The organism is Alistipes sp. HGB5 (assembly GCF_000183485.2).
In the GTDB taxonomy this organism is placed as follows: Bacteria; Bacteroidota; Bacteroidia; order Bacteroidales; family Rikenellaceae; genus Alistipes; species Alistipes finegoldii.
Window position 1 is genome coordinate 1 of record NZ_AENZ01000045.1, and the last position, 57671, is coordinate 57671.

Sequence of the window (57671 nt, forward strand, 5' to 3'; positions counted from 1 at the left end):
TTATAAATGAATCATATACGGGCATCGGAAAAAATAATGTTCTTTTTTTGTGTTTTTCACTGTTAATTTTTTCACAAGTGTAAAAGTTTTTCTACCTTTGTGCGGTTAAAGTCCGCATGCGCGGATTTCGACGGTTAGGTTAAATCTTGGATTTGATGTTTTATTAAAAATAACGATTGCTATGAACAAAATGGATTTGAAAAAGTACGGGATCACGGGTGTGACCGAGATCGTGTACAATCCGTCGTACGACGAACTCTTCCGCGAGGAGACCAAGAAGGGCCTCCGCGGCTTCGAAAAGGGTCAGGAGACCGAAATGGGCGCCGTGAACGTGATGACCGGCGTTTACACCGGCCGTTCGCCCAAAGACAAGTTCTTCGTAATGGACGAGACCACGAAAGATACGATCTGGTGGACTTCCGACGAGTATAAGAACGACAACAAGCCCGTGACCAAGGCGGCTTGGAAAGAGCTGAAGAAGATCGCTGCGCAGGAGCTGTCGGGCAAGAAGCTCTACGTCGTCGACACTTTCTGCGGCGCCAACGAGAACTCGCGTCTGAAGATCCGCTTCATCATGGAGGTGGCTTGGCAGGCGCACTTCGTTAAGAACATGTTCATCCGTCCGACCGACGCCGAACTGGAGAATTACGGAGAGCCCGATTTCGTCGTGCTCAACGCATCGAAGGCCAAGGTCAAGAACTACAAGAAACTCGGTCTGAACTCGGAGACGGCCGTCGTCTTCAACCTCACCGAGAAGATGCAGGTCATCATCAACACGTGGTACGGCGGCGAGATGAAGAAGGGCATGTTCTCCTACATGAACTACCTGCTTCCGCTCAAGGGCATGGCTTCGATGCACTGCTCGGCCAACACCAACGCCAAAGGCGAGACGGCTATCTTCTTCGGTCTGTCGGGAACGGGCAAGACCACGCTTTCGACCGACCCGAAGCGCGAGCTGATCGGCGACGACGAGCACGGCTGGGACGACGACGGCGTATTCAACTTCGAGGGCGGCTGCTACGCCAAGGTTATCAACCTCTCGCAGGAGAACGAGCCTGACATCTGGAACGCCATCCGCCGCAACGCGCTGCTGGAGAACGTGACGGTAGACAAGAAGGGCAAGATCGACTTCTCCGACAAGTCGGTTACGGAGAATACCCGCGTATCGTACCCGATCTTCCACATCGAAAATATCGTGAAGCCCGTATCGAAGGCTCCGGCCGCCAAGAAGGTGATCTTCCTCTCGGCCGACGCATTCGGCGTGCTGCCCCCGGTTTCGATCCTGAACGCCGAGCAGACCAAGTACTACTTCCTCTCCGGATTCACCGCCAAGCTGGCAGGTACCGAGCGCGGCATCACCGAGCCGACTCCGACCTTCTCGGCCTGCTTCGGCGCAGCGTTCCTTTCGCTGCACCCCACCAAGTACGGTGAGGAGCTGGTGAAGAAGATGCAGAAGTCGGGCGCCAAGGCTTACCTCGTGAACACGGGTTGGAACGGCACCGGCAAACGTATCTCGATCAAGGATACGCGCGGTATCATCGACGCCATCCTCGACGGTTCGATCGACAAGGCCGAGACCAAGACGCTGCCCATCTTCGACTTCAAGATCCCGACAGCTCTGCCCGGCGTGGATCCCAAGATCCTCGATCCGCGCGACACCTACAAGAACGCCAAGGATTGGGACGTGAAGGCTGAGGACCTCGCAAACCGTTTCGTGAAGAACTTCGTGAAGTTCACGGGCAACGAGGAAGGCAAGAAGCTCGTAGCTGCCGGCCCGAAGGTTAAGTAATTCCCGATGACTGCGGCGCAGGCCGCGCATCGTCAGAACGCGGAAGCGGGGTATTTCCACCCCGCTTCCGTTTTTTTGCGCATGTAGTGCGCCGTCCGGATCATGCCGTCCGGAGGAACGGACAGAGTCGGCAAAACCGGCAGCCCCGCAGATTCCGCAGCCCCTCCCCGCAGAATCCGTGGAACTTGCGGTGTCGGCGGAATTAGCGGAAGAACGGGCAGAACCCGCGGAGTCGGACGTTTCGAAACCGGCGTTTGCTTTCGGAGTGTAGCCGTGTTTTGCCGGCCCGTAACCTGTCCGGACACAGCCGGCAAGACGAAACGCCCTGCTCCTCAAAGAGCAGGGCGTTTGTGTTTGTCCGCCGTTTGCGGCCGTTTTTCGCAATCCGTGTTATCTGCTGCAGGAACCGTCGGTGCGCAGTCGCTTGGGCATGAAAATCCGGTAGCCGATCGAGACGCCGAGCTTGTTGGGATACCACTCCGACGAGCCGTTGAACGGATCGGGGTTCTCCGGCTGCACCGGACGGTGGGGATACATGTCTACCTTGCCGTCGAAACTGTATCCGTTGTAGTGGCTGTCCATCCATGCCCATCCGAAGAAGGCGTCGAGCAGCCACCGCTCCCCGAACTGGTGTTCGTAACCCACGCACAGGCCGATCATCATGCCGTAGCCTTTGCAGTAGCGGTCTTCGAATTTCAGCTTCCAGCCTTCGATATAGGGTTTCGACATGTCGAAAGCCATCATGCCGATATTGGCGCCCAGATACCAGCCCCGGTTGTGCTCCTTGAAGTAGCGGCGGTATTCGCCCATGAAGATGGCGAAGGTCATATGCTTCCGGTTGATCGACTTCCACGGCGAGACCACGATGTCGGTCTGCAGGGTCGATTTGGGGGATATGGCGAATTCCACAGAGGGGTTTACGACGCCGACCAGCGCATAGAGCGCGTTGAGTTTGACGTAGCCCTGCGATGCTGCGTTCTGTATGCCGAACAGCGAAAACAATACGATCAGGACCGAAATCTTGCGGAATGGCTTTTTCATCGGGACGGAATGTTTAGGAGGGGCAAATATATGAAAAAATCCGGCCAATATACGAATCGGGCCGGATTTTCATGCGGATGAAACCGTTTCAGACGGTCATGATCTCCTTCTCCTTTCTCTGGAGCGCTTCGTCGAGCAGCTTGGAGAATTTTTCCAACAGCTTCTGCGACTGGGTTTCGCCGTCTTTCGATTCGTCTTCGGGCATGCCCTCCTTCTGGGCCTTCTTGAATGCCTCGACGGCGTCGCGGCGGGCGTTGCGCAGGCTGATGCGGGCCGTTTCGGCTTCGCCGCGGATCTGCTTCACCAGCTCCTTGCGGCGCTCTTCGGTCAGGGGCGGAATCGTCAGGCGTATCTGCTCGCCGTTGTTCGAGGGGGTCAGGCCGATGTTCGAGTCGATGATGGCTTTTTCCAGCGGGCGGAGCATGTTCTTGTCCCACGGCTGGATCAGGATCGTCTTGGCGTCGGGAACCGTGACGCTGGCCGCGCCCGATACGGGCACCTGCGAGCCGAAGTAATCTACCATGATGCCGTTCAGGGCGTTGGGCGAGGCTTTGCCCGCGCGCACGTTCAGAAGTTCCTCTTCGAGGTGGTCGATAGCCTTCTGCATACGGCCGGAGGCTTCGTTGAGAATCGTTTTGGTATCCATAGTTATTCGAGTGTTTTTTCGATGGTTTTGATCATTTCGTCGAACTCTTCGGGGTCGTACCCTACCGACGCCAGCACGACCTTGCCGTTGCGGTCGATGACGAAATTACGCGGAATGTAGTTCGACGCATAACGGTCGTAGACGGTCTGCGAGGGGTCGAGACCCATCGGGAAGGAGTAGCCGGTCTTTTCGCGGAACGCCGCCACGGTCTGGTGCGTTTCGCCGCGCGAGATGGGCAGGAATACGAAATCGCGGCCTGCGAAACGGTCGATCACGTCGCTCTGCACGCGCGCCAGCTCCTGCCGGCAGGGCGGACACCACGTGGCCCAGAAGTTCAGCAGGACGACCTTGCCTTTCAGTTCGGCGAGGTCGGTTTTGCCGCCGCCGAACATCTCGACCGTGAAGTCGGGGGCTTTGTCGCCGGCCTTCACGAGCGTCGTCGATTCGACGTCGCCTGCCTTTTTGCTGCTGTTGCCGCCGCATGAAGGCAGCAGCAGGATGACGGCGACGATCGCGACGATCAGCGCCAGCATGATCCATAATTGTCTGTTACTCTTTTTTGTCGCCATGTTTTTTCGTTGTTTTGGTTTGTCGGGCACTTTGTCGCACGGAGTCCGGAGTGCCGGCCGGAAGCTCCTATGAAAGCCCGGTTACGAGCGTTCCGATCTGTTCGCCTGCAAGTACTTTGCCCAGATTGCCCGGCGTGTCCATGTCGAAGACGATGATGCCGAGTCCGTTCTCGCGGCAAAGGGTGAACGCCGTGAGGTCCATGACTTTCAGCCTGCGGTCGAGCACCTCCTCGAACGTGATCCGGTCGAACTTCACGGCCGTCGGGTCCTTTTCGGGGTCGGCCGTGTAAACGCCGTCCACGCGGGTGCCTTTGAGCATCACGTCGGCTTCGATCTCGATGCCGCGCAGCGCCGACGCCGAGTCGGTCGTGAAATAGGGATTCGACGTGCCGCCGCCGATAATCACCACATAGCCCGCTTCGAGGTACTCGATGGCACGGGCCTTGGAGTAGTATTCGCCGATGGGTTCCATGCGGATCGAAGTCAGTACCTTGGCCTTCACGCCGTTGTCCTCCAGTGCCGACTGCAGCGCCAGCGAGTTGATGATCGTGGCCAGCATGCCCATCTGGTCGCCCTTCACGCGGTCGAAGCCCTTCTTGGCGCCGGTGAGTCCGCGGAAGATGTTGCCGCCGCCGATGACGATGCCGATCTGGACGCCCGTCCCGGCGGCCGCCTTGATCTGTTCGGCGTAGGACTGGAGCACTTCGGGCGAGAGTCCGTATTTCTGCGAACCTTGCAGCGATTCGCCGCTCAGTTTGAGGAGTATTCTCTTGTATTTCATGTTGCAATGGATTTACCGTAACGCGAAGATAGAAATTTTTTCGAAAAAAACCGGCATCAATGACTATCTTTACAGAAAATAGACGCCCTCCGGACCGTGTCCGAACAAATTCGGCGCGGTGTCCGGTGCGCACGCTTTTCGACGCCGTTCCGGAAAGGCTGCGTCCGGCCAAAAGGCGGACGGGCTTGCTTTTGTGCCCTGCTTGCATTATCTTTGTCTCGCCATGACGCCGGAAGAATACAGACTGCTTCTACATATCGATTCGCCGGAGGACCTCAAAAGGCTCTCCGCGGAGGAGTTGCGCGCTTACTGCGACGAGTTGCGACGCTATATCGTCGACGAATGTTCGGTAAATCCCGGACACCTCGCGTCGAGTCTGGGGGCTGTGGAGCTGGCCGCCGCCCTGCATTATGTCTTCGACACGCCCGCCGATAAGATCGTGTGGGACGTGGGGCACCAGACCTATGCCCACAAGATCATCACGGGCCGCCGCGAAGCGTTCAAAACCAAGCGCCGGCTGGGGGGCATCAGCGGCTTCCCGCGCATGTCCGAGAGCGAATACGACGCTTTCGGCGGGGGACACGCCTCGGTGTCGATCTCGGCGGCCTTCGGCATGGCCAAGGCGGCCGAACTGCGGGGCGAGAAGTATCGGGTCGTGGCGGTCATCGGCGACGGTTCGATGACCGGCGGGCTGGCCTTCGAAGGGCTGAACAACGCCGGGGCCAGCAAGCGCACCAACCTGCTGGTGATTCTGAACGACAACAACATGGCGATCGATCAGGCCACGGGCGCGCTGAAAAACTACCTGCTCAAGATTTCGACTTCGGTCCACTACAACCGCTTCAAGCAACGGTTGTGGGGCATCCTTTCGCATACGCCGCGCCTGCTGCGTCTCTGCCAGAAGGCGGGCAACGCCGTCAAGCAGGGGCTGCTCAACAAGAGCAATCTGTTCGAAAGTCTCAATTTCCGCTATTTCGGACCCGTGGACGGCCACAACCTCAAGGAATTGGTGCGGACGCTTCGCGCGCTGCGCGATATCGAAGGACCCAAACTGCTGCACGTCATGACCGTAAAGGGCAAGGGCTACCTGCCCGCCGAGCACAACCAGCCCGTCTGGCATGCGCCGGGGCGGTTCAATCCCGATACGGGCGAGCGGATTTCGTCGCCGGGTTCGGCGTCGCGCTATCAGGACGTGTTCGGCGAGACGCTCGTCGAACTTGCCGAACGCGACAGCCGCGTCGTGGGCGTCACGCCCGCCATGCCGTCGGGCTGCTCGATGAATCTGCTGATGCAGGCCATGCCGTCGCGCTGTTTCGACGTGGGCATCGCCGAGGGGCATGCCGTGACTTTCTCGGCGGGACTCGCCGCCGCGGGCATGGTGCCCTTCTGCAATATCTATTCGACCTTCATGCAGCGGGCTTACGACAATGTGATCCACGACGTCGCCATTCAGGACCTTCCGGTGGTGATGTGTCTCGACCGGGGCGGTCTGGTCGGCGAGGACGGCGTGACGCATCACGGAGTCTTCGACATGGCGGCCTTCGGCTGCGTGCCGACACTGGCGATCGCCGCGCCGATGGACGAGCTGGAACTGCGCGGCATGATGTATACGGGACTGCAGTACGGCCATCCCTTCATGATCCGCTATCCCCGCGGCTGCGGCGAAGGCCGGATGTGGCGCGGTGCGCGGTTCGAAACCCTGCCCGTGGGCCGGGGACGCAAGCTCCGCGACGGAGCGGATGTGGCGCTGGTGACCGTCGGGACGGTCGGCAACGCCGCCGCACGCGCCGCCGCACGCGCCGCCGAAGAAGGGGTGAGCGCAGCCCATTACGACCTGCGCTTCGCCAAACCTCTCGACGAGGAACTGCTCCTCGAAGTGGGTGCGAAGTTCCGCCGCGTGGTGACGGTCGAGGACGGCGCCCTGCGCGGAGGCGTCGGCGAAGCCGTCGCGGCATTTTTCAATGCACGCGGGCTGGACGTTTCGGTGCGTTCGCTGGGCATCGGCGACGAGTGGGTCGAACACGGAACTCCGGCTCAGCTCTATGCCCTCTGCGGCTATGACGAGGAGGGTATTCTGAAAGCCCTGCTCGAAACGAAACAGGCGCCGGTCTGCGCCGAATAATATCCGGACTCCTTACATCGTAAACACCCAGTCGTCGGCTTTGCTGAGCGTCGGATTCAGCCGGAAACCCTCCCACTCGAACGCTTTCAGCTGCTGCGGATCGCCGATGCGGTTTTTGAGGATATGACGGGTCATTTCGCCGCGGCACATTTTCGTATAGACCACGACGGTTTTCAGCCGGTCGTCTTCGCGGATGCGGAATTCGGGGGTGACGACCCGTACTTCGCGGCAGATGCGCTTCCAGTCGAACAGCCGCTTCATCTCACTGCTGGCCAGATTGACCAGTATGCCGTCGTCGGCCTTGATCTTCTCCAGAAAGGCGTCCGTCAGTTTGTCCTGCCAATATTCGAAAACCGTCTGCTCGCCGTGGCCGGGCAGTACGGCGTCGCCTTCGAGCCGGTAGGTGCGGATCGTGTCCAGCGGACGGAGCAGTCCGTAAAGGAACGAGGTGATGTTGAGGTGCGCCTGCGCATATTCGAAATCCCCGGCCGTGAAATCCGCCGGAGCGATCCGTTTGAACACGATGCCCGTGTAGGCCGCCAGCGCCGGCAGCGCCCTCTCCGCATTGTCGTGGAAACGGCTGTAGCGGAGCCGGTTCGTCGCGGCGATCCGATGGTTTACGCGCAGGATTTTCGCCAGCTCTTCGGTGGAGAGCGTCGCCAGCTGTCCGGCCAGCTCCCCGGCCTGCGCGCCGTAAAGGGGCGAAGTGGTGCGGGGTATCGGCAGGGAGGTGCTTTCGGCCATCGTTTTGGCACAGGAGAGGAGTATTTGCATGATTTGTCAGTTGTTGTCGCCCGTCTGCTCCGGAAAGCGGGTGAACGGGACGAAGGGCGTCACCGTAAAATCGGCGGTGAGCAGGTAGTCGCGGCGCGGATTTTCCATGTAAACGTTTTTGCAGATGCGGTAACGGGCGTATACGGACGGATAGATGCGCGGCGCGAGCCGGGCCGTGAAGCCGTAGGCGTACTCTTTCGTCTGCCGGGCGTCGCCGGGGACGGGAAATTGCGGGCGGCCGATGCCGATCAGCAGGGAGTCCCATGCGTCGGCGCCCGGCAGTGTTTCCCACCGGCCGTTTTGGAACCTGCAAACGGTGTAGTCCGTCCCGAAATAGACGGTCGAATCGCCGCGGTAGCGGATCGTAAGCCGTATGCAGTCGGTCTCCGCAGGGTAGAAGGCATATTCGGCGTCCATGCTCAGTCCGTCGGGCGGCGGCGTGCCTTCGGGGGCGGGCGGATAGGGCGTCGTGTCGGGATCGAACCCTTCGAGTCGGATCAGGGGGCTGTCGTGCACGTAACGGCGGAAGCGGGCTTTCATCGCCGAGTCGGCCCGGAGCAGGTGGACACGGACGATCCCTGCGGTTTCGTCGGTCCCGGACGACCGGACGGCGTCGGCGATGCTTGCTATTTCCTTGGTTGCGGATGCGCGGGCGGCGTTCGCGCTTCCGTCGAATGTTTCGCGCTCCGGTGTGCAGGCGGCGAATCCCCGGTCGGTCGTGAGCAGGATGTCGAGACGGCGCCACACGCTGTCCTGCAGTTCGCCCAATTCGCGCGCCGTGGGACGGCGCTGGGCGGTCGCCGTACAACCGGCAACGAGCAACAGCGATAACAGGAGCAGTCTCATCGTCAGGCGGGTTATGCTACCGAACAGGGGATGCCGAGCGCTTCGACGCGGGCGGCGATGGCCTGCAGCTCCTCGCGCGGAACCTTTTCGAGCGTCCGGCACGGGGTGTCGCGGTCGAGCGAGTAGACCATGACCTGCCGCGGCCGGATCTCTTCGATCAGCCGCAGCCATGCCGAGACCTCCTCTTCGGTCGTGTTGTCTGTTTTCTGTCCGTCGCATTCGCCGCGCAGGAACATGGTCTGCACGGTCAGGCGTCCGTCGAAGCCCTTCATCTGCTCCACGACGCCGCGGACGGTGTAGGCGGGGCTTTGGGGGTTGTTCATCAGACGCGCCGTGGCGTCGAACGCCGAGTCGAGTTTGAGAATGTTGTTGTCCACCCGCAGCAGGGCGCGGCGCACCTCTTCGCGGTGGAGCTGGGTGGCGTTCGAGAGCACCGAGACCTTGGCCGACGGGCACAATGCGTCGCGCAGGGCGATCGTATCGCCGATCACCGCTTCGAATTCGGGATGCAGGGTCGGCTCGCCGTTGCCGGCGAAGGTGATGACGTCGGGCGGCGTGCCGTCCGCCACCATGCGGCGCAGCGTCGCTTCGAGCTGCGTGCGGACATCTTCGCGGGCGTTGAATCGCCGTCCGCCGGGGTGTTCGGCGTTCCAGCCGCATTCGCAGTAGATGCAGTCGAACGAGCAGAGTTTCGAATCGGTCGACAGGAGGTTCACCCCCAGCGAAAGGCCCAGCCGCCGTGAGTGCACCGGGCCGAAAATGATGTCGTGAAATAGTGATGTCATGATGCAAAAATACAAAATCGTTCGGAATTATAAATTTATGGCATTTTTAAAAATTATCATTGATTTTGTTTTTTCTTTTTGAAAAAATTGTAACATATCATTATTCCAAATACAATAATCGTAATTATACCTATTATTGGGAGGTCTTCTTCTGGTATGTCATATTCCGAAAGGATTATGCTAAAAAGGAATATAATAACTAATATTAGGCATCCCATATTCATTGATTGTAAAAAGCAACCTTCTGTTTTGGGAAAGAAGCTGTGATTACTAATTTGATATCCGCATTTGGGGCAGTGAGGAGCCTGATCTGAAATGCTATTCCCACATTCTGGACAATTGATTAGTGCCATAATTAAAAAATCTATTTTGTTATAGTTAGTCGATAATATGTATAATGTTTTTCGTAATACTTGCTTTTGATTTTTTCTTGAGATAAATTGACTGTATATGTTGAAAATGTCCAGTGAAATGAATTTAGGGGTGGTTGCGAACCTAATATTTTAGATAAATGATTTTTGAGTAGAATAATATTTGATGTTTGAACTAATATTGTATCATCATATAATGGTTCGATTAACATCGATAAAGTATGTAATTTATTATTGACAAATTTGGGTTGAATATCAAAGATTATGGAAAACGATTGTGTGCTAGTAAAATTGCCAACTGAATTATCATGAACGGTTATGTTCTGGGTTTCAAACCAATGCATGCAATATGTGTTGTTATCCCATATCGACATTTTGCCACTGTTCTTATATTGTTTGATAAGTGAATTATATTCTAATTTAGACATTCCAAGATGAAATCCGAGAAGAATATTTGGTGAAATTGTAGATATTCTATCTTCTTGTTGAGTGTTTTGTTTTGACTCTGCGTTTTGTTGTGTTGGTATTTTTTTGTGTTTGTTTTGTGCAGAAAAAATAGTGATGGCACTCCCAATTATACAGCCACCCAAAAGGAATAAGAGGATTTTATTCATAAGATTGTTTTTTTTTGCGAGACCGCTGACTCCTTTACGATCATTTGTTAAAAAAAGAAGTGTGGAGTCTATTGCCTATCTGTTAGGAGGTTCTGGTAAACCTTGAGTCAAATAAACAATACTCCACACCTGCGAGTATGGAATATTGTTTCGCATACGATTGCAAGTGAATGAGTGTTATTGTTTTTCTTGACTCTATGAAATTTACCAGATTTCCTAACAAGAATAAAAGCAAAACACTTTCATCAAAATATGTCTGTCTATGAAGACAACACAAAGATACGAATTATTTGTTAATGATGCATATGAATTGAAAAAGCTAAGTAATTTTCCTATCTTTACAAAAATCATTCTCCTATGAAATTCAGGTTCGGACTGCTGCCGCGCGTCGTACTGGCCATCGGGCTGGGCGTAGGATGCGGCTTTTTCTTTCCCGAATGGGCGACGCGCATCGCGCTGACGTTCAACGATATTTTCGGGCAGTTCCTCTCGTTCGTCATTCCGCTGCTGATCCTTGGTCTGGTGGCGCCGGGCATCGCCGATCTGGGGAAGAACGCCGGGTGGCTGCTGGCCGTCACGGCGGCGCTGGCCTATGCCTTCACGCTTTTTTCGGGCTTCGGAACCTATTTGGTGGGGCGGGCGGTCTTTCCCGCGCTGCTCGAAGGCTCGCAGGCCGTGCTGCCCGACGATGCGGGCGCGGCGCTTACGCCCTATTTCACGGTTCAGATGCCGCCGCTGTTCGGCGTCATGTCGGCGCTGGTGCTGGCCTTCGTGCTCGGACTGGGCATGGCCTATACCCATAGCGTGAAGCTCAAGGGGGTGATGGACGAATTCAAGGGGATTATCGAACGCGTGATCGGCAGCGTCATCATTCCGTTGCTGCCGTTCTATATCTTTGGCATTTTCCTCTCGATGACCCGGTCGGGGCAGGTCGCGGGCGTGCTGGGCGTCTTCGTGAAGCTGATCGCGGTGATCTTCTGCATGACCGTCGTGCTGCTGCTCGTGCAGTTCTCCGTCGCCGGACTCGCGGCGCGCAAAAATCCGCTACGGATGCTCCGCACGATGCTTGCGGCTTACGTCACGGCGCTCGGAACGCAGTCTTCGGCCGCCACGATCCCCGTGACGCTGGCGCAGACCCTGAAACTCGGCGTGCGGCCCGAAATCGCATCGTTCGTCGTGCCGCTCTGCGCGACGATCCACCTCTCCGGTTCGATGATGAAGATCGTCGCCTGCGCGCTGGCCGTGTCGATGATCGCCGGACTGGAGCTGCCGGCCGGAACGTTCGTGGGATTCATCCTGCTGCTGGCCGTGACGATGATCGCGGCTCCGGGGGTGCCGGGCGGGGCGATCATGGCCGCGCTGGGACTGCTGGAGTCGATGCTGGGATTCGACGAAACGCTCGCCGGACTGATGATCGCCACCTATATCGCCATGGACAGTTTCGGCACGGCGACCAACGTCACGGGCGACGGCGCCGTGGCGGTGATCGTCGATGCGATCGACCGGCGGCGCTGAAAACCGTTCCGGGGCCGCCGAAAGCGGCCTTTTTTCTTTTTATACCTGTGTAAATAAGTATAAATGCGTACCCGTGCCGAATAAAAAACGGCTAATTTTGATGGCTAAAAAGGTTTTTTTGTACTTTTGCGCGTCCGGAACGGAAACTAACATTAAATTATATACATTATGGTTGATATTTTTGCACGCCTTGAAAAAAATGCAGGCGGACCTATCGGTCAGTACATGTCGTACGCCCACGGATATTTCGCGTTCCCCAAACTGGAGGGCGAGATCGGTCCCCACATGGTTTTCCGGGGCAAAAAGATGCTCAACTGGAGTCTGAACAACTACCTCGGTCTGGCAAACCATCCTGAGGTGCGCAAGGCCGACGCCGAAGGCGCAGCCAAATTCGGTATGGCGGCCCCGATGGGCGCCCGTATGATGAGCGGTCAGACCGTTTATCACGAACAGCTCGAACGCGAGCTGGCCGAGTTCGTCGGCAAGGAGGACGCTTTCCTGCTCAACTTCGGTTATCAGGGCATGATCTCGATTATCGACTGCCTGCTGACGCCGCGCGACGTGGTCGTCTACGACGCCGAGGCGCATGCCTGCATTATCGACGGTCTGCGTCTGCACAAGGGCAAGCGTTTCGTGTACGGACACAACGACATGGATTCGCTGCGTCTCCAACTGCAGCATGCCACGGACCTCGCCGAGGAGCAGAAGGGCGGCGTGCTCGTGATTACCGAAGGTGTCTTCGGCATGAAGGGCGATCTGGGCAAACTCGACGAGATCGTGGCGCTGAAGAAGGATTTCCAGTTCCGTCTGCTGGTGGACGACGCGCACGGCTTCGGTACGATGGGCGAGGGCGGCCGCGGTACGGCTTCGCATTTCGGCGTGACCGACGGCGTGGACGTGCTGTTCAACACTTTCGCCAAGTCGATGGCCGGTATCGGCGCATTCGTCTGCGGTCCCCGCTGGCTGGTGAACCTGCTGCGTTACAACATGCGTTCGCAGCTCTACGCCAAGTCGCTCCCGATGCCGATGGTCATGGGCGCGCTGAAGCGTCTGGAGCTGATCCGCAACCATCCCGAATATCAGCAGAAGCTGTGGGAGATCGTCCGCGCGCTCCAGAACGGCCTGAAGGAAAACGGATTCGAGATCGGCGTGACCAACTCGCCCGTAACCCCCGTCTTTATGAAGGGCGGTATCCCCGAAGCGACGAACCTGATCGTCGATCTGCGCGAGAACCACGGTATTTTCTGCTCGATCGTGATCTATCCGGTGATCCCGAAGGGCGAGATCATCCTGCGTGTGATCCCCACCGCAGCCCATACGCTCGACGACGTGAACTATACGATCGCGGCGTTCAAGTCGGTGCGCGACAAGCTCGAAGGCGGCATTTATGCCCAGATGCCGATTCCGGTTCGCGCCGACGAAGGCTTCAAGGTCCGCTAATCGGGATTCGCTCTGAGGGCGATCCGTATATAGATAAGGCTGCCATTTCCGGCAGCCTTATTTTTGTTGCCGTTCGCTGCGGGGCGTTGGCGCCGGGCATGCCTGCGCGATCGCATCTGCACCGGCGTTTCTTTTTTTGCGTTTCGGGCGGCGCAAGAGTAATTTTGCGACAAAATTCGCCGGAAAATTTTGCAGAATAAATTTTTCGGTTTATATTTGCAGTCCCGAAACGCAGGTTTCGAAGCCCGGAGCCGAGGTGCGGATGCAGTTGTCCCGCCCGTCCGAAAACGATAATTGCGGAAATAGCTCAGTTGGTAGAGCGCAACCTTGCCAAGGTTGAGGTCGCGGGTCCGAGTCCCGTTTTCCGCTCTCGGTAAGTGGTTGATAATATACTGATTATCAGCCACTTTTCGTTTTTCGGAAAATACGGAAGACGGGCGAGGTGTTCGCCGCGGCAAACTGAACGACGGATAAAACAAACCGGGCATTGGAGTTATAAACTGCTCCGATGCCCGGTTATTTATTTGATTAGTTTATTTCTTTGGTTCTTTTGGATAAGTCATTTCTCCGAAAAATTCTTTGAGGGATAAATTATAATATTTGCAGAATTTTATAATCGTCCCTAACGTCGGCAATTTTCGGCCATGTTCATAGTGGGAAAGATGCAGATGTGCATTTTCTGTCAGAAACTCCTGTGTATGATTGTGTTGCTCTCGAATCTCACGCATCCGACAAGCAACTAAATCTAATAATATTTGATCTGGAAGTTTCAGTATTCTATAATTTTTACAAAAAAATGGATTTATTTGTGAAAATAGTCGGTCTGTGTAGACCGACTTACGTCTTTTTTATTACATTTGTAAATGGAATATTAGAAACTGAATACAGAAATTATGCTAACTTTGCATTTATATAGCTCGGCATAGCCGACGGACATAATAAAGAGCAGCAACTCTTTATACCGTGCCAGTAAAAATTGGGAATTTTTAAGCGAAGGTATAAATGTTGCCAGCCCTTGTTTTGTTCCGTCCTTTGTGGACGGAACCTGCAAGGGCGCGGTGCATTTCTTCGCTACGGTATCCCAATGCCTTCTGGCCGGAATGTTATCGCGTCCCTTGCTTTTTTTATGCCCTTGCGGGACGCGGATTCACACCAACGAAAACCGAAGAAAATGTCCCGTCGCATCCGATTCCGGAATTACCCGAAAGCCCAAAATCCCCATTATATTTTACTGCTCTGGCACAATACGGGCCGGACGTTCCTGCCGTTCGATTTCGCGCGGCAGGACGTCCGTTTTTGGGCCGGGGAGCGGGGGAACGCCCTCACGCCGCACGATCCGGCGCGGCGGGCGTCATAAGGCTCTCTGAGCGACACGTACAATCCCGCATTCCGGATGCAGCCGGCAGGCATTGCGCCGGAAGCGGTCCCTGAAATCTGGCAGCCGGGGCGGTCTCCGCATTGAATTCTTCATTAAGTGAAGTTGCGTCACTTGTTCGGTCGGAGCCGCCCCTTTTTTCAAACTGGTGTTCCGGCCGTAAAACGGCACGTGCATTGATGAACAACGCAAAAATTCCACGATGAACCAGCACGATCCCGATTCCGAACAAGCCCTGCGGGCCATCGACCGCTTTTACGCGATGCAGGTTAGTATCTGCATCGCGGCATTGGGCAGGATGCGGTCCGCGGAGCTGGCCGACAAAAACATCATCCTGCGGGCCATTATGTGCGACATGCCCGACTGCGGCATCTGCGCCGATCCCACGGCCGAAGATTACGGCGTCGATTTTTGGGTCGACCGGGCGGAATATGTCAACGACACGACGTTCAATCTCTATGTCACGCAGGCCGAAGAGAACGTGCTGTGGAACATCGAGAAAAAAGGCCAGAAACCGGGGCGTCTGGTGGCTCCGCAGCAGCGGATCACGATGCGGACCGACGGGATAAGCAGGCCCCCGTATATCCCGCTTATCTACCTGACGGTATTAAGTTCCAAACTGATGGCGATGGCTATGTCGGACGTGCTGCCGAACGTGGATTTGTCCACCTATTACGACGAGCGGGTGATGGCGTCCTTGGGGGAGCGCATAGCAGGGGTATTGGACAGGATGACTGAAATGCAGGACGGGGAGGAGGAGGGCGGAAATCCGGTAAGCTGAAACGCTGCGGACCGAAAAAACGGGACGGACCCGAAAGCCCGTCCCGCCGCTGAAAAAGTTGGCGTCACCCCTGTTCTACAGGTTCTTTTTTCCACTCCTCCGGTTTTTCCCGCCGGACGGGGTGTTTCATCCGCTCAAGTTCGCGCTCCAGCAGTTTGTCCACCAGCTTGAGTTGGGCTTGCCGGGCCTCGAACGGCGTGGGCGGAATGTCCGAAACGTCCATCTTCAGATAATCCAGATAACTCTGATAAGAAATGCCGAAGATGTAACGTCCGAGCCGTTTCCAAACCCGTTTGTGGCATTTCGCCTTGTATTCGGGTTCATAATACATTTGGTCAAATTCCTGAACCGCCTTGACTCTCAGGTGCATATATGAATTATTGCAACTCATAAAATAAAAAAAATAGTTTTTGAGCGATATTGCTCACTAAAATTTACGCAATTAATTGCGGTTCAGGTTAAAAGAGAAGTCCCTCAATTCCTCTCGCGTGGAGAGCCTGCAAAATTGGTATTCGGCTGGCAGGAAGGTCCAATAATTATACTTTCTCAGATCCGCCGAGGAGGTTTCCAGACAGATGCGGTTCTCGGCGTCCCGATTGCCGACGATTCCCCATAGCGACGTTCGGCTGTCGCAGCCGGGATCTGTCGTATGGAACAAATAGACGTCGCCGATGCGGAATTTGCAGGTTTTTATGGTCATATCAGGTTCGTTAGGGTTTTATGGCGGCAAAGGTGAAAATCCTGAAGCAAACCTCCAACTTGCGTGGTAACCGTTACGACATTAATCTGTTGGGGAGGGGCAAATGAAAACTCCGGATGTGCATTCGCATCCGGAGTTTCCTCTGTTTTTCGGTTCTTCGTTTCCGCTTCCCGTCATTCGGCTTTCAGCTCGACGACGACGCTGCGGGCGCGGTCCGTCGAGAAGAGTTTCAAACCTGCCTTCATCAGGTAATCGCCGCTTACGACGCGGTCGTTGTGCTCGATACGCGGATTCTGCCCCGGCATGAGGTTTATTTCGCGGATGCGGTAGCGCAGATCGGGGGCCAGTCCGGTCAGCCGTACGGAGGGCAGCTGCTCCCCGTAGCGCGGATTGAGGTCGTAGGCGAAGACTACGGAGCCGGTCCGGCGGTCGGTGCCCGAAAACAACAGCGGCATCACCGGGGCCGAGACGGCGACGATAAGCGCGAAGACGCCCACCGTCCACCCCGCCTGCGGAACCGTCACCCCGAAAGTTTCGGCGATCTGCGGGATAATCCCGACGACGCCCATTTCGGTGTTGATGATGCCGAAGACGCCGAAGGTCAGGATTGCAACCAGTCTTCCCGGACTGTATGCGAGCCGTTTTTTCATGGTCGTTCCGTCTTATTTCAGGCTGTTTCCGAAGAACTCTTCCAGCTTGTCGAACGGGATCAGCCCCGTGCGGTCGTAGAGATCGACGTGCCCCGCGCCCGGTACGACATACAGCTCTTTCGGCTCGGCGGCCCGTCTGAAGGCGTCCTCGCTGAATTCGCGCGAATGGGCGTTTTCCCCGACGATGAAGAGCAGCGGACGCGGCGAGATGGTCTCGATGTCGTTGAAGGGGTAGAAGTTCATGAACTTCACGTTGCTTGCGAGCGTGGGGTGCGTGGTCGTCCGGTGCGTCGCCCCTTCGGGCGTGAACTCTCCGCGCGGCGTGCGGTAGAAGGCGTAGAATTCCCGCTCGACCGGGGTGGAGTTTTCCGTCAGCTCGTCTGCCGTGCCGCCGGTGTATGCGGTTTCCCCGCCCGTAAACTCCGCGTAGCGCTGTTCCGCCGCTTCGGCCAGTATCCGCTTCCGCTGCTCAAGTGTCAGGGCGTTTTTCAGTCCGCTGCGGCTGGCTGCGCCCATGTCGTACATGCTCACCGTGGCGACGGCTTTCAGCCGGGGATCGATCTTCGCCGCGCTTACGGCGAAACTTCCGCTGCCGCAGATTCCGATTGCGCCGATGCCGCTGCGCTCGACGAACTCCCGCGTTCCGAGGAAATCCGCCGCCGCGCTGAAATCCTCGGCGTATATCTCCGGGGAGACCGTGTTGCGCGGCTCTCCCTCGCTGTCGCCCCAGAATGACAGGTCGATGGCGAGCGTGACGAATCCGCGTTCGGCCATTTTGATCGCATAGAGGTTCGCAGCCTGCTCCTTGACGGCTCCCATCGGGTGGCCGACGATGATTGCGGGACGTTTTTCGCCCGGTTTCATCTCCTTGGGCCGGAAGAGGTTGGCGCCGACCTTCATTTTGTACTGGTTCGGGAAGGATACCTTTTCTGCGGTTACCGCATCGCTTCGGTAGAAATTGTCCGCATCCGTTTGTGCGGAGGAGATGTTGTGCATCATAATAAGTGTTGTCGTTAAAATTAGAATCCGTTTCATATTTTTTTATCGGTGATTTCCACGTTGCAAAATTACTTGCCGAAACGCTTCGGGCCGGTATCCGGATTACGGATGAAATTACCCGGATTACGGTTTTTGAAGCTGAAGCGAATCTGCTGTCTGACAGACGGCTACCTCGATTACGGATAAAGTTACCCCGATTACTGTTTCGCGCCGACGCCCGCACCGCGTACGGGAAAAAGCGCTATCTTTGCGTATGGAAAAACCGAGCTGTATGGACGAAATTCTGAAGATCGATACGATCGACCGCTACAACAAACTCTTCGGATTCGAGACCCGCCACCCGCTGGTGGGCGTGGTCCGGTTCGACACGGCCGAAAGTCAGGGAAACTACCGGATGACGATGGGATTCTACTCGGTTTTCCTCAAGGAGACGCGGGGCTGCCGAATCAACTACGGGAAGACGGGGTATGATTTCGACGACCAGACCGTGGTCAGCATCGCTCCGGGACAGACCGTCGGCTATACCGATATCGAAGGGATTCCCACGAAGTCCGTCGGACTGCTGTTTCATCCCGACTTCATCCGCGGCACGTCGCTCGGACGGAAAATCAGGAAATACACCTTTTTCTCTTACGAAGCCAACGAAGCCCTGCACCTGTCGGAAGAGGAGCGGACGATCGTGCTCGACTGCCTGAAAAAGATCGAAATGGAGCTGCGGCACGCCATCGACAAGCATTCGAAGGGGCTTATCGCCACCAATATCGAGCTGCTGCTGGACTATTGCATGCGTTTTTACGAACGCCAGTTCGTGACGCGCGAAGACCTGAACCTCGATGCGCTGGCCCGTTTCGAACGACTGCTGGACGATTACCTCTCGGAGGGCGTCGCCGCGAGGGAGGGACTGCCGTCGGTGCGCTATTTCGCCGACAAGATATGCCTTTCGCCCAACTATTTCGGCGATCTGGTCAAAAAGGAGACCGGAAAATCGGCGCAGGAGTATATCCAGCTGAAGATGATCGACGCGGCGAAAGAGAGCCTGCTCGACCCGGACAAGACGATCGGGCAGGTGGCCGGCGAACTGGGATTCCAGTATCCGCAGCATTTCGTCCGCTTCTTCAGACGGTATGCCGGCTGCACGCCGAATCAGTATCGGACGCGGGGATAAGGGGCGGCATGCCCGACCGGCGGCTACCTGCCGATCCGGTAGGCCGAAGGCGTCATGCCCGTATGGCTCTTGAAGTATTTGCCGAAGAACGACTGGTTGGAAAAATTCAGGTAATAGGCGATCTCCTGAATGCTCATCGTGGAGTATTTCAGCAGGTTCTTGGCTTCGAGCACGACGTAGTCGTCGATCCACTCGACGGCCGTCCGGCCGCTGGTCTTGCGGATGAGCGTCGTCAGGTATTTGGGCGTCAGGTTCAGCTGTCCGGCATAGAAGCCCACCGATCGCTCCTGCGTGTAGTGTTTGCCCAGAATATTCATGAACTGGCTGAAATACTCGTCGTTGCGGCTGCGCGCCGAGATCTGCCGCTCTCCGCTCGTTTCGATGTGACGTCCGATGACGCGGCACACCTTGTAGGCCAGCGTCCGGATGATCGAACGTATGACCTCGGCGGAATAGACGTCCGCCGGCATCTCCGTACCCTCGGCGCCGAGTTCCTCGAACGACCGGGTGATTCCCGTCCACTCCTTTTCGTCGAGTTTGAGACAGGGCTGCTTCTCCACGTGCAGGAACAGCTGCGAGAGCAGCCTGATGTCTATGTTGATGCGCCTGATGAACTCCTCTTCGCAGATCACGGCGTGCAGCGCGATCTCCTCGGTCGATTCGGCTTGGATGATCGACCCCGGCAGGTGTACGAAGATCGAATTCTCCGTGAGCGTATGCCGCGTCAGGTTCGAGGTGAAGGTTCCCGAACCTTTGGAACAGAGCAGGATGACGAAGGCGTCGATGCGCGTCGGATAGCGGAACAGGTCGATGTCGATTTCGTCCTGCACGTTGACGCGCGACGCGATCAGACAGCCGTCGTAGCAGATGTCTCCGGGACGGCGGCCGCAGACGTCGATCAGCGTGGCGAGCGAAAAGCTCTGGATATCCTTTTCGTTCATTTTGTCGTGGATTTTTCGTACAAATATAACAATTTGCCGGTCGATATTCGCCGAAAGGTTCAAAATCGAACGAATCGACGAGTTTAGCCGACACGGCGGCCTTTTCTGCCGCTCCGCAAAAAGGGAACTTTGCATCGAAAAACTGTAAACCAATGAAACGAACGATTTTCTGGGCCTTGCTGCTCATTGCGGCGGGCTGTTCTTCTCCGAAAAACACCCGGACGGCCGATCCGCTGCGGGTGACGACGATCGTCGCCGCGCCGTCGGCCGGCTTCGGCGCGGCCGTGTACGTAGGTTCGGTCGAGGAGGAGGCTTCGGCATCCCTGAGTTTTCCCGTCGCCGGGACTGTCGCCCGCACGCTGGCCGACGAAGGACAGCGCGTGCGGAAAGGGCAGCTGCTGGCCGAACTCGATTCTACTTCGGCCCGGCAGACCTTCGACGCCGCGCGGGCGTCGCTGGAGCAGGCCGAAGACGCCTGCGGGCGTCTCCGCCAGCTGTACGAGGCCCAAAGTCTGCCCGAAATCAAATGGGTCGAAGCGCAGACCCGGCTCCGTCAGGCCGAGTCGCTTTTCGAAATCGCCAAGAAGAACCTGAGCGATTGCGCGCTGTACGCTCCGTTCGACGGTGTGGTCGGCGAGCGGCGGGCTTCGGCCGGCGAGACGGTGCTGCCGGGCGTTCCGGTGATGAACCTGCTGCAAATCGGAACCGTCAAGGTGCGCTTCTCCGTCCCCGAACAGGAGATCGCCGCGATCGGCGCCGACAGCCGCATGCGGATAACCGTTCCGGCGCTCGGCGACCGCACGTTTCAGGCCGGAAAGATCGAAAAGGGTGCCGTGGCCAATCCTGCGGCGCACACCTACGACGTGCGGGCCGCGCTGGCCAACGCCGGGGGCGAGCTGCTGCCGGGCATGGTCTGCCGCGTGGAGGTTTCGCCTGCGGGTGCCGCCGAGCAGATCGCGCTTCCGGTGCGCGCCGTACAGCAGGCGGGCGACGGAAGCCGTTTCGTATGGACCGTGCGCGGCGACTCGGCCGTGCGTACGGCCGTGACGACGGGCCGTCTGGTGAACAACGCTGTCGTGCTGGAGGACGGCGTCCGGAGCGGCGACCGGATCGTGGTGGACGGCATGCAGAAGATCGGCGAAGGCAGTAAAGTCGTGTGGTGATGGGACGCTCTGCCAATATCATATCGTGGTCGATGCGCAACTTCCGCATCACCTTCCTGCTCGTGGGCTGCCTGTTCGTTTTCGGCATCTACGGACTGGTTCACATTCCCAAGCAGGAGTTTCCCGAATATACGATCCGTCAGGGCGTTGTGGTGGGCGTTTATCCGGGCGCCACGAGCGAAGAGGTCGAAGAACAGCTGGCCAAGCCGCTCGAACAGTTCCTGATGACCTACAAGGAGGTGAAGCGTTCGAAGACCACCTCCACCTCGCAGAACGGCATGTGTTACGTGATGGTCGAGCTGAACGACGACGTGAACGACAAGGACGAAGTGTGGTCGAAGATCAAGCACGGCCTTGCGGCGTTCAAGATGCAGCTTCCCGCGGGCGTCGCGGCGCTCGTGACGAACGACGACTTCGGCGACACCTCGGCCCTGCTGATCACCCTCGAATCGGACACGCGGTCGTACCGCGAACTGAAAGGGTACATGGACGACCTGAGCGACCGTCTGCGCCGCATCGAGTCGGTCTCGAACCTGCGGCCTTACGGCGTTCAGCAGGAGCAGATCTCGGTATATGCCGATCACGACCGGCTGGCGGCCTACGGCATCGGCGAGAAGGTGCTCTCCGCGGCGCTGGCTTCGCAGGGGCTGACCCCGGCGGGCGGCTCGGTGAGCAACGGCGAGACCGAAACGCCGATCCATATCGCGCCGTCGCTGGCCGGGGAGCGCGAGGTCGCGGAGCAGATCGTCTGGAGCGACCCCGAAGGCCACGTCCTGCGTGTGAAGGACGTGGCGCGCGTCGTGCGCGAATACGACGATCCGGACAGCTATATCCGTAACAACGGCCACCGCTGCGTGCTCCTCTCGATGGAGATGCGCGGGGGATACAATATCGTGGAGTACGGCCGCGAAGTGGACGAGGTGCTGCACGCTTTCATGGAGGAGGAGCTTCCGTCCGACGTTGCGGTGCAGCGCATCGCCGATCAGGCCAAGGTCGTCGGCGACTCCGTGCATTCGTTCCTGCGCGACCTGTTCGTGGCCATGGCCATCATCATTCTGGTCATGATGCTGCTCTTCCCGCTGCGGTCGGCCGTCGTGGCGGCCGTCACGATTCCGCTCTCCACCTTCATCTCGGTGGGCGTCATGTATTTGTGCGGCATTCCGCTCAATACGGTGACCCTTGCGGCGCTGGTTGTCGTGCTGGGCATGATCGTCGATAATTCGATCGTGGTGATCGACGGCTACCTCGACTACATCGGACGCGGCCACTCGCGCTGGTATGCGGCCGTCGAGAGCGCAAGGGAGTTTTTCCCGTCGCTGCTGCTGGCGACGATCTGCATCTGCATGATTTTCTACCCGATTCTGTTCACCATGACGGGCATGATGCGCGACTTCCTGACCTATTTCCCGTGGACGATCACCATCAATCTGATGGTTTCGCTGCTGCTGGCCGTGCTGGTGATTCCGTTCCTCGAAATCGTGATCATTCCGGCGGTTCAGCCCCGCAAGGAGGGGCGTAAGAGCGTTACCGACCGTGTCCACGACGTTTACCGGCGGGTGCTGGCGTGGACCTTCCGTCACGGGTGGCTGACGATTTCGCTGGGCCTTGCCTCGGTGGCCGTTTCGCTGGTGCTGGCCACGCAGCTGAAACTCCGCATGGTGCCCTTCGCCGACCGCGACCAGTTCGCCGTGGAGATCTACCTGCGGCCCGACACCCCGCTGGAACGGACCGGAGCCGTCGCCGATTCGGTTTACCGGATGCTGCGGGCCGACGGGCGGGTGAAGTCCGTCACTTCGTTCGTGGGTTGTTCGTCGCCGCGTTTCCAGATGAGCTACGCTCCGCAGATCGCGGGTAAGAACTATGCCCAGTTCATCGTCAATACCACCTCGATCGACGATACCGAGGATATCCTCGACCGATATGCCGACGCATGGGCCGACCGTTTCCCCGAAGCCTACGTCAAATTCAAACAGCTCGACTACCAGAACGTGCCGTCGCTCGAATTCCGCTTCTACGGCAGCGACATCGACTCGCTGCGCGCCGCGGGCGACCGGCTGATGGACCGCATGCGGCGGATGCCCGAACTGATGTGGGTGCACTCCGATTATGAGGATCCCCGTGCGGTCGTCGATGTGCGGCTCGACCCCGTCACTGCGCCGCAGCTGGGCGTCACCCGGACGCTGGCGGCCGTCAATCTGGCCCTCGCCGCCGGAGACGTGCCCGTAGGGGCCGTCTGGGAGGGCGATTACAAACTGCCCGTCGTACTCAAAAACGACGTGCGCCGGGGCGAACGCTCGCTCTCCGATGTCGGGGACACCTATGTCTCTTCGCCCGTGCCCGGCGTCAGCGTACCCCTGCGGCAGATCGCCGACGTCGGGCCGGCGTGGAGCGAGAGCAAAATCGTGCACCGCAACGGCATGCGCTGCCTGACGGTCACCGCCGACCTCAAACGCGGCGCCAACGCCATGCGTGTCAATTCGCGCATAAGCGAGCTGATCGACAAGGAGCTGACGCTTCCGGCCGGCATTGCGACCGAGCTGGGCGGAGCCTACGAATTCGACTGGGAGACGATTCCCCCGATCGCGTCGGGACTGACCATTTCGCTGGTCATCATCTTCTTCTTCATTCTGGTCAATTTCCGCAAGTTCGGCATTACGCTGGTGGTCATGGCTTCGATGTCGCTCTGTCTGTTCGGGGCGGTGGTGGGGCTGCGGATCGCCGACTTCACCATCGGACTGACCTCGGTGCTGGGCTTCATCACCCTGCTGGGCATGATCGTCCGCAACGTGATTCTGATGTACCAGCATGCCGAAGACAAACGCAAGGTATGCCACTGGTCGGGGCGTCTGGCGGCCTACGACGCCGGCAAGCGGCGTATGGTGCCGATCTTCCTCACCACCGCCACCACCGCCGTGGGCGTCGTGCCGATGATGCTGAGCGGAAGCACCTTCTGGGCGCCCGTGGGTATTACGATCTTTGCCGGAGGCATCGGTTCGCTGATCCTCGTCGTTACGATACTTCCGGTGCTCTATTCCAAAATCTACAAGTGATGAAAAAAGCCGTAGTATTTCTGTTCTTATGCGTTGCGGCGGCTCCTGCCGCGGCCCAGACGCTAACGCTCGAAGAGTGCCGCGCCGCCGCCGTCGAACACAACCGCACGCTCCGCAACAGCAGGCTGGACCTTGACGCCGCGTCGCAGACGCACCGCGAAGCGTTCACCAATTACTTTCCGCAGATTTCCGCATCGGGCGGCCTCTTTCAGGCGCAGCACGGACTGGTGCAGGCCGATTTCGCCGTTCCGCAGATGGGGACGCTGCCTGTTTCGATGGTCAAGCGCGGCATCATCGGCTCCGTCACGGCCGTTCAGCCCCTGTTCGCCGGACTGAAGATCGTCACCGGCAACAAGCTCGCCCGGCTGGGCGAGGAGGTCGGACGGTTGCAGCTGCAGCAGACCGAAGCCGAGGTGCGCGAGCGGACCGATGCCTGTTTCTGGCAGGTCGTGTCGCTCCGTGACAACCTTTCGACCCTCGATGCCGTGGAGCGGCAGCTGGCCGAGATACGCCGTCAGGTCGAACTCTCGGTGAAGGCCGGGCTGGTGACCAACAACGACCTGCTGCGCGTGGAGCTGCGGCAGCAGGAGATCGCGTCGAACCGCCTGAAAGTCGAAAACGGACTGAAGGTGTCGAAAATGCTGCTGGCCCAGCATATCGGCGTCGATTGGCGCGGATTCGACGTGGCGAATGCCGCGTTCGGCGAACCGGAGGCTCCCGCCGCCTACTATGTTCCGGTCGAGGAGGCGCTCGACCGCAGGACCGAATACCTGCTTGCGGAGAAGAACGTCGAAGCCCGGAAGTATGAGAAACGCATGGAGCGCGGCAAACGTCTGCCGACGGTAGGCATAGGCGCGGGGTATCTCTACTACAATGTGACGGACAAGAGCGTGGACGACGGAATGGTCTTCGCGCAGGTTTCGGTGCCTGTTTCGGAGTGGTGGGGCGGGGCCCATGCGCTGAAAAAGGCCCGCATCAGGGAACAGCAGGCCGAAAACGACCGACTGCAGGCGCGGGAGATGCTTGCCGTGGAGATCGAGCGGACGTGGAGCGAGGTGCAGGAGTCCTATGCGCAGATCCTGCTCATGCGGCGTTCGGTGGAGTCCTCGGCCGAAAACCTGCGTCAGAACCGGAACTTTTACAAGGCGGGAACCGCGCCGCTCACCGACCTGCTCGACGCCGAGACGCTTTACACGCAGAGCCGCAACGACCTCACTTCGGCCTGCGCCTCCTACCGCACGGCGCTTGCCAAGTATATGCGCGTGACGGGGCGGTAATCTGCATTCCGGCGGCCGGTTTCCGGCTTCTGTGACGCCCGGTATACGGGGTTGTGCGGCCTTGCGCCGCGCGACCCTTTTTTCATGGCGTACGGAGTGCAATCCGGATGCGGAAAGGCGGCGACGATCGGCGCGGGGAGCTTTCCGGCTGTTGCGGTTCCATGAATAAATCGCTAAAAACCCGTACGGCGGACGAATTAGGAGGAGTTGGGTAAATGCTTTGTCCTGAGTGTTTTATCGGCTGTGTCTCGCGGGCGCTTTTTGCGGCGGCGGTTTCTCCGCGGCCGGGAGAGGGCTTGCTTTTAAATATAATTTTCTATTTTTGCGATCGTGGAAATATATCCCGACCGCTGTCTCGCATCCGGAAAATCCGAATAAAATCGATGAATATTTCAGGGGATAAGAATCTTTCCGCGAAAATCAAAAACAGGCGATGAGCGATTTAGACAAACAATTGATGAATGCAGACTCTTTCGACGAGCTGTATCTGGCGTATTATCCGGCCATGCTGTCGTATGCCCGGATGTTTCTCCGGGATCAGTGGGCCGAAGACGTGGTGCAGGACGTGTTTTTCAATATCTGGAAAAACCGCCACCGGATTTCCACGGACGATCCGCTGTACAAGTACCTGCTGAAGGCTGTCTACAACCGGGCGATCAACTACATCTGGAAGCACAAGCGCGACACGGAGTACCGCTCGTGGTACGGTTCGCAGATCGACCGGATGGTGTTCGATTATTACGATCCGGACAAGAATCCGATCCTTGCCAAAATCTATGACAACGACATGCGGCAGCAGCTGCGGCAGGCGGTGGACGAGCTGCCCGACAAGCGGCGGGAGATTTTCCGCATGCGCTTTTTCGAGAACATGTCGAACAAGGAGATCGGCGAGCGGCTGGGGCTGACGGTCAGCACGGTCGAGAATCATATGTATCTGGCGCTGAAGAATCTGCGCGACAAACTGCTCTGACTTCCGGTCGGGCGTAAGCCGGATCGGGTCTTTTTCTGCAAAATTTTTTCGCATTCGGATTAGGGGGTGGGTTGCCCAGCTTTGTATTATTGGTAGAGAGCAAGATGCTGACTGCCGTTATACGGAGCGACCAAGGCCGGAGCGCATGTATAACCGAAGTCTAATCTTAAACCAATATTATTTTGAAAAACGAACTTATTTATAAGTATTTGGAGGGAAACGCGACTCCGGCCGAAGAACAGGACGTTCTGAGCTGGATTTCCGAGTCCGAAGCCAACAAAGCCGAGTTTTGCGAAATCCGGGCTTTGTGGAGCGTGCGCGACCGGAATTCCGTCGAGAACGATCCGCAGCGGATCCTCAAATCGCTCAAGGCGCTGCACGCCCGTATCGACGCGGATGCGTCACCGCACCGCTCCAAGCGTGCGCGGATCATACGCTGGGCAGGCTGGAGCGCCGCCGCCATGCTGGGCGTTGCACTCGTCGTGGGCGGCTACCTCGTCGGCCACGACATGCACAAGGCGGCCATGGAATCGTACTATACGTTCACCAATACCGGCCGCAAACCCGAATCCCTCCGGCTGCTGGACGGAACGCAGGTCTGGCTGGCGCAGGGATCGACCCTGAGCTACGGCAAGACGTTCAGTCCGCACGACCGCACGGTGAAACTCGACGGAGAGGCCTTTTTCGACGTGGCTTCCGACAGGGATCATCCGTTTTTCGTGAAGACCAATACGGTGGTGGTCAAGGTCGTCGGCACTTCGTTCAACGTCAAGATGTATAAGGATACGGACGATACGGAGGTCGTGCTCGAACGCGGCGTGGTCAAACTCCAGTTCGGCGACAACGACAATATGATTACCATGCAGCCGGGACAGAAGATCTACTATTCGTCCGCTTCGCACGACATCTCCATCTCCGAGGTCAACGTGGAGTATCTGATGCTGCTCAAGTACGGCATGATCTCGATGTCCGATGTCCGTGTGGCCGAGATCATCCGCAAGGTGGAGGAGATCTACAGCGTCGATATAGAGACCGTCGCGCCTCTCGACGACGACCGGCTGTATAACTTCAACTTCCTGAAGTCCAATACGCTCGATGACGTGCTGGACATCATCGAGAAGATGTCGGGCGTGAAATGCCGTCCCGCTCCGGCGGCCGGCGCGGAATAGAAACAAGAAACGACTTAAACCGAATAGCTGAATAGAAACCTAAATTTTCAACTGCCTATGAACTAAACCCTGATTCCATTCATCCGAATCATGTTGGCACATCCGGGCCCGGTGCTGCTGCTTTCCTCGATCAGTTTAAAACTTTACAGTCCTAATCATGAAGAAAAATTTATCTGTTTTTCGGACGGGATGCTGTATGTTGATGCTGTTGCTGTGCAACGTCTTTACGTTGTCGGCGGCTGAAGAGCTGTATGCACAACACTACAATGTCACCCTGTCCCTGCGAAATGCAACCGTCAAGGAAGCGGTCGATGCGGTGACCCGGCAAACCGGAATTGCATTTTCGTACGAATCGTCGGTCGGCGTCATGCCGCTCGGCAATGTGGAAATCCGTGTGGACGGCGGCGCTGTCGATGCCGTTCTCGGTCCGCTGTTCGCCGACAAAGGCATCGCGTGGCAGGTCGTCGACGGCGTCGTGATCCTGACCCGGCAAAACTCCCCCCCCCAATCGGATTCCGGTCGTAGGCTGACCGTCAGGGGCCGGATAACCGCCGGCGCCGGCGAGTCGATCGTCGGTGCGACGGTCATGGTCAAAGGCACCCAGACGGGCGTTTCGTCCGACGTGGAGGGTAATTACGAAATCGTCGTTCCCGGTCCGGGTTCGGTGCTGGTATTCAATTATCTGGGCTATCAGCCTCAGGAGATCGCGGTCGGCAACCGGACGCAGATCGACGTGCGGCTCGCCGAGGATAACAACGTGCTGGACGACGTGGTGGTCATCGGTTACGGCACCCAGTCGCGCCGCACGCTGACCAGCGCCGTCTCGAAGGTGAGCGGCGCCGATCTGGAAGGCGTTCCGGTCAATTCGATCGGCGATGCGCTGAAGGGCAAGGTTCCGGGCGTACGCGTTTCGACGGCCAACAACCAGCCGGGCAGCGATCCGGTGTTCCTGATCCGCGGCGGTTCGTCGATCAACCAGTCCAATGCGCCGATCATCATCGTGGACGGCGTCCGCCGCGAGATGACCGGACTCAATACGAACGACATCGAGTCGATCGAAATCCTGAAGGACGCCGCTTCGGCGGGTATTTACGGAGCCAGCGCGTCGAACGGCGTGATTCTGGTGACCACCAAGAAGGGCAACCGCGCCAAAGGTCCTCAGATTACGTTCGAGGCGCAGGCCGCATGGACCTCGCCCGCGACGAAATTCGACCTGATGGACGCCCGCGACTATGTCGTCACCATGCGCCGCGCGCTGAACGACTGCCCCGGATATACCTACGGACAGCAGGTGCTCACGGGTGCCAACTCGGCCGGTATCGGCAACGGCGATTCGTCGATCTGGACGACCCGCTACCTGCAGGAGGGCGAAAGCGTGCCCCGCGGCTGGAGTTCGGTGGTCGATCCGGTCGATCCGTCGAAGATCATCGTTTTTCAGGATAACGACCAGCAGAGCCAGTGGTTCGACGACTCCTACTGGATGCAGTACTACGTCGGCGTGAACGGCGGCAGCGACAAGGTGACCTACGCCGCTTCGGCCAGCTACATGAAAGACGGCGGCATCGGCATCAATACCGATTTCTCCCGTTTTACGTTCCACGGCAACACCTCCTTCAAGATCACCAAGAGCCTTACGGCCGGTACGACCTTCGACTACTCGGAGACCAGCGGCAACGAGATCCCTTCGAGCGGCATCGGCAACTACTGGACGATTCTGGGCCGCGGCATGTTCATGCCCGCCACCCACCGCGACTACCTCGAAGACGGCCAGCCCGGTCAGGGTACCAACAGTACGACCATCTCGGCGGCATGGTTCGACCGCTACTATACCAACAACTATGTGACCCGCCGCTCCACGGCCAACTTCAACCTCAAGTGGGACATTGTCGACGGCCTGTCGGCTTTCGCCCAGATCGCCAACCACAACTCCTACAAGAACAGCTACCAGTATCTGGCCGGCAACGCCATCAGCCAGACCCGCCAGACCTACGAAGGGTGGTCGCAGACCAACCGCCTGAGTTTTCAGGCGCACGTCGATTACAACAAATCCTTCGGCGACCACAATCTCAGCGCCATGGCCGGATACGACTTCCTCAAGCGCAAGATCAACGGCATGTCGATGACCGTGCAGGGCGCCGAGTCCGACAAGACCCCGACGCTGGGGGCGGGCACCACGCCTACCGCATGGACCGACACCCAGACGCCGTGGTGCCAGATCTCCTATTTCGGACGTCTGAACTACAACTACAAGGAGAAATACATGCTGGGCTTCACCATGCGCGCCGACGGTTCGTCGCTCTTCGCCAAGGATAACCGCTGGGGCTATTTCCCCGCTGTTTCGGCCGGCTGGGTCGTTTCCGAGGAGAAGTTCTGGAACGTCGAGAAGTTCAACCAGCTGAAACTCCGCCTGAGCTACGGTCTGACGGGTAACAACAACGTCGATTATTACGACACGCTCGGTGCTTACAGCGTGACGGGCATCTATGCCGGTTCGGGCGCTACGCTCGCTTCGACGCTGCCCAACCTCGGCCTGACGTGGGAGAAGACCAAGCAGTTCGACATCGGTCTCGACATGGCGTTCTTCAACAACCGCCTGCGCGTGGCCGCCGACTATTACAGCAAGAAGTCGGAAGACCTGCTCTTCGACGTCTCGCTGCCCGATACGTCGGGATACGGCTCGGCCATGCAGAACGTCGGTTCGATCCGCTTCTACGGGCTCGAATTCGAAATTTCGTCGGTGAACGTCAGCACCAAGAACTTCAGCTGGACGACCGACTTCACCTACTCGTTCAACGCCAACAAGGTGCTGTCGCTGCCCGACGAGTATTACTATAAGGATATCGACGGCAAAGACGCATGGCGCATCGGCGGCTATACGATGTCCGAGTCGGGCTACCGCTTCGGCGGCACGGCCGTCGGCGAGCCGCTGGGACGCATCTACGGCTACAAGACCTCCCATATCATCGAATCCGAGGCGCAGGCCGACGCCGCGCTTTACGACTCCAACTCGCACGGCTACCGCCGTTCGGACGGCCTGTCGATCGCCGGACGCAAGGACGTGGGCGACTACGAGTGGAAAAACCGCGCGGGGTCGGCGCTTACGGCCGACGGCCGCGAGCAGATCAACGGCGAGGACATGTTCCTGCTGGGCAATGTCGTGCCCCATTCGACGGGCGGTATGAACAATACCTTCAAATTCAAGAACCTGACCCTTTCGGTCTACCTCGACTATGCGCTGGGACATTCGATCTACAACTACCAGTATACGCGCTGCTTCCAGACCTCGATGGGCAACTGCAACTGGAATCTGGTCTACGATGCCCTGAATACATGGCAGAAGCCCGGCGACGACACCAAGTTCGCCCGCCTGACTCCCAACGACGCCGACGGCGGCAACCGCAACTACTCGCGCATTTCGAATATCAACGTGCAGAAGGCCGATTACCTCTGCCTGCGCGACGTGACGCTCTCCTACGATCTCCCGCTGCGCTGGATCCGCAAGGTCGGTCTGGGCCGTCTGACCGTTTCCGTGTCGGGCAACACGCTCTGCTACTGGACCGGCGTCAAGGGTATTTCGCCCGAATCCGCCTCGGTCGGCAGCTCGACGGGCATGTACAGCGTTACCAGTTCGAGCGCCACTTCGTTCAACAACTATCCTCCGACGCGCAAGGTGCTCTTCGGCCTCAAGGCGACCTTCTGAGAATGCGGATGATTCGGTGATCTAAAAACAAGAATGCTATGAAAATATATGGAATAATCCTTTCTGTTCTGGGGGCCGCCTCGGTTGCGCTGAGCACTTCCTGTCACGGGGAACTCGACGTCACGCAGTCCGACAAGCTCAACACCACCAACATGTGGACCAGCGAGAGCGACGCCCTCACCGCCACTACCGGCATCTACTACCGCCTGCGGCAGGCGTTCGCCCAAAGCAAGGCCAATCCTTTCTTCTGGGGCGAACTGCGCGTCGGCCCGGCCATGTGGGGCAAGGGCACCGGCCGCTCGCTGTGCGACAACGACATGCTGGACGTCATGCTCAACACCCTCAGCGCCTCCGATGCCTCGACCGACTGGAGCTATCTTTACACCACCATCGACCAGTGCAATCAGGTGCTCAAATACGCTCCCGGAATCGGCATGTCCGAGGACAATATGAACTACTGTCTGGGCAACGCCCGTTTCATCCGGGCGTACTGCTACTTCTGGATCGCCCGCGTGTGGGGCGAGGCTCCGGTGATTACGACTCCGACCGAGGGAACCGGCGAGACGATCTATCCCTCGCGCCATCCGGTCGCCGAGGTCTATGCCCGGATCGAAGACGACCTGAACGCTGCGGCGGGGTATATCAGGACCAATGCGAAGGGCTGCTACTATGCGACGGCCGACAACGTCAATCTGCTCCGTGCCGACTTCGCGCTCTGGATGTATGCGGCGGGCGGCGGCGACGGCTACCTGACCATGGCCGAGACGGCTTTGGGCGCGGTGCAGTCGGCCGGCCTGCTCGACCGGTTCGCCGACGTGTTCAGCATCTCGAACAAGAAGAACAGGGAGATCGCTTTCGCCCTGCATCTGGAGAATGGCGAGTATACGTCGGGCAGCTACTTCTCCTACTTCATCTGGGGCAGCACCCAGATCAAGGCCGAGTACCGCAACGCTCCCGACGGGGTGCCCGTCAGTTCGAACCAGTGGTTCCTCTACTCGGACGACTTCATCGGGTTCCTCAAGCGGAGCAAGGAGCTGGGCGACCAGCGGACCGATGTGACCTACATGGAGCGCACGGGCGTCAGCGATATGTACGAAGTCATCCAGTGGCCCAACAAGCTCATCGGCAATATCTCTACGGGCACGATAGTCTGGGAGCAGGATTTCATCCTCTACCGCTATGCGCAGTATTACACCATGCTGGCCGAACTGCGCTACCACCGGAAGGACTATTCGGGAGCGCTCACGGCCCTCAATACGCTGGCGCAGCGCGCCTACGGCAAAGCGAATTTCTATACCGACTCCTCGGCCGCAGCCGTCCGGCAGGCGCTCGTGGACGAGAACCTCAAGGAGTTCGCCGAAGAGGGCAACGTCTATTTCACGCTGATCCGTCTGGGGGCGATCCATGATTACAACCCCTACCGCTATGTGGACGGGCTGGGACAGTGCGGCATCGACACGTCGCGCCCCAACCAGCTGCTGATGCCCGTGTCGAAGAAGGCGATGAACAAGAACAACAAGATCACGCAGACACAGGGCTGGTCGTAACGGTGTATTGTTTAATGAAAAAAGCTGACTCATAATGAAAACATTACGAATGCTATATACGGCGGCGCTGCTTTCCGCAGCCATGCTGCTTGCGGGCTGTTATTCGACCGATACCGACGATGACCTGCTTTCGACGGCGACGCTCATCAGCATCTATCCCTCGACGGTCTCGGTCGGCAGCGCCGCCGCGACCCAGAATGTGGTCGTCACGCTCGCGCCGAAATCGAAGCGGAATCTGGACTGGTCCTGTTCGGTCCAGTCCGCATGGGTGACCGCGGTCCGGGAAAAGGTCCCCGGCGAAAGCACGGGAACCGTTTATGAGGACGCCGTTGTCCTCGTCTTCCTCGAAAATACGGCTTACAAACGTCAGACGACACTTACGATCACGGCATCCGACGGCACGGTGCTGGAAGTCCCGGTCGTGCAGAAGGGCATCTATGCCGACGCCTATGTGAAGGCCGCGCCCGAATCGCTGACCTTCATGGCCGAGAATCCGCAGCCCGCTGCCGTTGCGATCGACACCAATATGGATACCTTTGCGGCCGTGTCCGATTCCGACTGGTGTACGGTCGTCGATAACGGCGACGGCACGATAACGGTGACCTGCACCGAATACGGCGACAATACGGCGGACCGCACGGCCGAAATCACCGTCACGGCCGGCACGCCCGACACGAGCGAAGCCCGGACGGTCATTCCCGTCACCCAGCTGCGCAAGGACGTCTACTGCTACCTCTACGGCAGCGGCGTGCCCAAGTACCCGACCCGCGAGAAGTGGGGTCAGATGACCAAACTTTCCGACCGGGTGTATGTGGACAGCGTCTATGTCAAGAACGGACGTTTCTCGGTTTACACTACCGAAGGCGATACCTACCACCTCGACGGCGCCGGCAATCTCTCGGCAGCCGAAACCGACCTGACGGTCGATGTGGCCGGACTGCGGATCGTTACGCTCAACCTGAACGAGAAGACCTATTCGATCGAGCGCATCACGACTCCCAACTGCCTGCCCGACAGTGAAGTGGCGAAATACGCGACCTCGACCTACACGGCCAACGGCCGCACCAAGGTCTGGATGCGCGCGGGTCTCGACTGGAACGGCGGCGAGAATATCGGCGGCATCAAGCTCGGCAGCCGCATGGTCTCCGATGCGAACAACGTCGGCGGCTATACGTCGAACGTCAGCAGCTACGAGACGGTCCGTGTGAGCGATTACGACGAAGTCGAGAGCGGCGGCAAGGCGCAGGGCGAAGTGGAGATGTCCGCCAAATACGGCCGCATCTATACGCTGACCGAGTTCCTGACGGGCACCCCGAAGGCCGCCGTTGAGCTGGCGCGCCTGCTTACGGACTGGCCGGCGCAGTACCGTCCCGGCAGTACGTTCGTCGATGCCGTCGGCAACGATATCCCCGTGAGCAGCGTGAAGTCGCTTGCCTCTGCCGATTTCGAGAATACGCCGAGTCTTTCGATGCAGATTCAGGGCATCTGTCCCTACGGCTGGCATGTAGCCAACGTGCAGGACTTCTACGACATGCTCTGCGCCGCGGCCGCAGCCAAGGGCGTGACGCCGAATCCGCTCAGCGCCATGATCGGAAAGTGGTGCGTGCCCGATGTGCTGCGTTCGGCCGAAGGGTGGAGTGCGGCGCCGACGCGCCACGCGGCCGCCGATGCGTTCGGATTCGACTTCTTCCCGCAAGGCCGCCGGCTGTTCAAGTCCGGGTATCAGTATTATGCTTCCCGCGGCGAGATGTTCATCTGCCATCCGGGCGGTTTGAGCAGCGGCGTCTACCAGTGCTGGCGTATCAATGCGCTGACCAACAATGCCGCGGATCTGACCGTCAGCACCACCTATAATATCGGCGACTGCTCGGCGTCGTTCCGCTGTGTCAAGAATTACGAGAATTTTTAAGGACCGACCGGCTGCGGGGCATACCCGCCCTGCGGCCGGATCTTAACAACGAATCTGAATTATGAAAGTACTGAAACTGCTCCTGCTGTTTGCGATGGGCGCTTCCCTTTCGCTGGCAGGCTGCGACGACGATTACCTGTACCCGGTCGAATATCCCGTGTACGATCCCGACGGCGGTTCGGATAACGGCAGCTGCGATGAAATTCCCGTTCCCGAAAAGGTGAACAACAAGGTCGTCGCCCACCGCGGCGGCTCGGCCGAGGCCGGGACCGCCAAATATCCCGACAACTCGATCGCTTCGCTCAGTTACGCCATCAGTCTGGGGTGTTACGCCTCGGAGTGCGATATTTACTGGACTGCCGACAACAACGTCGTCGTCGCGCATGCCGCCAACGGCTGTTATGTGAACAACCTCAAGCCGTGGGAACACACGCTCGACGAACTGCGTGCCGCGGGCAAGCTCTCCAACGGCGAGCTGCTGCCGACGTTGGAGGAGTTTATCGACGTGGCGCTCCATGCCGGAACGACGCGGCTCTGGCTCGACGTGAAACGGATCGAGGTAGGCGGCGCGACCTCCAACACGGCCGAGTCGGTCAAGGCCTGCTCGCGGGCCTGCGAGATCATCAGGGAGAAGAAGGCCCAGCATTTCTGCGAGTTCATCGTTTCGGGCAATGCCGCCATCTGGGCGGGATGTTATTCCGCGGCCCAGCTGGCCGGCATCAAGGTCGGCTGGATGAGCTACTCGGCGCCTTCGGCCTATAAGTCCTATCTCGATCCGTGGGCGAACCTCGACTACTCGAACTTCTTTGCCGGCGGCGCCGAAGTTTCGAATCCGAAGTACCCGCTGCAGAGCTACCTCGACGCCGGTGTCGCGCTGAGCGTCTACAATGCCGATACGGACCCCGAAATGACCTACGTCCTGAAATATTACCCCAAACTGAAGGCCGTATGTACGAACTATCCCGCCAAACTGCTCGGCAGAATCGGGTCGGAGGGGCTGTAGTGCGTCGCACCCGAATTTTTACGGGAGTCTTTATGACAGAAAGTGAGCCGGACGGTCCGGCTCACTTTCCGTTTTGCACCCGCTCCGGAAGCCGCCGCGCGGAGAGTTTCCATGGTAGGATCTGAGATTTCCCGGACCGCGGATTTCCCGGACTGCGGAATAAAATAATTTGGAAAGTTTGTAATGCCGGGCATTTGTTTTAATTTTGTTCAATCCAAAATTACGACGATGCAACCTCGGAACTTTTTTTTCTCCTTCGGATTCTTGTGGATCGTGCTGTTGTGCACTCTCTTGCCGGGGTGTGCCGACCGTCCGGAGTATTCGCTGCAGACCGAGGCGGCATTGGAACGGCTCGACGCGGAACTCGCCAACAAGCCCCGCTACCAGCAGTGGCGGCAGGAGCAGGCCGACGCGCTGCGCAGCCGGATCGACGACGGACTGCCGCTTTTGGAGCGTGCCGAACGGCTCTTTGCCGTCGCCCAGATTTACGTGACTTTCCACCTCGATTCGTCGGCCTATTATGTCGAACGGCTCTACCGGCTGGCCGAGCGGACCGGGTCGCGGCACGTGCGCCGCTTCGCCCTGCTGGGCGACATCGACGTCTGGCTGGGGCGGGGGCAGGTCAGTCTGGCCGAGGAGCTTTTCCGGAAGATCGATACGGCCGGTATGACGCCCGGCGAATACAGGGCTTGGCATTCGCGCTACAGCTCGGTGGCTTCGCGCCGCTACGACGAAGCCGCGGATTCCCTTCAGAAGAGGGCGTGGGGCGATACGCTTTCCCATATCAGGAAGCTCTCGGTGCCGGGCTGCAGCGACCAGACCCGTACGCGCATGGCCGCCGCGCGGCTCAGCGAAACGGGTCGCTACGACGAGGCTCTGCAGCTGCTCGAACCGCTGACGGCCAAAAACCTGAGCCACCAGAATTTCGCCCTCGTCTACTATTCGATGGCGCATATCGCCAAGGGGCAGGGCGACGAGGACCGGATGCTCTATTATCTGGCCGAGTCCTCCATATCCGACCTGCGCGCCGGCACCCGCTCCTATTCGTCGCTGTACGATCTGGCTCTCGAACTCTTCGACCGCAAGGATTACGACCGGGCGACGGCCTACATGGGTTCGACCTTCGACGACGCGATCCGCTGCAAATCGGTGACGCGGATTCCCAACTCCTCTTCGGCGGTGGTGAAGATCAACGAGGCCGTGATTTCGAATATCGCCCAGCAGCAGAGGCTGATGTCCCGCACGATCTGGCTGGCCGGGATTTTCCTGATCGTGCTGATCGCGATCCTGTGGTTCGTCCTCTGGCAGCACCGCCGTCTGCAATGCAGTCACGAACAGCTGATCCGGATGAGCGACCTGCTGCGCGAGAAGCACGACGAACTGCTGAAAAAGAACGATCATATCCGCGACATCAACAACGCGCTGGTCGATTCCAACCGCATCAAGGACCGCTACGTCTGTCATTATATCGACCTTTCGGTCCATTATATCAAGCAGATAGATGCCTTCCGCCGCGAAGTGTGCCGCATCGCCAAGACCAAGGGCGCCGACGAAGTCGTGCGGCGTCTCAATTCGTCGCAGGTGATCGACGGCGAGTACCAGAAATTCTACCAGTCGTTCGACAGCTCCTTTCTGGATATCTTCCCCAACTTTATCGGGCAGGTCAACGAACTGCTGCAACCTGAGTTCCGGTTTACGCCGCGCTCCGATTCGTCGCTGACTACCGAGCTGCGCATTCTGGCCGCCATCCGGCTGGGGATTACCGACAGCGGGCATATCGCCTCGCTGCTCAACTGCGCCTCGGCGACGGTCTATACCTACCGCACCAAGCTGCGCAATGCGGCTCTCGACCGTGACAATTTCGAGGAACAGGTCTCGAAAACAGGGTTGTGACATGTCCGGAGTCTATATAATCCGGGGTTTGGGCGTGTTTTTTATTTTTCTGGAAATCAGTTTTATATAGACCTATATAGTTCTATATAGTTCGATATGTACGCTGGAAAATTCATAAAATAAAGGTAACTTTGTCTTGACCGTCCGACGCAGGCCCTAAACGAGTCTGTCTTCCGGACGGCACCCTTCGCCGCGGCCTGCCGCCGGGCGCGGGACGATGCCGGAGCCGACCCCTCCGGATGAAGGCCGACACCAAATATATAAAAGAACCGATAAACCTTAAACTTATGTTATCTCGATCCAATCTTTGCAGCGGACTCGCCCGGACGTGCGGTTTCGCGCTGCTGCTTGCGACGGGCGTTTCGTGCGCGTCGCCCCAGAATGTGCTCACCGAAGCCGAGGCCGCCGACGGCTGGGAGCTGCTGTTCGACGGCAAGACGCTCGACCAGTGGAAAGATTACAACGGCGATTCGCTCACGCAGCCGTGGCACGTCGTGGACGGCTGCATTCAGGCCAACGGCGACGGCAGCGACCTTTCGGGCTACATCGTCACCAAGAAACAGTACGAAAACTTCATCCTCGACTGGGACTGGAAACTCTCCTACGGCGGCAACAGCGGCATGCTCTACCACGTGCTCGAAGATCCCTATTTCAAGGTCCCCTATGTGACGGGGCCCGAATACCAGCTGATCGACAATGACGGCTGGGAGGCCGAGAACGCTCCTACCAAACTTGAGGAGTGGCAGCGGCTGGGCGTGGATTACGCCATGCACCTGCCCGATCCCGATTCGATGTTCGTCAACCCGCAGGGCGAGTGGAACAACTCGCGCATCGTCTGCGACAACGGCCATGTCGAGCACTGGCTCAACGGACACAAGATCCTCGAATTCGATGCCTACACCGACGACTGGTTCGCCCGCAAGAACAGCGGCAAGTGGGAGACGGCTCCCGAATACGGACTGGCCCGCCGTGGCGTCATCTGCCTGCAGGACCACGGCTATCCGGCCTCGTTCCGCAACCTGAAGATCAAGGAGCTGCCGCGCAAGGCGGGCCGTGAAGTCGAGCTTTTCAACGGAAAAGACCTCACGGGCTGGGAAGCCTACGGCACGGAGAAGTGGTACGTGGACAAGGAGGGCAACCTCGTCTGCGAGAGCGGTCCCGACAAGGAGTACGGCTATCTCGCCACGCGCGAATATTACAACGACTTCGACCTGACGCTCGAATTCAAACAGCTCGCCAACGGCAATTCGGGCGTCTTCTTCCGTTCGTTCGTCGAGCCGCCCGTGAAGGTCCACGGCTGGCAGTGTGAGGTGGCTCCCAAGGGCCACGACACGGCGGGCATTTACGAATCCTACGGCCGCGGATGGCTGGTTCAGATTCCCGACGAGAAGGAGAACATCCTCAAGGAGGGCCAGTGGAATACGCTGCGCCTGCGGGTCGAGGGCGACCGGGTGCAGACGTGGCTCAACGGCGAGGAGATGGTGGACATTACCGACGCCAAGATCGGCGCCGCGCAGGGCCGCATCGCCTTGCAGATCCACGACGGCGGCGGGATCAAGGTGCAGTGGCGCAATTTCCGCCTGACAACTTTATAAACTACTAACATTCCGATAAACATGAGTACCTCCCGTAGAGATTTTCTGAAAACGCTGGGCGGCATGGCGCTGCTGACGATCGTCCCGCGCCAAGTGCTCGGCGGCCCGAAGTTCACCGCTCCGAGCGACCAGCTCACCAAAGGCATCATCGGCGTGGGCGGCATCGGCAAGAGCAGCTACCACTTCACCAGCAACAAGGACTGCCGGCTGGTGGCTGTCTGCGACGTGGACCGCAAACACCTCGAAAGCGCCGTTGCGCTGGGACAGAAGAAGTTCGGCGAGACGCTGGAAGCCTACAGCGACTTCCGCCGCCTGATTACCGACCCCAATATCGACATCGTGCATATCGCCACGCCGCCGCACTGGCACGGCATCATGGCCGTCGAGGCGGCCAAGGCCGGCAAGGACATCTGGTGCGAGAAACCGATGACGCGCACCATCGGCGAAGGCAAGCGCGTAGCCGAAGCCGTCCGGCGCAACAACCGCATCTTCCGCCTGAACACTTGGTTCCGCTTCAAGGATACCTTCTATGGTCTCGGCACGACGGTCGAGCCGCTCAAGAAGCTGATCGACAGCGGCCTGCTGGGCTGGCCGCTCAAGGTGACCATTTCGGGCACCACCGGATTCACGTGGAAGTTCTTCTGGGTGGGCCGGGAAAACCTCGCTCCTGAACCTGTTCCCGCCGAGCTGGATTACGACATGTGGCTCGGACCGGCGCCCTACAAGCCTTATAACAAACACCGCGTGCACAGCACCTTCCGCGGCTATTGGGACTACGACGGCGGCGGTCTTACCGACATGGGCCAGCACTACATGGACCCCGTGCAGTACCTGCTGGGCAAGGACGAGACGTCGCCCGTCAAGATCGAGGTGGACGCTCCGCAGCAGCATCCCGACGCCGTGGGCATCTGGCGTAAAATCGTCTATACCTACGACGACGGCTGCCAGATCGTCCTCGAAGGCGAGGGCTTCGAAAGCGAGGGCGACACGCCCTATATCGAAGGTCCGCTGGGCAAGGTCTACAAGGGTTTCCGCTGCACCATTCCCGACGTGATGGAGAAACTGGCCGAGATGCCCGATCCCGAACCGCAGAACACCGATTTTCTGGAGTGCGTGCGTACGCGGCGCAAATTCGCGCTCGACGAGCAGATCGGTCATCGCAGTTCGACGCTCGTGAATCTGGGCGCCTGCGCCCTGCGGCTGAACCGCACCCTGCACTTCGATCCCGACACCCAACTCTTCATCGGCGACGATGCCGCCAACCGACTGATCGATCAGCCGATGCGCGGCCCGTGGCATATTTAGCACCTGTTACCATGAAAAAGATAATCACACGACTGTTTATTCTGGGCGCCCTGATCGCCCTGCTGCCCGCAGGGGCCGCCGCCCAGCAGCTCGACGCCCGGCAGCGCAACGCCGAAACCGTCGTTGCCGACGGTCTGGCCCAGCTTCCGGCCGCCACGCCCGCCGTTTTCAACGAAGTGATGGGCGAACTTGCCGCTACGGGAAGCGCCGGTGTCGAAATGATCGCCGGCATGCTCACTCCCGCCGACAAGAGCAAGAACGCGACGCTCGAATACGCCCTGAACGGCATCACTGCCTACGCGACAGCCCCCGGAAACGAAGCCTTGTGCGCCGATGTCCGCAAGGGACTGGTTCGGGCGATCGAACGCTGCGCCGACAACGCCAACCGTGCTTTCCTCTTCTCGCAGCTGCAGCTCTGTTCCGCGGCGGAGGACGCGGCATGGATACTGCCTTATCTGGACGACTCCTATCTGTCCGACTATGCGATCCGTGCGCTGATTTCGACGCCCGGCACCGAGCCGGTTCTGCTCGCCGAGGCCCGCAAGGAGGGCCTTGCGGCCAAACGGAAACGCGCGCTGGCCTATGCTTTTGCCGAAAAGCGGATGACGCAGGCCGAACCCCTCCTGCTAGGATGGCTCGGCGGCGCCGACGCCCGGACGGCCGAACAGATTTACAATGCGCTGGCTGTCTGCGGTTCGCGCGCTTCGCTCAAACCGCTGGCCGCCGCAGCCGCCGAGGCCGGTTACGGCTGGGATAACACCGGCGCTGCCGATGCCTATCTGCGCCTGCTTGCGAACCTCGTGGCCGCGGGAGACGCCCAGCCGGCCGTGAAAGCCGCCAAGGGCCTGCTCAAGTGCGACCGCCAGTATGTGCGCGGCGCGGCTCTCGCGGTGCTTGCCGATGCGCTCGGCATCGAAAAGGCGATGCCTTACGTACTGGCCGCCGTCAAAGAGGGACCTGCCGAATACCGCTATGCTGCTTTGCAGACGCTCGGCAAGGGCGACGACGAGATCTTTGCGCGGGTTGCCGCCGGCATGCCGCGCTATGACGCCGAAACCCGGACCGCGGTGCTCGCATGGCTGGGTGACTGCGGCGCCGTGTCGCAGAGCGGTGTGATTACGGGCGCCGTGACTTCGTCCGACGACCGGGTCGCACGGGCCGCCATCGAAGCTTCGGGCCGCATCGGCGGCGAGCAGGCGCTCGCGGCGCTGGTCTCGGCGCTCGAAGGTCCTCATGCCGGAGCTGCCGAGAAAGCCCTGCTTGCCTTCAACGGCCGCATCGACCCGATGGTCGAACGACTGCTTGCGCGGGACGACGCCAAGGTGCTCGTTCCGGCCCTCAGGCTGGCCGCCGCGCGCCGCATGACCGTGGCCGCGGACCGCGTCTTCGCACTGCTGGAGACTTCCGACAAGCAGGTGCGCGAAGCCGCCTATGCCGCTCTTCCTTATGTGACCGGACCCCGTCATATGGACCGTCTGGCCGGACTGCTCGATGCCGCCGACGGACAGCATGCGGCGCAAATCCAGACCGCGCTGATCCGCACTTCGGCGCAGCTTCCGGCCGACAAACGCTATGGCGCGATCGCCGGCTACATGCAGGCGTCGAAAATTCCGGCGCGCTATTATCCCGTGCTGGCGCAGACCGGCACCCCCGAAGCCATCGCCAGCCTGCTGGCCGGATTCCGCGAGGGTGACCGCGAAGCCGCTTTCGCCGCCCTGCTGACGGTCGAAAGCCCTGCGATGACCGACATCCTTTACCGCATCGCCGCCGAAAATCCGGCTCTGGCTGACCGCGCCCTGATGCGTTATGCCGACCTCTGCGCCAAACAGCCTGCGACTCCGGTCCGCCGCTGCCAGCTCTACCGGCAGGGACTCGAACTCAAACCCTCGGCCGCCGTGCGGAACAAACTGCTCGGCTACCTTGCGGGCGTCCATGAAGTGCCCGCCCTGATGCTGGCCGCCGACTACCTCTCCGACCCCGCAACCGCCGGAGCTGCCGCCGCGGCCGTGAAGACGATCGTCGCCAAGAGCGCTCCGATGCCGGGCGGCGAGGCTGTCCGCAGTGCGCTGGAACAGGCCCGCGAGGTCTACAGGGAGCTGGCCAAATCCGACGCCGATGCGGGATACGCCGTCGATGAGATCACCGGACTGCTCGGCAAAATCCCCGCTGCGGGCTTCGCTCTTCTTCCGACCGCGGGTCTCGAAGGATGGACCGCCGTGACCGCCGATCCCGCCGGTGAGCGGAAACTTTCGGCCCGCCGGATCGCCGGCCTGCGCAAAGCCGCCGCCGAAGCGATGGCCGCGAACTGGAGCGCGGACGGAAACGCCCTCGTTTTCGCAGGCAAGGCTCCGAGTACGATCGGTACCGAAAAGGAATACGAGAATTTCGAACTCTGGCTCGAATGGCGTTCCGAAGGCGAAGCCGGGCTTGCCGTACGTTCGATGTCCCAAATCCGGCTGGGCGGAACCGAAGGCACCGGCCTGAAGACTCAGGGGCAGACCGATACCCCGGCCGCCGCTGCGGACAATGCTCCCGGCACATGGAATACGCTCTACGCAAAGGTCGTCGATGACCGCATCACGCTGATCGAGAACGGGGTGACGCTGGCCGAGAACGTCGTGCTGACGAACCCCTGCGCTCCCGGCGAACCGGTCTGCGTACGCGGCCGCATCGAACTGTCGGGTCTGGCGGCTCCTGCCTGCTTCCGCAACCTCTACATCGGCGAACTGCCCTCGACGCCTGTTTTCGAACTTTCGCCCGAAGAGGCGGCGCAGGGCTACGAAGTGCTCTTCGACGGCCGTTCGCTGCACAAATGGACGGGTAACACGGTCAATTACGTTCCGCTGGACGGCACGATCGACGTGACCGCCTCCTACGGCGGATCGGGCAACCTCTATACGGTCAAGGAGTACGGCGATTTCGACCTGCGCTTCGAATTCCGCTTCCTGCGCAGGGGCGTCAACAACGGCATCGGCATCCGTACGCCGATGGGCGTGGACGCCGCCTATCACGGCATGGAAATCCAGATTCTCGACCACGACGCGCCGATCTACAAGAACCTGCGCATCTACCAGCAGCACGGCTCCGTCTACGGCATCATCCCGGCGCAGGAACACGTCGTGTTCGGCGATCTGGGGACGTGGAATACGATGGAGATACACGCCGTGGGCGACCGCATTACGGTCACGGTCAACGGCCGTGTGATCCTCGACGGCGATATCCGCCAAGCCTGCAAGGGACACAACGTCTCGGAGGACGGCTCGAAGAAGAATCCCTATACCGTGGACGGCAAGAACCATCCCGGACTCTTCAATAAGAAAGGCCATCTCGGTCTGCTGGGCCACGGTGCGGGCATCCAGTTCCGCAACCTGCGCGTGCTGGACCTGAGCGCCGGCCGCCAATAGACGGCGCTGCCCGCCTCCCGCGCGGATGATCCCGCACGGGAGGCGGACTCCGCACGGATGCGGCGCGGGCCGCAATTGTGAAACGCAAAAACTGCAAGACTATGTTTATACCCTGTATGATCGGATACGGCCAGCTGCTGATTATCGTATTCGTCGTGATACTGCTCTTCGGCGGCGCGAAAATTCCCGAACTGATGCGCGGCATGGGCCGCGGCGTGCGGGAGTTCAAGGACGCCATGAATACGGACTATTCGTCCGAAAACAAGAAGCCGAATCCGGCGGATGTCTCCGGAGACAAACCGGCGGATAAATAGTCCGGAGCACGGCGCGAATTCCCCAACGAACCGATATGTCGAAACCCAACGCCGGAAACGAAAGCGCGGAGATGGACTTCTGGTCCCATTTCGCGGCGCTGCGCCCCCATTTGGTGCGCGGTGCCGCCGCTGTCGTCGTGATCGCCGTCGCCGCATTTTTCGCCCGGCACTTCCTGATCGACGTGGTGCTTTTCGGCCCCAAGAGCGCCGGTTTCCCGACCAACCGGCTGCTGCTGGAGACCGGACACGGCCTCGCCGCGCTCTGCGGTTGGATCAACGCTTTGACAGGACTTTCGCTGAGCGTCAATCCCGAAGCGTTCGACGTCTCGAACCTCGATTTCCGGGTTATCAATACCGCCATGGCGGGGCAGTTCAACCTGCACATGAAAATCTCGTTCGTGACGGGTCTCGTGCTGGCCATGCCCTACGTCCTCTGGGAGTTCTGGCGTTTCGTGAAGCCCGCGCTCACACAGCGCGAAATCGCCGCCACGCACCGCTTCGTATTCTGGATCTCGGCCTGCTTCTTCACGGGCCTGCTCTTCGGCTATTTCGTCATCGTGCCGCTCTCGGTCAGCTTCTTCATCAATTACGAAGCCAGCGCTTCGATCGTGAACATGATCGACGTCAATCAGTACCTTTCGACCGTCATCGTCGCATCGCTGGCCTCGGCGCTGGTGTTCCAGCTGCCGCTGCTGGTCTACTTCCTGACCCGTATGGGGCTGGTCTCGTCGTCGTTTCTGAAACGCTACCGCCGGCACGCTTTCGTCGGCCTGCTGGTGATCGCCGCGATCATCACGCCGCCCGACATTTTCAGCCTGATTCTGGTTATCATACCTCTTTACTGGCTCTACGAACTTAGCATCCGTCTTTCCTCCCGCATCGAACGCCGCGATGCGGCGGACGGAGCCGTGGCAGCCGCTGTAATTTCCGCAACATCCGATGAAAACTGAAACAACCCTCTCCCGGCCCGTGCGGATCGTCGTGATCGGCGCCGGCAACCGGGCGCATAAATACCTCGAATACGCCCGCCGGAATCCCGAACAGCTCCGGTTGGCCGCGATCGTCGAAGTCAACGACCTGCGCCGCCGCGCCATGGCCGACGCTTTCGGGCTTCCCGACAAGTATTGCTACGCCCATTACGACGACTTCTTCGCCGAGGGGCTCGATGCCGACATGGTGCTGATTTCGACTCCTGAGAACGCCCATTTCGACCCGGCCGTGAAGGCTATCGACGCCGGATACCACGTCCTGCTCGAAAAGCCGATCGCCCAGCGTCTCGACGAATGCCGCGAAATCGCCCGGCGCGCCCGCCGGCGCGGCGTGCTGGTCGGCGTCTGCCATGTGCTGCGCTACCATCCCTATTTCGCCAAGATCCGCGAGCTGGTCGCTTCGGGGCGGCTGGGACACGTCGTTTCGGTCAACCATACCGCTTCGGTCGGACTCGACCGGGCCACCCACAGCTACGTGCGCGGCATCTTCCGGCGCGAGAGCGAAGCCAATCCGATCCTGCTGGCCAAATGCTGTCACGACATCGACTTCCTGCTGTGGCTGACGGGTTCGCACTGCCGCCTGCTCTCGTCGTTCGGGTCGCTGCGCTGGTTCCGTGCGGAGAATGCTCCCGAAGGCTCCGCCGCGCGGTGTCTCGACTGCCGGATGGAATCCGAATGCCCCTTCTCGGCGCGCGACCTCTACTACGTCCGCCGCGACTGGGTCTCGAACTTCGACGTGCCGCCCGGAGCGACGCTCGATGCGACGATTATGGAGGAACTGCGCACGGGAATGCTGGGCCGCTGCGTCTATCGTTGCGACAACGACGTGGTCGATCACCAGCTGCTTTCGATGGAGATGGACGACGAGGTGACGATGAGCCTTTCGATGGAGATGTTTACCAACGACGATTTCCGCAAGACCCACATCCGGCTGACGGGCGGCGAGATCGACGGCGACGAGCGTACGCTGCGGGTCCGCAGGTTCCGCGGCGGGGATGCCGAGACCTATGATTTCTCGGACATCGCCGGACAGCCCTTCCACGCCGGGGCCGACCTGCAGCTGATCGGCGATTTCATCCGCGCGCTCCGCGACCCCTCGCGGCCGTTCCTCACCACGATCGACGATTCGATCGAGAGCCACCGCATCTGCTACGCCGCCGAACGCAGCCGCCGGACGGGCGAGACGATCCGGATGGATGCCGCCGAATGATCGGACGATTTGCTTCGAGAAGACCGGAATTCCGGTCTTCTCTCGTTTTAGCATTAACTTTGCTACCTTTGTCCGAAACATCTCCGCCATGCAAACCCTTTTTTTCTGGATCGACTCGGTCAATAACGTGCTCTGGTCTTATCTGCTGGTCGCCCTGCTGTTAGGCTGCGCCGTATGGTTCACCGTGCGTACGCGCGGCGTGCAGTTCCGCATGCTGCGCGAGATGCTCCGTGTGCTGGGGGAGTCGGCGGGCGGCGGACGGCGGGGCGAGCGGCATGTCTCGTCGTTTCAGGCTTTCGCCGTCTCGCTGGCGAGCCGCGTCGGTACGGGCAATCTCGCGGGCGTCGCCACGGCGATCGCCGTCGGCGGTCCGGGAGCCGTCTTTTGGATGTGGATCATCGCCCTGCTGGGGGCTTCGAGCGCCTTCGTCGAATCGACCCTCGCCCAGCTCTACAAACGTCGCGGCAGGGATTCCTATATCGGCGGTCCGGCCTATTATATGGAACGGGGACTGGGCCGGCGCTGGATGGGCGTGGTCTTTGCCGTACTGATCTCCGTCACGTTCGGCTTCGCCTTCAATTCGGTGCAGAGCAACACGATCTGCGCCGCATGGGAGGGCGCTTTCGGCTTCGACCACCATTGGGTCGGCATCGCCCTGACGCTGCTGACGCTGGGCGTTATCTTCGGCGGCATACACCGCATCGCCCGCGTGAGCGGGGTGGTGGTCCCGGTCATGGCGCTGGGGTATATCGCCCTTGCGCTGGGCGTGGTGCTCTTCAATTTCCGGCGGCTGCCCGAAGTCGTGGAGCTGATCGTCGCCAACGCTTTCGGCTGGGAGCAGGCGATGGGCGGCGGCGTGGGAGCCGCGCTGATGCAGGGCATCAAGCGGGGGCTGTTCAGCAACGAGGCGGGCATGGGTTCCGCGCCCAACGTCGCCGCCACGGCCCATGTCTCGCATCCCGTCAAGCAGGGGCTGATCCAGACCCTTGGGGTCTTCACCGATACGCTCGTAATCTGCACCTGCACGGCTTTCATCATCCTTTTCGGCGGCGTCCCCGACGCATCGCTGTCGGGCATCCGGCTTACGCAGGCCGCGCTGGTCAGTGAAATCGGCCCCGTCGGCAGTGTCTTCGTCGCCGTGGCGATCTTCCTCTTCGCTTTCAGCAGTATCATCGGCAACTACTATTACGGCGAAGCCAATATCCGCTTCATCACCCGTCGTCCGGGCGCGCTGACCCTCTACCGGCTGCTGGTCGGGGCGATGGTGCTGTTCGGGGCCCTTGCCACGCTCGATCTGGCGTGGAGCCTTGCCGACATTACGATGGCGCTGATGACCCTCTTCAACCTCGCCGCTATCCTGCTGCTGGGGCGTCAGGCTTTCCTGCTGCTGGCCGATTACGTCGCCCAGAAACGGCAGGGCATCAAAAATCCGGTCTACACGCGTGACCGGATTCCTGAGTTGAAAGACAAGGCGGAGTGCTGGTAGCAATTCAGCAGGCCGCCGCCGAAGTCGGCCGGGGGCGTCAGTTCACCACCACATTCGCGAAATATTCGCGCAGCAGCGCCGCGGCGCGGTCCAGCTGTTCCGGCGTATTCTCCCTGACGTCCGAGAGTTTGTACTCCTTTCCCATCGCTTCGTATTTGTGAACTCCGAGCGTGTGGTAGGGCAGCAGCTCGACCCGTTCGATCTGCCTGTAGCCGCCGAGCCGCCCGCCCAGCGTGCGGATGTCGGCTTCGGCGTCGCTGTAGCCCGGCACCAGCACGTAGCGGAGCCAGAAGGGTTTGCCGTGTTCTTCGAGCCATGCCGCCGTGCGGAGGGTTTGGGCGTTGTCGCGTTCGGTGAGCGCGAGGTGGCGTTCGGGATCGGCCTGCTTCACGTCGAGCAGGATCAGGTCCGCCAGCCCCAGCAGCTCTTCGACTGCCGGATTCCAGATGCTGCCGTTCGTGTCGATGCAGACGTGGATGCCCGCCTCCCGGAGCCTGCGCACCAGCGGCGCCAGCGCCGCGGCCTGAAACGTCGGTTCGCCGCCCGAAAAGGTCACGCCGCCCCGCCGTCCGTAAAAAGGCTTCTGGTCCACGGCCATGCGCAGTATCTCGTCCGGGGACGTGGGCGTGCCGCCGCAGGCGTCGATCGTGTCGGGATTGGCGCAGTAGAGACAGCGGAAATTGCATCCCTGCAGGAAAACGACGAGCCGGAGTCCCGGCCCGTCGAATGTTCCCATTGATTCGTAGGAGTGTACCTTTATCATCTTACATCCGCTCGTGGAAACTGCGGCTGATGACCTCCAGCTGGTGTTCGCGGCTCAGCTTGGTGAAGTTCACGGCATAGCCCGACACGCGGATCGTCAGCTGCGGATAGTTTTCGGGGTGCTCCATGGCGTCTTCGAGCATCGCGCGGTTCAGCACGTTCACGTTCAGGTGGTGCGCCCCCTTGGTGAAGTAGCCGTCGAGCATCGTCACGAGGTTCTCGATCCGCTCCTCCTGCGTCGGGCCCAGCGATTTGGGGATGATCGAGAAGGTGTTCGAGATGCCGTCCTGCGAGTCGCGGTAGCGTAGCTTGGCCACCGAGGCCAGCGAAGCGATCGCGCCGCTCTTGTCGCGTCCGTGCATCGGGTTGGCGCCCGGAGCGAAAGCCACGCCTTTGGCGCGTCCGTCGGGCGTCGCGCCGGTCTTCTTGCCGTACATCACGTTCGAGGTGATGGTCAGCAGCGAGAGGGTCGGACGGGCGTTCTTGTAGACGGGCAGCTTCTTCAGTTCCTCGCTGAAATAGTACACGAGGTCCACGCCCAAGTGGTCCACCCGGTCGTCGTTGTTGCCGAAGCAGGGGAATTCACCCTCGATGTCGAATCCGTCGGTGAGCCCCTGCTCGTTGCGGCGCGCCGTCACCTTGGCGTATTTGATGGCCGAGAGCGAGTCGAGGGCGATCGAGAGACCGGCCACGCCGTAGGCGAGGTTGATGCGCGGGTCGGTGTCCACCAGCGCCATCTGGGCCTTCTCGTAATAATATTTGTCGTGCATGTAGTGGATGATGTTCATCGCCTCGTTGTAGACGCGGGCGATTTCGGTCAGCACCATCTTGTAGTTGCGCATCACCTCTTCGAAGCGCAGCGGGCCCTCGGTGAGCGCCGGAATGCCCTTGACCATCAGCGTGCCGGTGTTCTCGCAGCGGCCGCCGTTCAGAGCCAGCAGCAGGGCCTTGGCCAAGTTGCAGCGGGCGCCGAAGAACTGGATCTGACGGCCGATGTCCTGATACGACACGCAGCAGGCGATGCCGTAGTCGTCCGAGTGGCGCACTTCGCGCATCAGCTCGTCGTTTTCGTATTGGATCGAACTGGTGTCGGCCGAAACCTTGGCGCAGAAATCCTTGAATCCCTGCGGCAGGTCGGGGCTCCACAGAATCGTGAGGTTGGGTTCGGGCGACGGACCGAGGTTGTAGAGCGTCTGCAGGAAACGGAACGAGGTCTTGGTCACCTTCGTGCGGCCGTCGTTGAAGCGTCCGCCGATGGCTTCGGTCACCCACGTCGGGTCGCCGGCGAAGATGTCGTTGTAGGACTGCATTCTGAGGTGGCGCACCATGCGGAGCTTGATGACGAACTGGTCGATCAGCTCCTGCGCGAACACTTCGTCGATGTTGCCGTGGGCCAGATCGTACTCGATGAAGATGTCGAGGAACGACGAAACGTTGCCCAACGACATTGCGGCGCCGTCCTGCTCCTTCACGGCGGCGAGGTAGGCCATGTAGACCCACTGTACGGCCTCCTGCGCCGAGTGCGCCGGACGGCTCAGGTCCAGTCCGTAGTATTCGCCCATCGTGCGGATCTCCTTGAGTGCCTTGATCTGCTCCGCGACCTCTTCGCGCAGGCGGATGCGGGCGTCGGTCATCGGGCCGGTCAGGCCGCGCAGGTCCTCGGTCTTGGCTTCGATCAGCCGGTCGGTGCCGTAGAGGGCCAGACGGCGGTAGTCGCCGATGATGCGGCCGCGGGCGTAGTTGTCGGGCAGACCCGTCAGGAAGCCCAGCGAACGGAACGAGCGGATCTCCTCGGTGTAGACGTCGAACACGCCGTCGTTGTGCGTCTTGCGGTAGTGGGTGAAAATATCCTTAACCTTCTCGTCCACGTCGACGCCGTTCTCCTTGCAGGCGCGCGATACGACGTTGATGCCGCCGAAGGGCTTGATGGCGCGCTTGAGCAGCTGGTCGGTCTGCAGACCGACGATCAGCTCCTGTTCTTTGTCGATGTAGCCGGCTTTGTGCGAAGTGATGGTCGAAACGGTCTTGTTGTCCAGCGAACGGACGCCGTTGTTGGCGCGCTCCTCTTCGAGGGCCTTGAGACAGAGGTTCCAGATGTGCTTCGTGCGGTCGGTGGGACCCTGCAGGAAGGAGGCGTCGCCCACGTAGGGGGTGATGTTCGTCTGAACGAAACTCGTCACGTTGATCTCCTTGCTCCAAAGTCCGTCGATAAAGGTTTTGTTCAATTCCATAAATTATTATTCGTCAAAATGAGATTAAAATTGTTTTCTTTGGGATGCGCAAAGGTATGTTATTTTTTTCACAATACCGAACGCTGCGGCGCATTTTCTTAAAAAATCTTAAAAAATACCTGCGATTTGTCGGACCATATCGCCCCGGAGCGTTTTTTCTGCAGGACGGAGTCCTTCGGCCTACGGTTTGGCCCCTGCTTTGCAGCGACGAATGCGGACCGGGATCGGGCGGCATCGGCAGCGTCGGGCCCGGCGGACCGGTGCCGCCGCAGATTCCGGCGGGCCGATATGTGCGACCGATGCGGCGGAATACGGCCCGGAGGTCTCGAACGCGCATCTTGCCTTCGGGTCCCGCCGCAGTTTTGCCGGGACGGGTGTATGCTGTTTTACCGGGGCGGGTGTATGTTGCGGACCTTTGCTGGTTTGCCGGGACGGATGCACGCTGTTTTGCCCGACCGGACCTTCGCTGTTTTGCGGGGTGGATGCACGCCGTTTTGCCGGGGCGAACGCTCACTGTTTTGTCGGACCGGGCGCATTGACCGGAATATTTCGTACCTTTGTCCCGGAAGCCGTCCCGTGTTTCTGGCGCCGCACCCGCTAAGATGCACCCCGCTGAGTGCCCACAGAGATGCGTGCCCGGCATGATGCCGCTTCGGCCCTGCCTGAACGCTCTGCGGCCGCGGACCCGAAGCGGCAGGAAACGGCGACCGTAATTCCGCAAAACCGATTCGTCATGGAAGAACTGACTCTTACGACCCCCGCACTGCTCTTTTCAGCCGTCTCGCTGATTCTGCTGGCCTACACCAACCGTTTTCTGTCGTACGCCCAGCTGGTGCGCACGCTCAAGGAGCAGCACCTCCAGCACCCCTCGAAAGTCACCCGCGCGCAGATCGACAACCTGCGCCGCCGCCTGCACCTCACGCGCACGATGCAGATTCTGGGCGTTTCGAGCCTTTTTCTCTGCGTGGTGACGATGTTCCTGCTGTATGTCGGATTTTTCGTCCTTTCGGCCTATGTCTTCGGCGCGGCGTTGCTGCTGCTGATCGGTTCGCTGGGCGTGTCGATCTGGGAAATCCAGATTTCGGTCCGCGCCCTCGAAATCCACCTGCACGACATGGAGAAATAGCCGTAATAACGAAGATGCCGCGACCTCGCGTCGCTGCATCTCCCACTAACCTACTTATGTAACCTAAAACCAACTTGGAAAACCTCATCCGGTTTTCACACTGCAAATATACGGGGCCGTCGTTACTTTGAAATGACGGCCCCGTTACATTTCCGTTTCACGGGCCGGAGGACATTCCGCCGCAAAACCCCGGCATACCGGGAACCGCAGGCGCGTGGCCGGACGCGGACAGTGCGGTGCGGCCGGACAGGCATGCGGAGATGTGCGGTTCCTGCGCATGAAAGGGTCCGGAATTTCCGTCTCCGTTTTTCGCCCGCTTTCCGGAAGTGCCTTTTCGGATTAAAAAGGCGCATTTCCGTCGGTTTCGGGTTTTTTTATTAATTTAGCGGAGTGAAAACGGTGTGCGCCGGCACTCCGGTCCGGCCCGTTTCCCGATCTTCAGCGATGCTCAGACGTTTGTTCATATTGGCCGCCGTCGTGTCTCTCGGACTTCCTGCCGTCCGCGCGCAGGAGGGTGCGGCTTCGCATGCCGCGGTGATTCAGGCCGATACGCTGCCGGTGTTGCTGGAACGGCTGGAACGGGACCCTGAGGACATAGACCTGCTGGTCGAAATCTGCTCCCAATACACCATGCGGAGCGAATTCGCCGCGATTCATCCCTACGTTTCGCGTCTCCGCAGGGCCGGGGCCGCACACGACGACGAGCGTGCGCTGATGTACGCCGACCTCTTCTCCGGGCAGTCCTACCTGCTCGCCGAGGGCAGCGACTCGACCCGCATATACCTCGACCGGGCTTTGATCCGCGGGCGGCAGTGCGAAGACCCGGTGGCGCTGTGCCGGATTTACAATGCGCTGGGAATCTATGCCGTCAGCATCGAAACGAACTATTTCGGAGGCATCGAATATTTCCTCGAAGCGATGGAGTACGCCCGCAGCGCCTCGCTGAATCGCTTCTATCTGGTGGCGCAGTGCAATCTGGCCAATACGTATTACATGCGCAACGACCCTGCGGGCCTGAAATACGCCGAGGAGGTCTGCCGGCTGGGCGCCGAGTGGGGTTACGACTACCTCGCTTTCGGCGGCGCGGTCATCAGCGCCTACATGCACTACATGCTCGGCGATCAGGACCGGGCTTTGGAATACATCCTCCGGACGCTTTCCGACACCGATAAATTCGGCTACCACACCGAGCTTTACAGTCTCTACGCCAATATTGCGCAGGGCGCCGATGCGGGCGCCGAACGCTATTACCTGATGGCGCTCGACCACATCGACGAGAAGGTCGTGACCGCTACCGTGATGACCTACCTCAGTTACGGAACCTACCTGAACGACCGGGGCGAGTACGCCCGCGCGATTCCGGTGCTCCGGCAGGGCATCGAACTCTCGGAGCGGAGCAACAACGCCGTGCACCGCTATAAGCTTTACCTGCGTATCTCCGAGGCCGAGACCGCGCTGGGCCGCTACCGCGAGGCGCTGGACTATTTCAAGAGCTACCATAGTCAGGCGGACAGCATCTTCAACGTCGAGCGGGAGCGTTCGATCAACGAACTGCGGGTCAGGTACGACGCCGAGCGGCAGGAAAACATGCTGCGCAAGAGCGAAATCGACCTGATCCGCCAGCAGCGCCGATTCCAGCTGCTGCTGTTGCTGCTGCTCTTCGCCGTCGGCATTTCGACCGTGGTCTATATCCTCTACCGGCGCAAGGACAAGATGTACAAGCAGATCGTCCGGCAGCAGTACGAATTTCTGAAAAAGGAGAAAAAGGCCGCGCAGCCGGCCATGCCCCCCCCCGACCCTATTTCCCCGCAGACTGAAAAGCCGTCGCCCGACCGTGACGAACACGCCGTGCGCGACGCCGAACTCTTCGCCCGGATCGAATACCTGATGCAGACGGAAGGCGTCTACCGTCAGAACGACCTGACCATCGAACGGCTCGCCGAGCGGCTCGACACCAACCGCACCTATATCTCCCGTGCGATCAACCAGCAGGCCGGGAAGGCTTTCAGCAGTTACGTCAACAGCTACCGCATCGACGAGGCCGTGCGGCGTCTTTCCGACGTCGATGACGATACGCCGCTGAAGGCGCTTGCCCAGATGCTCGGCTACAACCACCTGCAAACTTTCTATACTTCGTTCCAGAGTGCGATCGGCATGCCGTCGTCTAAGTACCGCGAGAAACTGCTCAAACTCCACCGCGAGCACCAGCTCTGAGCGCAACCCCGTTTTTCGGGGTTTGTTTTTTTCGGAATTTGTCAATTTTTACGAATTCCGAAAAGCTGCGTTTCATAAATCGTCCGGCTTCTTCTATATTTGCCAATAGGTTGATGAGGCGCTTTGCCCGATGCGGGCGGTGCGTATCCTTTTGGTGATTTTGTCCGGCGGATGTCTGTTTGACGCAGGCGGTGCCGTCCCCGAATCCGTAAGTATTCTTTTAAACGCTGTTCATATGAAAAAAACGTTACTATTCAGCAGTCGATCCTTGTTGACTGCGGCTTTGTTCTTCTGCGCCGCTTCGGTCGTCTCCTGCCAGAAGGAGGAGACCGCCGGCGCCGCGCCTTCGTGCGCCGCGATCCGTCTGACCGCCGAGCCGGCGGAGTTCGTCCGGACCAAGAGCGAAACGGACGTCGCCTATGCCTCCCGCTTCGTGGAGGGGGACGCCATCGGCCTCTTCGCCGTGATCCGCTCCGATGCCGAAACGCAGGCCTATCCGGCCGCTTCGGGCAACTACATCCAGAATGCCAAATTCGTCCGTCAGGCCGACGGTTCGTGGCGTGAGGAAGGCTCCAAATCCTATTACATGGAGCAGGGGCAGGTCATGGACCTCTATGCCTATTATCCCTATGCCGAAAATGCCGATCCTACGGCGCTCGTCTACGACGCTTCGGTTGCCGAAGCCGACTTCATGACGGCCCGCACGGCGGGATTCAGCGAGCGCGACGGCGAGATCAGACTCGTATTCCGTCATAAACTGGCGCTGGCCGAAGCCTTCGTCGCGGACGCCGACAAACTGACCGATTACGCCGTGACGGTGCAGAACGTGCGCACGAAAGCGGTGTTCTCGCTGGCGGCCGCGGCCCAAGATGCCGAAATGCAGTCCGTGGACGCCAAGACGGCTTCGGTGGCGATGACGCGCTGCGGCAACGCTTTCCGCGCCTACCTGCCGGCGCAGGAGATCGCCGAAGACAAGGCCCTGCTGAAGGTCGGGGGCAACGGCTTCGCGGCTTTCGACTACACGCATCCGGGCAAAACCTCGCTGGCCGCCGGTCAGGTCCGCAAACTGCTGGTTACGCCCGCTTTCGCAAATCCCGAACTGCTCCCCAACTGTTACGTCGTATCGCCGGGCGAGACGCTCTACATTCCCGTTTGCAAAGCTTTCGGCGTCTGGGAGAAGAACGAAGTGCTGGCGGGCGCCGGCACCGGCATGCTGGGAGCCATGGGCGCCCGCGTAGTCTGGGAGGACGTGCGCTATCTGCTCAACGACGATCAGATCACCGTGCTGGGCAGCGGCTCGAAAGCCGTTATTCAGGTGCGCACCACGCCCCGGACCTGCGGCAATGCGGTGCTCGCGCTGGAGATCGGCGGTGAGATCCGCTGGAGCTGGCACCTCTGGATCACCGATTACGATCCCAACGCTCCCGAAGCGCAGAAATCGAAGAACGGCCGGACCTTCATGGACCGCAACCTCGGTGCGATGAACGCCGAATACGGCAATATCGATGCGCTGGGACTCCAGTATCAGTGGGGCCGCAAGGACCCGGTTCCGTGTCCTGCGAAATGGGAGGACATCGCTACGCGCCCCGTGTGGAACGGCGTGGGCGTCAAGGTCGGTTTCTCGACCAAGGCCAATTCTGCCGTGATCCGCGACAATCTCGTGGCTTCGATCAACGATCCGCTGGCGCTCATCAAGGCGGTCGGCGTTCCTTACGACTGGTATTCCACCGTGAAAAATCAGGGTGAGAACCGCTGGAATGCCGCCGACGGCTCGAAAACCGAATTCGATCCGTGTCCCCGCGGATGGCGGGTTCCCGTGTCCGGTTTCGGAACCTTGTCGCCGTGGTACAATTGTGTTACTGCCGGCATCCCGTGGCTCAACGGAGTGATCTGGGAGGATCTGGGCTACTGGCCCGCGGCAGGTCTGCTCGAATCCAGCGGCCAGAGCTATCTCGGCATGTTCGGATACTATTGGTCGGCGACTCCCGGTGAAAATCTGTCCGGTGGCGTTAAACAGGAGGGATGCGCTTACGGATACAATTTCGATAATCAGACTTCGTTGACCAGCTACCTCCAGTACCGTCATACCGTTTTGTCGGTGCGCTGCGTCAAAGTGCAGTAATTCGATGTTTCACGCTTTAAAAAGATAATCACCATGAAATATACAGGTTCCATCCATACGACGTTTTATGCGCTTCTGGCCGCTGCCGCGCTTACGGCCGCCGGCTGCAGCGACGACGATAACGAAAAGGGCGGGGGAGCGACCGGCGTCGAGGCGAACTTCTCGGCCGAAATCACCCCTTACACCCGTGCCGCCGGCGACACTTGGACCAACGGCGATGCCGTCGGCATCTATATGCTCGGCGGCGATGCGGGCACGGCGGACAACGTGCGCTATACCTGCGAACCCAACGGACGGCTGTCGGCCGCGGATGCGAAAATCGTCATTCCCGGCAGCGGCACTTTCGATTTCGTCGCCTATCACCCTTACAAGCAGAGCAGCCTGAGCGGCGATGCGGGCAAGATCGACGGCTACCTCTATCCCGTCGTCCTGAGCGACCAGACCGATCCCGCGGCGATCGACCTGCTGTGGAGCGACAATGCGGCCGGGGTCACGGCCGCTGCGCCCGACGTGAAGTTCACTTTCGAACACGTGCTGTCGAAGGTCGAAATCGCCGTCAAGCAGGGCGGAGGCATCTCGGCCGACGACCTTGCCGGGGTTGTCGTCACCATCGACGGCGTCTACAACGAGGGCTTCTTCGCCCTGAACAGCGGCAGGATCGGCAATACGGGCGTTCCCGGTGCCGTGACGGCGCGCGCCGTCACCGAGGGCGTCAGCTACGAGGCGATCGTTCTGCCGACCACCGACGCCGCGCAGCGGGGCCGCGTCTTCACGGTGGAGGCGCCTCTGTTGGGACGCACCTATACATGGACGATGCCCGACGACTATCTTTTCGTGGGCGGCAAGATCCACGAAATCGAGATTACGGTCGATGTGGACGGCATTTCGGTCGTCACGGGCGACATTGCCGACTGGAACGGCGGCGATTCCAATCCCGAAGTCGAGACCGACGATGCCGAATTCCTCGCGCTTCCCAACTCCTATATCGCCCGTCCGGGTTCGACGGTGACGATTCCCGTTGCCAAGGCCTATGCCGCATGGCACAATATCCCGATGCTTCAGGAAGGCTCGTTCAGCATTCCCAACGACCTGACCGCCCGCATCGTATGGCAGGAGCGTTTCGATGAAGACGAAACCATCCTGTTCTCGACCAACGACAAGGTCACGATGACCGGATCGGGCATCAACGCCGCAATCGAAGTCGTCCTGAATCCCGATGTCGAAGGCAGCCTTGTCGTGGGCGTGTACGACGGCGACGGCAACTGCTACTGGAGCTGGCATATCTGGGTCACCGAGTACGATCCCTCGCAGCCCGCAGGGCAGCAGAC

44 protein-coding genes and 1 tRNA gene (1 of these 45 running past the window's edge) are annotated in these 57671 nt (G+C 59.5%); 28 read left to right on the plus strand and 17 right to left on the minus strand.

Annotated elements, in window-relative coordinates; translation table 11 throughout:
- The first annotated feature begins 181 nt into the window (after positions 1-181).
- On the plus strand, positions 182-1789 hold the full coding sequence (gene pckA / locus HMPREF9720_RS06935; protein ID WP_009597505.1) for a phosphoenolpyruvate carboxykinase (ATP): 1608 nt from the start codon (positions 182-184) through the stop codon (positions 1787-1789).
- 390 nt (positions 1790-2179) lie between these two features.
- Here the strand turns inward: pckA and HMPREF9720_RS06940 are convergent, their stop codons facing one another.
- The 4 genes from HMPREF9720_RS06940 to pyrH form a co-directional block, all read right to left on the minus strand.
- Positions 2180-2830: a DUF3575 domain-containing protein gene (locus HMPREF9720_RS06940; protein WP_009597511.1), complete on the minus strand. Its 651-nt coding sequence runs from the start codon at positions 2828-2830 to the stop codon at positions 2180-2182.
- 88 nt (positions 2831-2918) lie between these two features.
- Positions 2919-3476, minus strand: a complete 558-nt coding sequence (gene frr, locus HMPREF9720_RS06945) for a ribosome recycling factor (RefSeq protein WP_009597557.1) — start codon at positions 3474-3476, stop codon at positions 2919-2921.
- 2 nt (positions 3477-3478) lie between these two features.
- Positions 3479-4045 (minus strand): TlpA family protein disulfide reductase, encoded by a 567-nt coding sequence (locus HMPREF9720_RS06950; RefSeq protein ID WP_009597530.1) that lies wholly within the window; start codon positions 4043-4045, stop codon positions 3479-3481.
- 67 nt (positions 4046-4112) lie between these two features.
- Positions 4113-4826 (minus strand): UMP kinase, encoded by a 714-nt coding sequence (gene pyrH / locus HMPREF9720_RS06955; RefSeq protein WP_009597522.1) that lies wholly within the window; start codon positions 4824-4826, stop codon positions 4113-4115.
- A gap of 223 nt (positions 4827-5049) precedes the next feature.
- On the opposite strand from pyrH, the gene dxs reads away from it, so the two are divergent.
- Positions 5050-6948, plus strand: coding sequence for a 1-deoxy-D-xylulose-5-phosphate synthase (dxs, locus tag HMPREF9720_RS06960; RefSeq protein WP_009597526.1), 1899 nt, complete (start codon positions 5050-5052; stop codon positions 6946-6948).
- 12 nt (positions 6949-6960) lie between these two features.
- Here the strand turns inward: dxs and HMPREF9720_RS06965 are convergent, their stop codons facing one another.
- The 5 genes from HMPREF9720_RS06965 to HMPREF9720_RS15090 are packed head-to-tail and all read right to left on the minus strand — an operon-like array spanning position 6961 to position 10338.
- Entirely contained in the window at positions 6961-7722 is a 762-nt protein-coding gene (locus tag HMPREF9720_RS06965) for a YaaA family protein (protein WP_009597518.1), read from the minus strand.
- Positions 7723-7728: 6 nt separating this feature from the next.
- Positions 7729-8568, minus strand: a complete 840-nt coding sequence (locus HMPREF9720_RS06970) for an immunoglobulin-like domain-containing protein (protein ID WP_009597512.1) — start codon at positions 8566-8568, stop codon at positions 7729-7731.
- An 11-nt stretch (positions 8569-8579) separates the two neighbouring features.
- The gene (locus tag HMPREF9720_RS06975) at positions 8580-9353 is read right to left on the minus strand and encodes a radical SAM protein (protein ID WP_039940136.1); all 774 of its coding nucleotides are present in this window, start codon (positions 9351-9353) and stop codon (positions 8580-8582) included.
- Between the two features lie 56 nt (positions 9354-9409).
- Positions 9410-9706, minus strand: a complete 297-nt coding sequence (locus HMPREF9720_RS15085; RefSeq protein WP_083817608.1) for a zinc ribbon domain-containing protein — start codon at positions 9704-9706, stop codon at positions 9410-9412.
- Between the two features lie 11 nt (positions 9707-9717).
- A complete protein-coding gene (locus HMPREF9720_RS15090) occupies positions 9718-10338 on the minus strand; it encodes a hypothetical protein (protein WP_009597506.1) in 621 nt (206 codons plus the stop codon).
- Positions 10339-10695: 357 nt separating this feature from the next.
- Between HMPREF9720_RS15090 and HMPREF9720_RS06980 the strand changes: the two genes are divergently transcribed.
- The 3 genes from HMPREF9720_RS06980 to HMPREF9720_RS06990 all read left to right on the plus strand — a co-directional run bounded on the left by HMPREF9720_RS06980 (position 10696) and on the right by HMPREF9720_RS06990 (position 13662).
- Complete coding sequence (locus HMPREF9720_RS06980) at positions 10696-11853, plus strand: dicarboxylate/amino acid:cation symporter (protein WP_009597549.1); 1158 nt, start codon at positions 10696-10698, stop codon at positions 11851-11853.
- A gap of 168 nt (positions 11854-12021) precedes the next feature.
- Complete coding sequence (locus HMPREF9720_RS06985) at positions 12022-13293, plus strand: aminotransferase class I/II-fold pyridoxal phosphate-dependent enzyme (RefSeq protein WP_009597504.1); 1272 nt, start codon at positions 12022-12024, stop codon at positions 13291-13293.
- Positions 13294-13589: 296 nt separating this feature from the next.
- Positions 13590-13662, plus strand: a tRNA-Gly gene (locus HMPREF9720_RS06990).
- Between the two features lie 164 nt (positions 13663-13826).
- Here HMPREF9720_RS06990 and HMPREF9720_RS15095 read toward each other — a convergent pair.
- Positions 13827-14021 carry a helix-turn-helix domain-containing protein gene (locus tag HMPREF9720_RS15095; RefSeq protein ID WP_074712153.1) on the minus strand — a complete coding sequence of 65 codons (195 nt, stop codon included), beginning with the start codon at positions 14019-14021 and terminating at the stop codon, positions 13827-13829.
- A gap of 849 nt (positions 14022-14870) precedes the next feature.
- Between HMPREF9720_RS15095 and HMPREF9720_RS06995 the strand changes: the two genes are divergently transcribed.
- Complete coding sequence (locus HMPREF9720_RS06995; protein WP_039940138.1) at positions 14871-15449, plus strand: hypothetical protein; 579 nt, start codon at positions 14871-14873, stop codon at positions 15447-15449.
- Positions 15450-15513: 64 nt separating this feature from the next.
- Here the strand turns inward: HMPREF9720_RS06995 and HMPREF9720_RS07000 are convergent, their stop codons facing one another.
- The 4 genes from HMPREF9720_RS07000 to HMPREF9720_RS07015 all read right to left on the minus strand — a co-directional run bounded on the left by HMPREF9720_RS07000 (position 15514) and on the right by HMPREF9720_RS07015 (position 17834).
- Positions 15514-15840 carry a hypothetical protein gene (locus HMPREF9720_RS07000; RefSeq protein ID WP_254654372.1) on the minus strand — a complete coding sequence of 109 codons (327 nt, stop codon included), beginning with the start codon at positions 15838-15840 and terminating at the stop codon, positions 15514-15516.
- A gap of 51 nt (positions 15841-15891) precedes the next feature.
- Positions 15892-16149 carry a hypothetical protein gene (locus tag HMPREF9720_RS07005; protein ID WP_022044283.1) on the minus strand — a complete coding sequence of 86 codons (258 nt, stop codon included), beginning with the start codon at positions 16147-16149 and terminating at the stop codon, positions 15892-15894.
- Positions 16150-16322: 173 nt separating this feature from the next.
- The gene (locus tag HMPREF9720_RS16100; RefSeq protein WP_009597524.1) at positions 16323-16799 is read right to left on the minus strand and encodes a GH36 C-terminal domain-containing protein; all 477 of its coding nucleotides are present in this window, start codon (positions 16797-16799) and stop codon (positions 16323-16325) included.
- 12 nt (positions 16800-16811) lie between these two features.
- Complete coding sequence (locus HMPREF9720_RS07015) at positions 16812-17834, minus strand: alpha/beta hydrolase (RefSeq protein ID WP_009597533.1); 1023 nt, start codon at positions 17832-17834, stop codon at positions 16812-16814.
- Between the two features lie 235 nt (positions 17835-18069).
- Between HMPREF9720_RS07015 and HMPREF9720_RS07020 the strand changes: the two genes are divergently transcribed.
- Positions 18070-18963 carry a helix-turn-helix domain-containing protein gene (locus HMPREF9720_RS07020; RefSeq protein ID WP_009597540.1) on the plus strand — a complete coding sequence of 298 codons (894 nt, stop codon included), beginning with the start codon at positions 18070-18072 and terminating at the stop codon, positions 18961-18963.
- Positions 18964-18986: 23 nt separating this feature from the next.
- Here the strand turns inward: HMPREF9720_RS07020 and HMPREF9720_RS07025 are convergent, their stop codons facing one another.
- Positions 18987-19904, minus strand: coding sequence for a helix-turn-helix domain-containing protein (locus HMPREF9720_RS07025; protein ID WP_039940141.1), 918 nt, complete (start codon positions 19902-19904; stop codon positions 18987-18989).
- 152 nt (positions 19905-20056) lie between these two features.
- Here HMPREF9720_RS07025 and HMPREF9720_RS07030 point away from each other — a divergent pair, with 152 nt between their 5' ends.
- From HMPREF9720_RS07030 to HMPREF9720_RS07110, 17 genes are all read left to right on the plus strand, one after another.
- Complete coding sequence (locus tag HMPREF9720_RS07030) at positions 20057-21067, plus strand: efflux RND transporter periplasmic adaptor subunit (protein ID WP_009597550.1); 1011 nt, start codon at positions 20057-20059, stop codon at positions 21065-21067.
- Positions 21067-24117 carry an efflux RND transporter permease subunit gene (locus HMPREF9720_RS07035; RefSeq protein WP_009597542.1) on the plus strand — a complete coding sequence of 1017 codons (3051 nt, stop codon included), beginning with the start codon at positions 21067-21069 and terminating at the stop codon, positions 24115-24117. The genes HMPREF9720_RS07030 and HMPREF9720_RS07035 overlap by 1 nt, the downstream gene beginning before the upstream one ends.
- Positions 24117-25394 carry a TolC family protein gene (locus HMPREF9720_RS07040; protein ID WP_039940144.1) on the plus strand — a complete coding sequence of 426 codons (1278 nt, stop codon included), beginning with the start codon at positions 24117-24119 and terminating at the stop codon, positions 25392-25394. The genes HMPREF9720_RS07035 and HMPREF9720_RS07040 overlap by 1 nt, the downstream gene beginning before the upstream one ends.
- A gap of 433 nt (positions 25395-25827) precedes the next feature.
- Complete coding sequence (locus tag HMPREF9720_RS07045; protein ID WP_009597551.1) at positions 25828-26364, plus strand: RNA polymerase sigma-70 factor; 537 nt, start codon at positions 25828-25830, stop codon at positions 26362-26364.
- A gap of 182 nt (positions 26365-26546) precedes the next feature.
- Positions 26547-27533 carry a FecR family protein gene (locus tag HMPREF9720_RS07050; RefSeq protein WP_009597554.1) on the plus strand — a complete coding sequence of 329 codons (987 nt, stop codon included), beginning with the start codon at positions 26547-26549 and terminating at the stop codon, positions 27531-27533.
- Between the two features lie 157 nt (positions 27534-27690).
- Positions 27691-31233: a SusC/RagA family TonB-linked outer membrane protein gene (locus HMPREF9720_RS07055; protein WP_009597502.1), complete on the plus strand. Its 3543-nt coding sequence runs from the start codon at positions 27691-27693 to the stop codon at positions 31231-31233.
- 38 nt (positions 31234-31271) lie between these two features.
- Complete coding sequence (locus HMPREF9720_RS07060) at positions 31272-32780, plus strand: RagB/SusD family nutrient uptake outer membrane protein (protein ID WP_009597528.1); 1509 nt, start codon at positions 31272-31274, stop codon at positions 32778-32780.
- A 34-nt stretch (positions 32781-32814) separates the two neighbouring features.
- On the plus strand, positions 32815-34689 hold the full coding sequence (locus HMPREF9720_RS07065) for a BACON domain-containing protein (RefSeq protein ID WP_039940145.1): 1875 nt from the start codon (positions 32815-32817) through the stop codon (positions 34687-34689).
- Positions 34690-34750: 61 nt separating this feature from the next.
- Positions 34751-35692, plus strand: a complete 942-nt coding sequence (locus HMPREF9720_RS07070; protein ID WP_009597556.1) for a glycerophosphodiester phosphodiesterase — start codon at positions 34751-34753, stop codon at positions 35690-35692.
- A gap of 228 nt (positions 35693-35920) precedes the next feature.
- Entirely contained in the window at positions 35921-37585 is a 1665-nt protein-coding gene (locus HMPREF9720_RS07075) for a DUF6377 domain-containing protein (RefSeq protein ID WP_009597503.1), read from the plus strand.
- A 287-nt stretch (positions 37586-37872) separates the two neighbouring features.
- The gene (locus HMPREF9720_RS07080) at positions 37873-39180 is read left to right on the plus strand and encodes a 3-keto-disaccharide hydrolase (RefSeq protein ID WP_014775141.1); all 1308 of its coding nucleotides are present in this window, start codon (positions 37873-37875) and stop codon (positions 39178-39180) included.
- 21 nt (positions 39181-39201) lie between these two features.
- Complete coding sequence (locus tag HMPREF9720_RS07085; RefSeq protein WP_009597508.1) at positions 39202-40485, plus strand: Gfo/Idh/MocA family oxidoreductase; 1284 nt, start codon at positions 39202-39204, stop codon at positions 40483-40485.
- 11 nt (positions 40486-40496) lie between these two features.
- Positions 40497-43889, plus strand: a complete 3393-nt coding sequence (locus HMPREF9720_RS07090) for a family 16 glycoside hydrolase (RefSeq protein WP_009597543.1) — start codon at positions 40497-40499, stop codon at positions 43887-43889.
- A gap of 101 nt (positions 43890-43990) precedes the next feature.
- On the plus strand, positions 43991-44203 hold the full coding sequence (locus HMPREF9720_RS07095) for a Sec-independent protein translocase subunit TatA/TatB (protein WP_009597498.1): 213 nt from the start codon (positions 43991-43993) through the stop codon (positions 44201-44203).
- A gap of 35 nt (positions 44204-44238) precedes the next feature.
- Positions 44239-45153, plus strand: a complete 915-nt coding sequence (gene tatC / locus HMPREF9720_RS07100) for a twin-arginine translocase subunit TatC (RefSeq protein ID WP_009597532.1) — start codon at positions 44239-44241, stop codon at positions 45151-45153.
- Entirely contained in the window at positions 45143-46402 is a 1260-nt protein-coding gene (locus HMPREF9720_RS07105; RefSeq protein WP_009597499.1) for a Gfo/Idh/MocA family protein, read from the plus strand. Before tatC ends, HMPREF9720_RS07105 begins: the two co-directional genes overlap by 11 nt.
- An 88-nt stretch (positions 46403-46490) precedes the next feature.
- On the plus strand, positions 46491-47888 hold the full coding sequence (locus HMPREF9720_RS07110) for an alanine/glycine:cation symporter family protein (protein ID WP_009597552.1): 1398 nt from the start codon (positions 46491-46493) through the stop codon (positions 47886-47888).
- A gap of 37 nt (positions 47889-47925) precedes the next feature.
- Here the strand turns inward: HMPREF9720_RS07110 and pflA are convergent, their stop codons facing one another.
- Together pflA and pflB are read right to left on the minus strand one after the other, a co-directional pair.
- A complete protein-coding gene (gene pflA, locus HMPREF9720_RS07115; RefSeq protein ID WP_009597516.1) occupies positions 47926-48651 on the minus strand; it encodes a pyruvate formate-lyase-activating protein in 726 nt (241 codons plus the stop codon).
- 1 nt (position 48652) lies between these two features.
- Complete coding sequence (pflB, locus tag HMPREF9720_RS07120) at positions 48653-50881, minus strand: formate C-acetyltransferase (protein WP_009597501.1); 2229 nt, start codon at positions 50879-50881, stop codon at positions 48653-48655.
- Between the two features lie 733 nt (positions 50882-51614).
- Here pflB and HMPREF9720_RS07125 point away from each other — a divergent pair.
- The 4 genes from HMPREF9720_RS07125 to HMPREF9720_RS07140 form a co-directional block, all read left to right on the plus strand.
- The gene (locus HMPREF9720_RS07125) at positions 51615-52007 is read left to right on the plus strand and encodes a DUF2721 domain-containing protein (protein WP_009597509.1); all 393 of its coding nucleotides are present in this window, start codon (positions 51615-51617) and stop codon (positions 52005-52007) included.
- A 444-nt stretch (positions 52008-52451) separates the two neighbouring features.
- A complete protein-coding gene (locus tag HMPREF9720_RS07130) occupies positions 52452-54221 on the plus strand; it encodes a helix-turn-helix transcriptional regulator (protein WP_039940150.1) in 1770 nt (589 codons plus the stop codon).
- Positions 54222-54456: 235 nt separating this feature from the next.
- Positions 54457-56343, plus strand: coding sequence for a fimbrillin family protein (locus HMPREF9720_RS14800; RefSeq protein WP_175282398.1), 1887 nt, complete (start codon positions 54457-54459; stop codon positions 56341-56343).
- A 33-nt stretch (positions 56344-56376) separates the two neighbouring features.
- On the plus strand, positions 56377-57671 hold the 5' portion of the coding sequence (locus HMPREF9720_RS07140; protein WP_009597527.1) for a fimbrillin family protein. Its footprint extends 685 nt past the window's final position; only the first 1295 of its 1980 coding nucleotides appear in the window; the start codon lies at positions 56377-56379; its stop codon lies off the right edge, out of view.

Coding starts and splice junctions, on each gene's coding strand:
- HMPREF9720_RS07110 (WP_009597552.1), top strand. CDS start 46,491: ATGCAAACCCTTTTTTTCTGGATCGACTCGGTCAATAACGTGCTCTGG.
- pckA (WP_009597505.1), top strand. CDS start 182: ATGAACAAAATGGATTTGAAAAAGTACGGGATCACGGGTGTGACCGAG.
- HMPREF9720_RS07130 (WP_039940150.1), top strand. CDS start 52,452: ATGCTCAGACGTTTGTTCATATTGGCCGCCGTCGTGTCTCTCGGACTT.
- HMPREF9720_RS15095 (WP_074712153.1), bottom strand. CDS start 14,021: ATGCGTGAGATTCGAGAGCAACACAATCATACACAGGAGTTTCTGACA.
- HMPREF9720_RS07085 (WP_009597508.1), top strand. CDS start 39,202: ATGAGTACCTCCCGTAGAGATTTTCTGAAAACGCTGGGCGGCATGGCG.
- HMPREF9720_RS07070 (WP_009597556.1), top strand. CDS start 34,751: ATGAAAGTACTGAAACTGCTCCTGCTGTTTGCGATGGGCGCTTCCCTT.
- HMPREF9720_RS07045 (WP_009597551.1), top strand. CDS start 25,828: ATGAGCGATTTAGACAAACAATTGATGAATGCAGACTCTTTCGACGAG.
- HMPREF9720_RS07095 (WP_009597498.1), top strand. CDS start 43,991: ATGTTTATACCCTGTATGATCGGATACGGCCAGCTGCTGATTATCGTA.
- HMPREF9720_RS07040 (WP_039940144.1), top strand. CDS start 24,117: ATGAAAAAAGCCGTAGTATTTCTGTTCTTATGCGTTGCGGCGGCTCCT.
- HMPREF9720_RS07005 (WP_022044283.1), bottom strand. CDS start 16,149: ATGACCATAAAAACCTGCAAATTCCGCATCGGCGACGTCTATTTGTTC.
- HMPREF9720_RS07105 (WP_009597499.1), top strand. CDS start 45,143: ATGAAAACTGAAACAACCCTCTCCCGGCCCGTGCGGATCGTCGTGATC.
- HMPREF9720_RS06985 (WP_009597504.1), top strand. CDS start 12,022: ATGGTTGATATTTTTGCACGCCTTGAAAAAAATGCAGGCGGACCTATC.
- HMPREF9720_RS07055 (WP_009597502.1), top strand. CDS start 27,691: ATGAAGAAAAATTTATCTGTTTTTCGGACGGGATGCTGTATGTTGATG.
- pflB (WP_009597501.1), bottom strand. CDS start 50,881: ATGGAATTGAACAAAACCTTTATCGACGGACTTTGGAGCAAGGAGATC.
- tatC (WP_009597532.1), top strand. CDS start 44,239: ATGTCGAAACCCAACGCCGGAAACGAAAGCGCGGAGATGGACTTCTGG.
- HMPREF9720_RS15085 (WP_083817608.1), bottom strand. CDS start 9,706: ATGGCACTAATCAATTGTCCAGAATGTGGGAATAGCATTTCAGATCAG.
- HMPREF9720_RS06940 (WP_009597511.1), bottom strand. CDS start 2,830: ATGAAAAAGCCATTCCGCAAGATTTCGGTCCTGATCGTATTGTTTTCG.
- HMPREF9720_RS15090 (WP_009597506.1), bottom strand. CDS start 10,338: ATGAATAAAATCCTCTTATTCCTTTTGGGTGGCTGTATAATTGGGAGT.
- HMPREF9720_RS06950 (WP_009597530.1), bottom strand. CDS start 4,045: ATGGCGACAAAAAAGAGTAACAGACAATTATGGATCATGCTGGCGCTG.
- HMPREF9720_RS06975 (WP_039940136.1), bottom strand. CDS start 9,353: ATGACATCACTATTTCACGACATCATTTTCGGCCCGGTGCACTCACGG.
- HMPREF9720_RS06965 (WP_009597518.1), bottom strand. CDS start 7,722: ATGCAAATACTCCTCTCCTGTGCCAAAACGATGGCCGAAAGCACCTCC.
- HMPREF9720_RS07075 (WP_009597503.1), top strand. CDS start 35,921: ATGCAACCTCGGAACTTTTTTTTCTCCTTCGGATTCTTGTGGATCGTG.
- HMPREF9720_RS06980 (WP_009597549.1), top strand. CDS start 10,696: ATGAAATTCAGGTTCGGACTGCTGCCGCGCGTCGTACTGGCCATCGGG.
- HMPREF9720_RS07080 (WP_014775141.1), top strand. CDS start 37,873: ATGTTATCTCGATCCAATCTTTGCAGCGGACTCGCCCGGACGTGCGGT.
- HMPREF9720_RS06995 (WP_039940138.1), top strand. CDS start 14,871: ATGAACCAGCACGATCCCGATTCCGAACAAGCCCTGCGGGCCATCGAC.
- HMPREF9720_RS07030 (WP_009597550.1), top strand. CDS start 20,057: ATGAAACGAACGATTTTCTGGGCCTTGCTGCTCATTGCGGCGGGCTGT.
- HMPREF9720_RS07035 (WP_009597542.1), top strand. CDS start 21,067: ATGGGACGCTCTGCCAATATCATATCGTGGTCGATGCGCAACTTCCGC.
- HMPREF9720_RS07065 (WP_039940145.1), top strand. CDS start 32,815: ATGAAAACATTACGAATGCTATATACGGCGGCGCTGCTTTCCGCAGCC.
- pflA (WP_009597516.1), bottom strand. CDS start 48,651: ATGATAAAGGTACACTCCTACGAATCAATGGGAACATTCGACGGGCCG.
- HMPREF9720_RS07015 (WP_009597533.1), bottom strand. CDS start 17,834: ATGAAACGGATTCTAATTTTAACGACAACACTTATTATGATGCACAAC.
- frr (WP_009597557.1), bottom strand. CDS start 3,476: ATGGATACCAAAACGATTCTCAACGAAGCCTCCGGCCGTATGCAGAAG.
- HMPREF9720_RS07025 (WP_039940141.1), bottom strand. CDS start 19,904: ATGAACGAAAAGGATATCCAGAGCTTTTCGCTCGCCACGCTGATCGAC.
- HMPREF9720_RS07060 (WP_009597528.1), top strand. CDS start 31,272: ATGAAAATATATGGAATAATCCTTTCTGTTCTGGGGGCCGCCTCGGTT.
- HMPREF9720_RS06970 (WP_009597512.1), bottom strand. CDS start 8,568: ATGAGACTGCTCCTGTTATCGCTGTTGCTCGTTGCCGGTTGTACGGCG.
- HMPREF9720_RS07125 (WP_009597509.1), top strand. CDS start 51,615: ATGGAAGAACTGACTCTTACGACCCCCGCACTGCTCTTTTCAGCCGTC.
- HMPREF9720_RS07020 (WP_009597540.1), top strand. CDS start 18,070: ATGGACGAAATTCTGAAGATCGATACGATCGACCGCTACAACAAACTC.
- HMPREF9720_RS16100 (WP_009597524.1), bottom strand. CDS start 16,799: ATGAAAAAACGGCTCGCATACAGTCCGGGAAGACTGGTTGCAATCCTG.
- HMPREF9720_RS14800 (WP_175282398.1), top strand. CDS start 54,457: ATGAAAAAAACGTTACTATTCAGCAGTCGATCCTTGTTGACTGCGGCT.
- HMPREF9720_RS07000 (WP_254654372.1), bottom strand. CDS start 15,840: ATGAGTTGCAATAATTCATATATGCACCTGAGAGTCAAGGCGGTTCAG.
- dxs (WP_009597526.1), top strand. CDS start 5,050: ATGACGCCGGAAGAATACAGACTGCTTCTACATATCGATTCGCCGGAG.
- pyrH (WP_009597522.1), bottom strand. CDS start 4,826: ATGAAATACAAGAGAATACTCCTCAAACTGAGCGGCGAATCGCTGCAA.
- HMPREF9720_RS07090 (WP_009597543.1), top strand. CDS start 40,497: ATGAAAAAGATAATCACACGACTGTTTATTCTGGGCGCCCTGATCGCC.